This is a genomic window from Nocardiopsis sp. NPDC055879 (assembly GCF_053615935.1).
In genome coordinates this window covers 168,035-224,267 of sequence record NZ_JBSHCT010000011.1, presented here as the reverse complement: position 1 = coordinate 224,267, position 56,233 = coordinate 168,035, and the positions used below count along the sequence as shown (strand labels likewise).

Genomic DNA, 56,233 nt, shown 5'->3' with positions numbered 1-56,233 from the left:
TCCGGCCTATCCACCGTTTCCCGTGTCGAGCCGATAACCGATCCCGCGCACCGTGTGGATGAAACGGGGTCTGGCCTCGGAGTCACCGAGCTTGTGCCGCAGGCGCCGGATGTGCACGGCGATCGTGTTGTTCACCGGGGGCAGGGGCTTGTGCCACACCTCGGTCCACAGTTCCTCGCGACTGACCACGCGACCGCTGTTGCGCAACAGGAAGTCCATGATCCCGAACTCCCGCAGGGCCAGGTTGACCGGCTGCCCGTCCACGAACAGTCGGTGGCCCAGCGCGTCCAGCTCAAGGTCACCCGAGCGAAGCGCCGAGTGGGAAGTGGTGGAGTTGTCCAGCAGGCCTTCGGTCCCCGGCAGTGAACCGCGCAGCAGCGCCGAAAGTTCCGGGATCCGGTAAGGCCGGCTCACGCACGCCGTCGCACCCGCGGCCAGGGCCCGGACCGCCCGTTGTGAGTCACCCGGACCCACCCCGATGAGGATGGGGATGTCCGTGGCCCGCCGGGTCACCCGAACCAGGGTCTCAAGATCGACCTCCGACGGATCGGAGCTGGTCAGCAGGGTGTCCGGGCGCAACAACCCCACTCTCAGCAGGGCCTCCGCACCGTCCACGCACACCGTGATGTCCACGTCGTGCCCGCTCAGCGACAGCACCAGCTGATGCGACTGCTCGGACTCGGGCTCCACCAACAGAACGCGCAGTGGACCCTCGGCCCGATCCGTGCGGACCTCGTCGTCCGGCGCACCCGAAGGAGGCGGAACCGGTGAGGAGGAGGCGAGCGCGGTCATGGGCGGGGTCCACTTCGTCGAGGGGGCGGTCGGGTGGCGCGCGTCGGCTCTACCCGAAGCGGCCCGAGATGTAGTCCTCGGTGCGCTGGTCGGCCGGCTTGCTGAAGATCGTCGCGGTCTCGTCGAACTCCACGAGGCTGCCGAAACGGTCGCCGACGTCGTCCACACCCGCGGTGAAGAACGCGGTGCGGTCCGAGACACGGGCCGCCTGCTGCATGTTGTGCGTGACGATCACGATCGTGTACTCGGCCGCCAGCTCGTACATCAGGTCCTCGATCTTGAGCGTGGCGATCGGGTCCAGGGCGGAGCAGGGCTCGTCCATGAGGATGACCTCGGGGTTCACCGCGATGGTGCGGGCGATGCACAGACGCTGCTGCTGACCACCGGACAGCGCGAAGGCGCTCTCCTTGAGCTTGTCCTTGACCTCGTCCCACAGGGCGGCCTTGGTGAGGGTCTCCTCGACCAGGTCGTCCATGTTGCCGCGCATCCCGTTGATCCGGGGACCGTAGGCGACGTTGTCGTAGATCGACTTGGGGAACGGGTTGGGCTTCTGGAAGACCATGCCGATACGACGGCGGACCTCGATCGGGTCCACGTCGGAGGCGTACAGGTCCTCGCCGTGGTAGGTCACCTTGCCCTCGACCCGGGCGCCCGGGATGAGGTCGTTCATGCGGTTCAGGGTCCGCAGAACGGTGCTCTTGCCGCAGCCGGACGGACCGATCATCGCGGTGATCTGGCGCGGACCCACCTGCAGGTTCACGTCGCGCACGGCCTTGTTGGACCCGTAGTGGATCGACAGGTCGGCGATGTCGAAGACGGGGTCGCCCAGGTCGGGAACCTCACGGTTGTACCGGACGGTGTCGGGGGCGACTCCGCGGCCGGACTCGGTTCCGCGAGGGGACGCGGTGTTGCTGACAGACATGTGGCCACTTCCGGTTCGGACGGGGCTTGCGCGGTGTTGTCACTCGGGGAGGACACCCGCGGCGCGCGGTCGATACCCATCGAAACGGGTGAGCATGAAGCCAAGGTGAACGAACCTCGTGGCCAAGATGAACGTGGAAGGTGAAGTGAGAAGCCCCCGGTGACCTTCCGGTGTCCTGCTCGTTGAGCGGGGTAGGGCGCCGAGGGCCGGACGACGGTCAGATGGACAGGACCAGGTCGGGCCTGGCGGCCTGAACCGCTCGCAACACCTCGACGTACCGCCCGCGCGGGGCCCTGATGGTGACCCGGGTGAGCGGTTCGTGGACACTCGTGGGCGGCTCGTTGATCGCTCGGTTGTCGAACGAGCACCAGTTGGGCGCCACGGTGACCCCATCGGGATGTCCCTCTGGGTCCTGGGGCGGGTGCATGTCGGGAAGTGTGTCAGGTGGAACGGCCGTGGTCAGGGGCAGGCCACACCCGACCAACGCCCGGCGGCGCTTCGAACACCCACGATCACATGCGGTGATGGTGTCGGTGACCGGTCCCGGACAGACGACGGCCGCCCCCGCCGTCCCAGGGGACGGTTGCGAGGGCGGCCGAACCCGCTGCCGGGGAAGGACCTACTGCCGGGACTCGCCCTGCTCGGCGATCTTGCCCTTGACCTCGTCCATGTCGAGCTCCCGGGCCTGGGTGATCAGGCTCTCCAGCGCCTCGGAGGGAAGCGCGCCCGGCTCGTTGTAGATGACCGTCTGGTCGCGGACGATCATCAGGGTCGGGATGGACTGGATCTTGAACTCGAACGCCAGCTCGCGCTGCGCCTCGGTGTCGACCTTGGCGTGCACGATGTCGCCGTGCTTGTCCGAGGATTCCTCGAAGACCGGGGCGAACTGTCGGCAGGGGCCGCACCAGTCCGCCCAGAAGTCGATGAGAACGAAGCTGTTGTCCTTCAGCGTCTCGGCGAAGTTGTCTTTGGTGAGTTCGACGGTGGACACGTGGTCTCCTGCTCTTCGTTCGTCTTGTTGGTGTCGACCGGTGGCCAACTGCCATCCTCCTGGGTGCTACAGCGGTCGTGCCCGCTTGTTTGTTCCACATGCGTGCGGGAGGTCGCCGAACACCGGATGGCCTGTCGATTTCCGACTCAACACGTGTTTCATATCGGTTTGGGAGGCAAGCCCCCCTGGGGTTAGTGTCGCCGTGCGGGACACGGGTTCATTGTGGTGACCGTGATCTCGGACCGTGGGCCGAACGCGCGAAACCGGGGGGACCGATGGGTACGGGAGAACCCGAGGGTGACGAGGCCGTCGACTACCGGTTCACCCTGGCCAACGAGCGCACCTTCCTGGCCTGGATCCGTACCGCGTTGGCCCTGCTGGCCGGGGCCGTCGCCGTACTGCACCTGCTTCCGCTGGGCTGGGCCGAGGCACCGCGCACCGCGGTCGGGCTGCTCTTGGCCCTGATCGCCGGTGTGGTGACGGTGTACGCGCCGGTGCGCTGGTTCCGTGTCCAGCGCATCATGCGCCGTGGTGACACCCTGCCGATGAGCGCCCTGCCCCTCGTGACCACGTTCGTCGTGGGGCTGGTGTGTCTGGTGGTTCTCCTGGGGAACCTGCTGTGATCCGGCGGGATCCAGGGCTGCAACCGGAGCGCACCCTGCTGTCCTGGCAGCGAACGCTCATCCTGGTGGTCCTCGTGGGACTGCTGTACCTGCGTGGACCGTTCGTTCCCGGGGCCGGCGTGGTCCCCGAGGTTCCGGCGCCGCTCAGGATCGGCGTCATGGCCTTGTCCCTGTTGATGTGCGGCGGTCTCGGACTCCACCTGTGGCTGAGGTGGCGAAGGACCGAACACGGTGTGCGGGAGGAGGGTGGCTCCGGGCCACCGCTGAGCGTGGCCCGCCCTTGGGCCCTGATCCTGTTGAGCGCCGGTGTGTTCGCGCTGACCGTGGCCGTGACGGCGACGGTGATCGTGCCCTGAACCGATGTGCGCCCGCCGGGTCACCGGGCCTCGCGTCGGTGCGGACCGGGGCCGGTCGATGCCCTGTCACGGGCGGAGACGTCTCATGCCCTGTAACGGGCGGTTCGGTCGCGCTCTCGCGTACCGAAGGATGGTGGGGGCTCGCGTGGAATCCCGGGCCGGGACCGTTCCCTGCTCGGGTGTGGGCGGCGACCGATGGTGAGGCGGGGACCCGGCCTCGTGCCCGCTCGTGGCTGTGCGCGGGTCGGGTGGAAGAACGAACGCGGGCGGCGGGGCACCCGACGAACTCCCGTTACTCGGAACTACGCGGGCTGCGGAAGGGCCTCGGTCGAACGACGGTGCTGCACGATGGAGTCGATGATCGTGTTCAGGTCCCTGGTCGGCTCGTAGCCGATCAGCCGCGCGGCCAGCGAGGTGTCCGGGTAGCGGCGCTGCATGTCCTCGTACCCCTCACCGTAGGCCTGCTCGTAGTCCATGTAGGTGATCTCGCTGTGGGAACCGGTCAGTTCCACGACCCGGTCGGCAAGGCCCTTGATCGACACCTCTTCGTGCCCACCGAGGTTGACCGCCTGGTTGTAGGCCTCCGGGGTCTCCAAGAGCCGGGACAGGGCCGGCACCACGTCGAAGACCGAACCGAAGCAGCGGCGCTGTGTACCCGTGCCGTACACCGTGATCGGCGCGTCGTCCAGGGCCTGGTCGACGAACCGTGGGACGACCATGCCGTACTGCCCGGTCTGCCGAGGCCCCACCACGTTGAAGAAACGCGTGATGACGCATGGGACCCCGGACTCCTTGCCGTGGACGTGCGCCACCAGTTCGTCCAGGCCCTTGGCGGCGGCGTAGGACCAGCGGCTCTTGATGGGCGAGCCGTAGATCCGGTCGTCGTTCTCGGTGAGCCCGTTGGCGTCGTTCTTGCCGTAGACCTCACTGGTCGAGGCGACCATGTAGGGGACCCGGTGCCGGACCGCGGCCTCCACGACGGTCTCCGTCCCGTGCAGGTTGGTGCGCAGGGACTGGAGCGGTTTGTCGACGATGTTGTAGACCCCCACCGCGGCGGCGAGGTGGAACACGGTGTCCGCCTCCGCGACGAGTGCGTCCACCAACTCCCGGTCCAAGATGTCGCCCTGGACGAAACGAAACGCCGGTGAGTTCCGCAACCGGGACACGTTGGACAGTGATCCGGTCGAAAGGTCGTCGAGCACGATGACCTCGTGTCCCTGGGCGACCAGGTGATCGCTCAGGTGCGAGCCGATGAACCCGGCTCCGCCGGTGATGACAGCCTTCATGGTTTCCCCTCCACTGCGGGCGTTGATCGGTTTCTCTTCTTCGCGGGGGACTGGGTGCGCTGGGGACGGGTGGGGGAGTTCTGGTGCCTCACGGGGTGCTCAGGCCAGGTGCCGGAGCACGTGGTAGCCCTCGCCGAGGGCCACCCCGGCCTGCATACCCCTGAGGACGGCGAGGCTGCGCAGGGTGAGTTCGGAACGGGTGTGCGGGTGCTCGTGGCTCTGCGAGCCGTACAGCTCCATGCCCTGGAGCTTGATCAGCAGGTCCTCCTCCTCCAGTTCGACGATGAGGTTGGGCGACTCCACCGGTTCGGTCCGCCACTGGTCGGCCGCCTCCTCATAGGCCATCACCAGGCCGGGGTGGTGGCGCAGCCGGTTGTTGGAGGGGCGCAGGGCGGTGTGGACGGCCTCGGCGGTCGCCTGGTGGTCCTGGTTGTAGCTGGTGCGGTGCGGGATGAGCACCACGGTGGGTCGCAGGCGCGCGATCGATAGCGGGCTCTCCTGCTCGACGAGCCGGGCCAGTTCCACGCGAGGGATGCCGTCGAGCCGCAGGTGGTTCGAGTCGCCCGGCAGGGCCATGTGCCAGTCGTCCCAGTGGAAGTGCTCGGAGGCCCTCTTGATCTCGGTGTGGCGTTCCTGGGCCGTGGAGAAGCCCTTCGGGGACTGGTCCGCGGTGTCGCCGACCGTTATGAACTGGACGTAGACCTCCGCGCCCGCGCGTTTGGCCTTGCTCATCAGGCCGCCGCAACCGAGGGTCTCGTCGTCAGGGTGGGGGGAGTAGACCAGGAGACGCTCCTGTGACCAGTCCATCGTCATGTCGGTTTCCCGTCCTTTGCCGAATGTGGGGGCGATCGGTGGTTACCCGGGCGGTTCACGACCTCGTGCCGCGGTCCGGGAGGGCGGTGACCCGATGTGCCGACCAGTGGGTCAGTCGCGGGTTCTTGCCTGTCGGAGTACACGCAACGATTCCGGTCCGGCGTTGAGTAGGAGATCGATCGCGGCCAGGCGGGGGACGAACGGTTCGGTGCCCTTGCGAGTGCGTTGCGGGTACTCCGGGTGTCGGAAGTCCTGCCACTCGATGTCCACCCCGTAGCGGTCCGTGATCTCGGGGTCCATGTAACCCTTGGACCCTTCTCCGGCGAGCAGCGTGCTCGCGCCGGCCTTCGCGCAGATCTGTGCGAGCAGCTCGCTCTTGGACCCGGGAAAGTCCCCGAGGTCCCCCGCGCGCAGAATCGGTGTGTCGATACCGAACCCGCGCATCAGCATGAGTGTGGTCGCGATGGACAGATCTGCGAGATTCTCCCACTCGGTCTCGTACAGGTGAGCGATTTCGTCTTTGTAATCGTCCCAGTACGGGGCCTTGCGGTAACAGTGTTCAGCCAGTGCCCTGTAGTGCTTCATCCTCCATTTCTGGGTGTTGTCGATCTTCTTGTCCCGAATGAGTTCGGCCCTGCTCGCCTGCCCTACCGGGATGGTCAGCAGGACCGGCTCACCGGATCCCGCTACGTAGTTTCGGTTCTGCCATCCACGGCGTTCGAACTGGACCGTGTCGAGCATGATGAACCGGTCGGATCGATCGATCTTGTCGATGAGCCCCAACCAGGGCCAATAGTGCGGCTGGTGGATCGCCACCGTCGCTCGACCGGGGTCGTCGCCGGTGAGCGGGGTGTGCCGCCGGGTGCCGCTGTGGTCGGGGCGGGCAGGATCTGGCGATGGGGAACGTGAGTCGCCGATCACGCCGGGCATTCTCCTTCTCTCGTCGGGTCACGGGGAGGCGAATCCTTTCCGACTACTAAGACGTATCGGATATTCCAGTGACGTTGACTGTCATCGCTTCGCCTCAAATATCCTCTAATGGTTACCACCTCGCACAAGCCCGTGTATACGATTTGCGTGGCCTACATAGGACGCGAAGCCGGGTGAACCTATCGGTCGCGCAGGGCGTCAACCTAACACCGACTTTGCGAGTTAATGTCGGTCCGAAACCGATAACTGTCGGAGGAGTCCTAGGGCTGTGCGTATCGCGCGTTTCATCGGTGGCCTACTGACCGGGCTGATCGCCCTGGCGCTGGCCATCGCTCTCTTCGTCTTCTGGTTCGACTTCGCCACGGGCATGGCCGCCGCATCCGGGCTGGGGGCCCTGGGTTACGTGTTCCTGTGGATGGCCTTCGGGCTCAACCTCCTGCTATGGACCGTGATGGGCCTGCTCCGGCTGGCCGAGGACGGTGCCAGGGCGGCTCTGCGCCGTGATCCGGAGCGCAAGAGGAACCGTGCGTCGGCCCGCGGCCGTGAACGCGAGAAGGTGCTCGTCGGAGCCGGCGGTGGTGACACCGGTGGCACGAGCGACACCGGCGAAACCCTCGTGGCCACAAGTGGCAACGACGAGGGGGCCGAGGGGGACCTGATCCGGACACCACCGGGGGGCGATTCCGTCGCGACCGATCCGGACGACATCACCATCGCCGTCATCATCCCGGCGCACAACGAGGAGCCGGTGATCGACACGGCCATCTCCTCGGCGCTGGGTCTGTTCAACCGCTGGGACATCTACGTGGTCTCGGACTCCTCCAAGGACTCCACCGCCGAGATCGCCGCGAAGACCGGTGTGAACGTCCTCGAACTCCTCACCAACCGGGGCAAGGCGGGTGCCATCGAGGCGGTCATCGAGGAGTTCGCGCTGACCGAGAACTACGACGGCGTGCTGATCCTGGACGCCGACACCGAACTCCACCCGGGGTACGTCGAAGGCGCCAAGCGACAGCTGGCCGACCCCGACGTCGCCGCCGTGGCGGGTTTCGTGGTCTCGGAGTGGAAGCCGCGAGAGCGCGGCATCATCGGACGGATCATCTCGGCCTACCGGGACCGCCTGTACTTCATGCTCCAGTACTTCATGCGTTTCGGGCAGACCTGGAAGCGCCTCAACGTCTCCTTCATCGTGCCGGGCTTCGCCAGCGTCTACCGCAGCCGCGCGCTCAAACAGATCACCGTGAACCCGCCGGGGCTGGTGATCGAGGACTTCAACATGACCTTCGAGGTGCACCACAAGCGCCTCGGTCGGGTCTCGATGAACACCGACACCAAGGCCTTCAGTCAGGACCCGTTCACCTTTCGCGACTACCGCAAGCAGGTGGGTCGCTGGACACTCGGTTTCTGGCAGACGCTGCGCAGGCACAAGATGTGGCCCAGCCTCTTCTGTCTGTGCCTGGCGCTGTACGTGTTCGAGGTCGTCCTGGTCTCGTTGCTCTTCCTCGTCACGGTGGCCATCGCGGCGTTCGTGCTGCTCGGCACGTTCGCCGGCGACATGCTCACCGGGCTCCCGTTCTTCACCGACTCGTTCACCGCGGTGACGGCCTTCCTGCCACTTGCGGCGCTGGCCATCGGTCTGCTGGTGCCCGACTACATGCTCACCTGCGTGATGACCATGATCCGGCGCAGGCCCTCGTACCTGTTCTACGGGCTGTTCTTCTTCCCGATCAGGGTCGTGGACTCCTACATCTCGCTGCGGATGATCCCGAAGGCCTGGACCGCCAAGTCCGACGGTCGCTGGAGCAGCCCCGTCCGTGTCTCCAACAAGGACAAGTAAGGACAAGTGAGGCCCGACGGCGAGAATGTGAGATCGAACGGCCACGGCCACCCCGAGCGCGGCGGGTCGCCGGCACCACTTAGCCTCGATGGAGGGGATCCGCCCCTATGCGGGGCCAGTCGTTGAAGTGGGTGTGTTGGCAGTGGACAAGAGGCGTGTGTCGTTCGGGCTGTACCGCGTGTTGGCCTATGTGACGGGTGTCTTCCTCATCGGGTTGACCTTCGTCGCCATGCCCGCCAAGTACCTGGTCGGCGAGACCTCGATGTTCGCCCTCGCGCCCGCGCCGGAGGGCCTGGAACACTGGTTCGGTCCCGAGTCCCCGCTGATGCTCTTCATCGCGATGCCGCACGGCTACATCTACATGCTCTACGTGCTGGTGGTCCTGTGGGTGTCGCTCGACCGTCGCTGGGGCGCCGGCCGCACCCTGGGCGTGGTGCTCGCGGGCACCATCCCGATCCTCGGTTTCGTGGTCGAGCACCGCGTCGTGAAGTCGGAGCGGGCCAAGGAGGAGCGGGCCGCGTCCGCGCGTGGCGGGAGTCAGGAACCCGCGCCCACCTCTTGATCCGTCCGCGCCTTCCCGTCCTCTGAGGCCCCGCCCGATTCCCGGGTGCGGGCCTCCTTCAGGTCACGGCGCATCAGGAGGAACCAGAAGACCAGCGCGGACACCCCGAACATCGCCCACTGGACGGTGTAGCTGAGGCTGCGCCAGTTGATGGTGAACCCGGTCGGTGGTTCCGGCGGCGGCATGGCGGTGAGCCCGTCGACCGCGGGTTCCCGGTCGGGGAGGGTGAGGTAGGCCGCGTACAGCCGCTGGTCCCACGCCGAGACCAGAACCGACGGGGCGATCCGCTCCACCGTGCCCTCCTCGGGCGCGCCCATGGGGACGAACCCGTCCGAGGTGTCCTGTGGGGGCTGGAGCCATCCGGAGACGGTCACGTCGCCCTCGGGCGCCGCCGGAACCGTGTCGGGGTCCTCGGTCCAACCTCGGTTCACCGGCATCGCGACGCCCTCCTCGGTGACGAGGGGGATCACCACGGCGTAACCCTCGGCACCGTCCAGGTACTGGGGCACCAGGACCTGGGAGTCGGCGTCGAAGTGCCCGCTCGCCTCGACCGCGGTGTTCGCGGTGAGGTCGGGGTGCAGGTATTCGCCGGGTTCGCCGAGTTCGTCGACCGTGATGGCGTCCGCGAGGTCCTCCACCGGGTTGGTGATGACGTCGCGGTCCGGCTCGAAGGCGCGTGTGCCCTGCCAATAGGTACCGGCCACGCATGCGATGGCCACGAGTACGGCCGCCAGGTGGATACCGAGCCAACGTGGGCTGAGGAGAGGTGAACTCACTCGTCCAGGCTATGCGCGGGTCCGGGGAGGCGGCTCATGACCCCTGGTTGACGATGGCCACAGCCGCTTGGGCGTTCATCACCCGAGTAATGGCGATCACTTTAAGTAGTTCCTCGTAACTCAGGGTTGTTATCCGTGGGTGCGGTGGGTACTGTTTGTATCAACGCGGAACGACAAGATCGCTTCCGCGGGCAGACCTTGAAGGTCGCGACTCCAGGGGGGAGGAGTCGCAGACCGTTCCCAGAGCGAGGGTCGCCTCCGTACTTTGAGGGGGGATGCGGAGGCGACTCTCGCCACCTCGTCCGGGGCGGGACCACTTACCGGTGGTCCCGCCCCGTCGTTGTGCGCGGACCCCCGGGCCCGGGGGTCCGGCCGGCTCAGCCCATGGTCTTCCGCCCGTCCAGGGACTCCCGGATGATGTCGGCGTGACCACAGTGCTGGGCGGTCTCCCGGATCAGGTGCAACAGCACGTCACGCACGGTCCACTCGGCGTCCTCCGGGAACCACGGAGCCGCGGGCAGCTTGTTGGAGATCTCCAGGTCCGGCAGGGAGCGTACGTACTCCTCGGTGGCCCTCGCGGTCTTCGCGTAGTCGGCGAGCACTCCCTCCAGGGTCTCGTCGCCGACCAGCCGGAAGGTGTTCTCGTGGAAGTCGTAGGTCTCCTGGGCCTCGTAGTCGACCTCCACCGGGCCCTCCTCGATGAATCGGATCCACCCGAGTTCGGCCGTGCTCACGTGTTTGACCAGACCCGCCAGGTGCAGCACGCTCTTGGTCGTGCGCGTGGTGGCCTGTTCCTGGTCCAGACCCTCGATCGTGGTGAGCAGGAACGCGCGCTGTTGGGCGAGGAAGTCCAACAGCGCCTCCCGCTCCACGTCGACCTGGTCGTTCGTCCGGGTGATCGTCGCAGTCATGGGAACCCCTTCATCGTGTCCGTCTCGCCGAACTCGACACTAGAAAGCATGGCGGTCAGTTCCCGTCCGCGACTTCCGATGACCTCGGGACTTTCCTGGCACCGCCGAAAGCACTCCGGATAACCTGGCGGTCTGGCGACCCGGAGGATTCATGGCCCTGATTCCGCTCCAGTACCGACTCGACGGACCCGAACACGCGCCGGTGGTGCTGCTCGTGCCGCCGTTCGGCACCAAGATGTCGGTCTGGGAACCGCAGATGCCCGAACTCACCCTCAACCGTCGTGTGCTGCGGATCAACCACCGTGGCCACGGCCACTCACCGGCCCCGGACGGCCCCTGCAACATCGAGGACCTGGCCCTGGACGTGCTGGGGGTCCTGGAGGACCTGGGGGTCAGTCGGGTGTCCGCGGCCGGCGCCGGGTTCGGCGCTTCGCTCCTGCTGTGGATCGCGGCCAACTCCCCGCGCACGCTGGATCGACTCGTGCTCCTGGCGGCCGCGCCGCGCACGCCCGTCATGCACCGCTGGGACCGGGTCGCGGCCAGGGTGCGCACCGGCGGCATGGAGGCGGTCACCGCCGAGGTGGTGCTGCCGTGGTTCACCCCCGACCTCACCGACCAACGCCCCGAGGTCGCGGCCCGCTTCAGTGAGGACTTCGACGGGATCGACCCGGCCGCGTACGCCTCGATCTGCGACGCGATCCAGCGCATGGATCAGCGTCATCTGGTCCCGGGGGTGCGGGTGCCCACCACCGTCGTCTCCGCCGCGCACGATCCGCTGCTTCCGCCCGGGCACGGTCGCAGGCTCGCCGACGGGATCGCGGGGGCCCGCTTCGAGATGGTCTCCGGGGCCGCGCACCTTCTCGGCGTGGAGCGCGCCGATCGTATCAACGAACTGTTGGTGGAACACGTGGCCGCCTGAGGCGGCGCCCATCAGTCCTCGGGCAGGCTCACCTCGCTCACCGGCTCGGCCGGTTCCACCACCGGGATCAGCGGGCGGTTGATCTCCAGCAGGTAGCCGTCCGGGTCGCGGAAATGCGCCGCCCGGATGCCCCACGCCGTCCAGTCGCGCGGCTCCATCACCTGACGGGCGCCGTCGTTCACCAGGCGTTCCGCGGTTCCGTCGACGTCCTCGACCTCGAAGATCACCGCCAGTCGGTCCTGGTGGGGGAGTTCGGGGTCGGCGGTGTCGGTCTCCAGGGCCTCGGCCATGACCTCGCGCTGGTTGATGGCCAGGCGTGTCCCCGACTCCACGTCGAACTCGGCGTAGCGGCTGTTCTCGTCACCCCAAAGCACGGACAGGCCGAGAACGTCGGAGTAGAAGCGGAAGCAGGCCTCGTAGTCGTTAACGAGGAGCCTGATGTAGCTGCAGCGCATGGAGTCTCCTGCCGTGGCGGGGTGGGTCGTCGACACCATTCTCACGTCTGAGGGTGACGGATCACCGAGTATCCGTACCCGAATGTCGTGTGGCCGGATCCGGCCACACGACATCGCTCTCCCCCATCGACCTGTGATACCCGCCTCATGTCCCTTCCCGAAGCGACGTCGACGAGGACGCCCCGGAGACCGACCGAAGACTCAGAGGAAGGGGTCGGGGCCGGCCCAGCCGTAGGTGTCGCGCTGCCGGATCTCGGCCAGCTCCTCCTCGGACAGCACACGCGGGCGACCGATCTGGCGGGCCCGGAGGTAGGCGGCGCTCAGCCAGTCGAGCAGGCGCAGGTTCTCCAGGGCGTGCTCCAGGTCGCGACCCAGCGCCACGCCACCGTGTCCCGCCAGCAGCGCGGCGTCCCGTCCCTTGAGCGCCTTGACCGCCTGGTCGGCGATGTCACCACCGCCGTACGGCATGTACGGGGTGACGGCGACGGCTCCGCCCAGGCCGGCGGCGCGGTGGTGGATCGGGGGCAGCTCCACCTCGACGGTGGACACGGCCACGGCGTCGGCCGTGAACGCGTTGACCACGGCGGTGACGTCGCGGTCGTGGTCGGCGGCCTGACGGTGCACCGCCATGTGCAGGGTGGTCTCGGCGGCCGGATCGCGCCGACCTTCGAGCATCCGGTCGTCCAGGGACATGACCGGGCAGTCCTGGGGCTGGAGCTGGTCCAGTGGAACACCGTGCGGGGTGACGACCACCAGCTCGCCGCTGCGGACGCTGACGGTACCCGCTTCACCGGGGGCGACGCCCGGGTGCCGGGCGATGGAGCGTGCGGTCAGGCAGACGTCACGGCGTTCTTGTTCGAGCAGCATGCGTTCCTCGATGGGGTTCGCGGGCGGCGGTCGCACGGGGGACGACCCGGGCGAGCGGGACGAACCAACTTAGGTACACCTAATGTACGTCAAAATCTTGTCCTTGTATTCCCCGGGGCGGAGTGTCCCTTGCTCACGGCCTCGCTCGTCGACGTAGGTCTATGCCACAGGCCGGTGACCGAGGCCACTGATGGGCGTCCCCAACGGCACAGTGTGCGTTTTGCCTGTTCATCGGCCTTATGGGACGTTGTGGAAAGTGTCCTACGAAAGAGGTCGTTTGTGACTATCAATCCCGGGCAGATGGGCTCCGTGAACCAGACCAACGCAACCCTGCCGTCCGTGCCGTACCTGTCCGCCCCCGGGACGGCCACCGCCACCAGCCTGTACATCGACGGAGAGTGGCGCGCGGCGAAGAACGGACGGGTCCGGGAGATCCTGGATCCCGCCGACGCCTCCGTTCTGACCGTCGTCAGCGAAGGTGGCCGCGCCGACACCGAGGCGGCCATCGCCGCCGCCCGACGCGCCTTCGACACCGGGGAGTGGCGCCGCACCGACGCCGCCCACCGTGGCCGCGTCCTCGACGGGATCGCCGACCTGCTGCAGCGCGACCGCGAGGAGATCGCGGTCATGGAGTCCCTCGACACCGGCAAGACCATCGAAGAGGGAGGCATGGACGTCGACGACGTCACCGCCGTCTTCCGTTACTACGCCGGTCTGGCCGACAAGGACGCGGGCCGACTGGTCTCCGCGCCCGAGGGCGTGCACAGCAAGGTCGTGTACGAGCCCGTCGGCGTCTGCGGCATGATCACGCCGTGGAACTACCCGCTGCTCCAGCTCGCCTGGAAGATGGCCCCCGCCATCGCCGCCGGGAACACCATGGTGATCAAGCCCAGCGAGGTCACCCCCGTGACCACCGCCAAGCTGGTGGAACTGTCCACCGAGGCGGGCATCCCCGCGGGCGTGGTCAACCTGGTCCTGGGCAGCGGCCCCGAGGCCGGAGCGCCCCTGTCCGAGCACCCCGACGTCGACCTGATCTCCTTCACCGGTGGGCTGGTCACCGGGCGCCGGATCATGGCGGCGGCAGCCGAGACCGTCAAGAAGACCGCCCTGGAACTGGGCGGCAAGAACCCGAACATCATCTTCCCCGACGTCGACCTGGACACCGCCGTCGACTACGCGCTGAGCGCCGCGTTCTTCCACTCCGGGCAGGTGTGTTCGGCGGGTGCGCGCCTGATCGTGCACGACGACATCCACGACGCCTTCACCACCGAACTCGCCCGCCGGGCCGAGGCCATCCGCATCGGTCGTGGTCAGGACGAGGGCGTGCGCTGCGGCCCGCTGGTGTCCGCCGAACACCGCGCCAAGGTGGAGGGGTCCGTGGCCCGAGGCGTGGAGGAGGGCGCCCGGATCATCGCCGGTGGCAAGCGCCCCGACGACGCCGAACTGCGGGACGGCTACTTCTACCGCCCCACCGTGTTCGTGGACTGCGACCGCTCCATGGACATCGTTCAGACCGAGGTGTTCGGCCCGGTCGTGACCGTCGAACGCTTCGAGACCGAAGAGCAGGCGATCGAACTCGGCAACGACACCGACTACGGGCTCTCCGGCGGTGTGTGGACCGACGACACCGCCCGAGGCGAGCGTGTGGCCGCCGCCCTGCGCCACGGCACCGTGTGGATCAACGACTACGGCCCCTACTTCCCCGGAGCGGAGTGGGGCGGCTTCGGCCGCAGCGGCATCGGCCGTGAGCTGGGCCTGGCCGGACTCGACGAGTACCGCGAGGCCAAGCACGTATACCGCAACCTGGCCCCCGAACCACAGCGCTGGTTCGGCTGATCGACCTCACCCCGGTGGCTGAGGCCCCGGGACCACCGGCCACCCGTCGGCGCGGAACCGTCCGCCGCGTCGACGGGTGTCCCCTCGACGTTCGAAGAACAACCGAAGAACAACCGAAGACACCACCAACACAACACAGGTCGGTTTCCCCGGCATCCCCGCGAGAGACCAACGAGAGGAATCGGTCCGTGTCCGATCAGGAACACACCTACGACTACGTCATCGTCGGCGGTGGAACGGCGGGCTCGGTGATCGCGAATCGCCTCACCGAAGACCCCGGCACCAGCGTCTGCCTCATCGAGGGAGGCCCCGACGACCGCGACCTCGAACACGTGCTCCGGCTCCGTGACTGGCTGAGCGTCCTCGACGGCGAACTCGACTACGGCTACCGGACCACGGAGCAGCCCAACGGCAACTCCCACATCCTGCACTCGCGCGCCCGCGTACTGGGCGGCTGCTCCTCGCACAACACGCTGATCAGCTTCCGGCCGTTCGCCGAGGACCTCGACGAGTGGGTCGCCGCCGGCGCCGAGGGCTGGGACAACACCACCGTCCAGTCCTACGCCGACCGGATCAAGTGCAACATCATCCCGATCGCCGAGAAGGACCGCAACGCCATGGTCCAGGACTGGGTGTCCTCGGCCTCGGAGGCAGCGGGCGTCCCGGTCGTCGAGGACTTCAACGCCCTCACCTCGCACGGTGGCGGCTTCGCCGACGGCACCGGCTTCCTGTCCATCGCCTACGACCCCTACACCGGCTACCGGTCCTCCGCCTCGGTGGCGTACCTGCACCCCATCATGGACGTGCGCGAGAACCTGACCGTGCTGCTGGAGACCTGGGTCGACAAGGTCCTGTTCGACGGCGACCGTGCCACCGGCGTCAGCGCGACGACCAAGGAAGGCGAACGGATCACCGTCAACGCCCGCCACGAGGTCGTCCTCGCCGCCGGAGCCGTCGACAGCCCTCGTCTGCTGATGCTGTCCGGTATCGGCAGGGCCGAGGACCTGGAATCGGTCGGGATCACGCCCCACCACGACCTGGCCGGGGTGGGAGAGAACCTCCAGGACCACCCCGAGTCGATCATCATGTGGGAGACCAACGAGCGGGTCCCCGAGAACACCGTGATGGACTCCGACGCGGCCCTGTTCGTGCGCCGCGACGAGAGTGACCCGCGCCCCGACCTGATGTTCCACATCTACCAGATCCCCTTCGACGACAACACGAAGCGGCTGGGCTACGACTCGCCCGAGGACGGGTACGCGGTCTGCATGACCCCCAACATCCCGCGGTCTCGTTCCCGTGGGCGGCTCTACCTCACCTCCGACGACCCCAAGGTCCAGCCGGCCCTGGACTTCCGCTACTTCACCGACCCCGACGGCTACGACGAGCGGACCATCGTCGACGGGCTGAGGATCGCCCGCGAGGTCGCCGCCACCGAACCGTTCAAGTCCTGGATCAAGCGCGAGGTCGCCCCCGGCCCGAGCATCCAAAGCGATGAGGAACTGTCCGAGTACGGACGCCGCGCCGCCCACACCGTCTACCACCCGGCGGGCACCTGCCGGATGGGCGCGGCCGACGACGACGGAGCGGTCGTCGACCCCCGCTTGCGCGTCCGTGGACTCAAGGGGCTGCGCGTCGCCGACGCCTCGGTCTTCCCGACCCTGCCCACCCCCAACCCGATGGTCATGGTCCTCGCCCTGGGCGAGCGCGCCGCCGACCTGATCCGTCAGGACCGGTCGGCCGAGAAGGGGGAGAGCCGATGAGTACCCAGGCCACCGAAACGACACCGGACGCGGGTACCTCCGATGTGACCTTCTCGGTCCGCAACCTGTGGAAGATCTTCGGCAAGAACGCCGACAAGGTCATCGGCACCGACCTGGAACGCGCCGACCGGGACCGCATCAAGGAGGAGACCGGCTGCACCGTGGCGGTGCGCGACGTCTCCTTCGAGGTGCGTCCGGGTGAGATCTTCGTGGTGATGGGCCTGTCCGGGTCCGGTAAGTCCACGCTCATCCGCTGCCTGACCCGGCTGATCGAGCCCACGTCCGGTTCGGTGCGGCTGGACGGCGAGGACATCGAGCAGGCGAGCGACCAGCGCCTGCGCGAACTGCGCAGACACAAGATGGCGATGGTCTTCCAGCACTTCGGGCTCCTGCCCAACCGTCGGATCATCGACAACGTCGCCTACGGTCTCGAAGTGCGGGGGATGGCGCGCGAGGAACGCTACGCGCGAGCCCGCGAGATGATCGACATGGTCGGACTGTCCGGGTACGAGAACGCGCGCCCCGGCGAACTCTCCGGCGGCATGCAACAGCGCGTGGGTCTGGCCCGCGCCCTCGCCGTCGACCCGCAGGTCCTGCTGTTCGACGAGCCGTTCAGCGCGCTGGACCCGCTGATCCGTCGCGACATGCAGAACGAGGTCGTCCGGCTGCAACGTGAGCTGAACAAGACCTCGGTCTTCATCACCCACGACCTCCAGGAGGCGCTCAAGCTGGGCGACCGCATCGCCATCATGCGTGACGGCGAACTCGTCCAGGTCGGTACCCCCGAGGAGGTCGTGGGCCGCCCCGCCAACGCCTACGTCGCCGACTTCACCTCCGACGTCGCGCGCACCACCGTGCTCACCGCCCGGTGGCTGGTGCGCGACGCGTTCCCGGAGGAACGCACCGATGGGCCGACCACCGCGCCCGGCACCGTCCTGGCCGAGGTCCTGCCGATGCTCGCCGCCAGCACCGCTCCGGTCCGGGTCGTGGAGGGCGACACCCTCCTCGGTTACGTGGGCCGCGACGACGTGCTGCGCGCCATCGCCGAAGACCAGTTGCACGACGTGGACCAGGTGGCCGCGATCGTGGAGGAGACGGTCGAGGAGATCCCCCCGGGGGCCGTCGACCACGGCGACGTCACCTCGCCCGGGGACGGTGCGTGACATGGCCACGGTGACCGAACCGGCCGGCGCCGCGGCGACCGGCCCGACGGGTTCAGACAGGGGTTCCAAGGGCACCGGGGGGTGGTTGCGCGGCAGCGCGGTCCAGGCCCTCCTGGTGATCGTCGTACTCGTCGCCGGATACTGGGCGGCCCGCCTGATGGGCGACCCGTCCTGGGCGGGCGGTTTCCCGACGGCGATCGGCGACCGCTTCATGGCGTGGCTCGACGGGATCTACGCCTGGGTGGTCGAGAACCGCAACGACAGCCCGCTGTTCCTCTACTTCTTCAACTACGTCTCGGTGGGACTGGGGTCGGCGGTCGTGCTGATCAACCAGTTCCTGGACTTCCTCACCTGGGCGGGCGTGACCGCGCTCGGCCTGTTCGTCTCCTGGCGGTTCGCCGGGTGGCGGGTGGCGCTGCTGGTGCTGGCCACCTTCGCGGTGTTCGCGCTGACGGGTCTGTGGAACGAGTCGATGACGACGCTGTCGCTCATCGTCACGGCGGTCTTCATCGCCCTGCTGTTCGGCGTCCCGCTCGGCATCCTCGCCGGACGCAGCGAGGCGTTCTACCGAGGTCTGCGGCCGGTGCTGGACTTCATGCAGATCATGCCGGCGTTCGCCTACCTGCTGCCGTTCGTGCTGCTGTTCGGCATCGGCAACCCGGCGGCGGCCGTCGTCACCGCGGTGTACGCGCTCCCACCGGTCGCGCGGATCACGGCGCTGGCCATCCGTGAGGTTCCCAAGGGCGCGATCGAGGCGACCACGTCGCTGGGTTCCACGCCCTGGCAGATCCTCACCAAGGTGCAGTTGCCGTTGGCCAAGCGCACCATCCTGCTGGGCGTGAACCAGACCATCATGCTCGCGGTCTCCATGGTCGTGATCGCTTCGGTGATCGGCGCCGGCGGCCTGGGTGACGCCATCTACCAGGCCCTGTCCAAGGTCAACGTCGGGCAGGCGTTCCAGGCGGGTGTGGCGATCGTGATGCTGGCGATCGCGATGGACCGGGTCACGGGCGCGGTCGGCCACGGTACGCATGCCCCGAACCTCCCCGAGCGGTACCGGCTGCCGGTTTCGGCGATCGGTCTCGCCGTGATCATCATGGCGACCGCGGCCGGTCGACTCTTCGGGCTCGGAGGTTGGCCGCGCGACATGGCGGTCGACGTCGCGGCCCCGGTCAACGTCGTCTACGAGTGGATCCAGTCGACGATCGGCGGCTTCACCGCGGCATTGGGAACGTGGCTGTTGAACGGGGTGCTGAGCCCGCTCAGCGACCTGCTCACCGGGTCGCCCTGGTGGTTGGTGGTCCTGGCCGCCGCCGCGCTGGGTTGGATCTTCGCGGGTGGGCGCGTCGCCATCGTGTCCGCGGCGGCCTTCGTCGCCATCGGCCTGCTGGGTGTGTGGGACAACGCCATGGACACCCTGTCCCAGGTCCTGGTGGCGTCCGCGCTCACCATCGTGCTGGGCGTGGTCTTCGGTGTGCTGATGTCGCGCAACGACGTCTTCGCCGCGATCCTGCGGCCGATCCTGGACGCCATGCAGACCCTGCCGCCGTTCGTGTACCTGATCCCGGCGGTCGCACTGTTCACCATCGGTCGGGTCCCGGCCCTGGCGGCGGCGGTCGTCTTCGCGCTGCCGCCGGTGATCCGGCTGGTCAACGACGGAATCCGCGGGGTGCCGGCGGGCACCATCGAGGCGGCCGAGTCACAGGGTTCCACCAGGTGGCAGCTGCTCACCAAGGTGGAACTTCCCATGGCGCGCGGCTCGCTGCTGCTCGCCATCAACCAGGGCATCATCCTCGTGCTGTCCATGGTGGTCATGGGCGCGCTGGTGGGCGCCGGTTCGCTCGGCTTCGACGTGGTCTTCGGGCTCTCCCAGAACCTGCTCGGACTGGGTCTGGCCTCCGGCCTCGCCATCGTCTGCCTGGGACTGTTCCTGGATCGGGTCACGCAGGGAAGGAGGGCACACCGTGCCTAGGTTGCTGAGAAGGGACACCCTGCTCCGGTTGGCCGTGGTGGGGCTGGCGTTGGTGATGGTGAGCTCCTGCGCGGTGCGCACCGACCAGATCGCCAGGGACCCCAACACGGTGCGGATCGCCGTCAACGGTTGGGTCGGCTACGAGGCCAGCGCCGTGGTGCTGGAGCACGTCCTCAAGGAGGAGATGGGCTACCAGGTACAGCTGGTCCGGTTGGAGGAACAGCCCTCGTGGCAGGCCCTCGACCAGGGGGTCCTGGACGTGATCCTGGAGAACTGGGGACACGAGGACCTGTACGAGCTGTACGGCCCCGAGGGCAACGACACCGTCGTGGACGGTGGGTCCACCGGCAACGACGGTGTGATCGGTTGGTACATGCCCGCCTACGTGGCGGAGGAGTACCCCGAGATCACCACGCTGGAGGGGATCAAGGAGCACGCCGAGATCTTCCGGACCGCCGAGACCGGTGACAAGGGCGAGTTCCTGGGTGGTTCGCCCGGCTTCGCCACCCAGGACCAGGGGATGATCAACGCCTTCGACCTGGACATCGAGATCGTCTACGCCGGTTCCGAGGCGTCCCAGGTCACCGAGGTGCGGCGCCGGTACGCCAACGAGGAACCGGTCCTGTTCTACTTCAACGAACCGCAGTGGCTGCAACAGGAACTGGACCTGGTCAAGGTCGACTTCCCGGACTACTACGACGGTTGTGACGCCGACCTGGAGTTCGTGGACTGCGACTACCCGCTCTACGACCTGAACAAGATCTTCCGCAAGGGCTTCGTCGAGGACGGGGGCGACGCCTACCGGTTCCTGGACGACTGGCACTGGACCAACGCCGACCAGAACGAGGTCGCGGCGATGATCGCCGACGAGGGGCTGGACCCGTCGGAGGCCGCGGAGATCTGGGTGGACGAGAACCCGGACGTGTGGCGGGAGTGGCTCCCCGAGGGCTACGAGACCCGCTGATCACACGCGACACCGGGAGGGGGTGGAGGCCGACCGATCTCCACCCCCTCCCATTGTTCCGGGAAAAGTGCTACCCGGTTGCTACTTTTCGTCTACCGTGGAGGTATGTCCGCTGAGAAGCTTTCCGTGTCCCTTGAGTCCGAGACCGTCGAACGTGCTCGCCGTGCGGCCGCGCGCGAAGGCATCCCCCTCTCCAGATGGCTGAACAAGGCCGCGGTCAGAGAAGCGGATCTCGCTGAGGCACAGGCGGCCTTGGAAGCGCACTTCGCCGAACACGGCGAACCCTCACCTGAGGAAAGGGCCGAGGCGAGGGCCGACCTGGAGGCTTCTGGTGTCGGCGGACCCATTCCGTTGGATGAGGTCGAGGCCGGCGAGGAAGCCTTGGCGCATTTGGACCGTGTGAGCGAGGTGGCCGAGGAATGACGGTACTGCGTCCCCGAGGCCTGATCCTCGATGCGGGAGCTCTCCTCCAAGCGGAGGCCAAGCCCAAGGGAAGTGTATGGACCTACTGTCTCCAGGAGGTCGGGGCCGGGCGTCGACCACTTCTGCCGGCCACCGTTCTGGCGCAGGTATGGCGTGAAGGGGCTCGCCAAGCGGTTATGGCCCGCTTGGTGAAGGTCTGCGAGGTAGTGCCCTTCGACGAAGTCGCGGCCAAGCGCGTCGGCGCCCTACTCGGTGCGTCGGCGACCAGTGATGTGGTGGACGCGATGGTGGTGTTGACCGCCATCAGGACGCGGTTCACAGTGGTCACCTCCGACCCGGGGGACATCTCCGAGATCGCTGCCTTCGTCAACTATCGGGTCCCCCTGATCACGGTCTGACACAGGGTGCCGAGGGCGGGGCCGATCGGTCCCGCCCTCGGTCGTGGCCCCTTGCTCCGTGGGGTGGTAGAGGTGAGAATCCCTCATGCCCTCGCCCTTCCACGGAGTGGATCCGCATGCACCAGGGACGACTGGTCACGATGCTCGGCACGGTCCTGCTCTTGGACGTACTCCGGGTCTTCCTGCCCTCGCTGATCACGCTCTTCGGGCAGGCCGGTGCCACCGGGCCCGCGCTCATGGGCGCGTTCGCCCTCGTCTGGTTCCTGGCGCCCTTCCCGTTCGTGTACCTGGCCCGATGGGTGCCGTCCCTGGGATTGGCACTGTCGGCGGGCGGGTTGCTCGCGGTCGGCCGGGTGGTGCTCCAGGCCACCGAGGGCGGTGGACCGCAGATGTACCTGGCCTCGTCCCTGGTCGGCCTGGGCGTGGTGGGACTGGTGTGCACCGTGATGGCGACGGTGACCGACGGCCGGGTGAGCGCGCTCGGGGTGATGACCGGGGTCGTCGCCGGGGTGGCGGCGTCGGCCGCGCTGCACACGGTGCTCGGCACCTTGGACCCGCTGTGGCGGGACGGCGTGCTCGTCTGGGTCGGTGTGTCGCTTCTGGCGGTGACCTACCTCGGCGCCTCGATTCGCGCCTGGCGGGCCACCTCGGTCCCACCGATGCCGACCCCGCCCCGGAGTTGGCTCGCCCTGGGGCCGCTGCTCTTCCTCTCCGGTCTGTACACCGCGAACCCGGCGGTGGCCGAGACGATCGGTGGGACCCCCTACGCGGCGTCCGCCCTCGCGGTGGTCGCCGTGGCCTCCATCGCCGTGGCCGCCCACCCGAGATGGGTCTCCCCGAACCCCCACCCGCCCTTGGCGGTACTGCTCGCGGCCCTGGCCACCCTGGCGTTCGCCGCACACCTGCCCGGCGACGCGTCGGGGGCACTGCCGGCCTGGACCCTGATCGCCCCGCTGCTCGGACAACTCGCCCTGGCGGCCTGCGCGGGATGGGCCGCCACGGACACCGTCACGGCGGCCTCACCGACTCGCACCGGTGTCCTCGCCACCCTGGGGCTGTTGGGCTTCGTGGTGCTGGTGTTCGCCTTCTACGCCGCCTACGACCTGCACGTCACCAACACCTACGTGCCGTTCGCCGCCCTGCTCCTGCTCGCCGTGGCGGTCCTGCCCCGCATGGGACGCGCGGTGCCGCCACCACCCGAACACGTGCTCCCGGCGACCGCCGTCGCGGCCGTGCTCACCCTCGTCGTCACGATCGCCGCGCCCCTGGCCCGACCGGAGGCCGACGCACCCCGACCCTCCACCGACGGTCTACGCGTGGCCGCCTACAACGTACGCATGGGGTTCGGGATGGATGGACGTTTCTCCGTCGCCGAACAGGCCGACACCCTGCGCGAACTCGACGCCGACGTGATCGCGCTGAGCGAGGTGGACCGCGGATGGTTGCTCAACGGTGGCCATGACGGGCTGTCCCTGCTCGCCGCGGACCTGGGCATGACCGCCTACTGGGGCCCCGCCGACGGCCCGTTCTGGGGCGACGCGGTGCTCACGAACCTTCCGGTCTCCTCGGTGCGCGGACACGTTCTGCCCGAGAGCGGCCCCACCGGCGCACAGGCCTTGGAGGTCGCCGTCGACCACGACGGCACCGAGGTCACCGTGGTCTCCACGCACCTGCAACCCGAGGGCTACGACCTGGGGAATCGCACCGCCCGGGAACAGCTGGACGCGCTCTTCGACATCGCGGCGAGCGCCCACGAACGAGGGACACCGGTGGTGGTCGCCGGGGACCTCAACTTCGAACCCGAGGAACTGCCACTGGGGGAGGACTTCCACGACGCCTTCGCCGACGTGCGCCCGTTCCCCACCATGGCCGCCGACACCCGCTCCGAGCAGCAGATCGACCACATCCTCGTCACCGAGGAACTGACCACGAGCGACCCGGCCAACCCGGACGTGCCCCACTCCGACCACCGCCCCGTCGCCGTCACCCTCACCCACCGGCCGGAAGGATGAGAACGACCCCGGGGCGGATGCTCCGGGGTCGGGACCGTCAGTGGCTCGGGCGTTCGTAGTGCAGGCGCCTGCTCACCCAGTAGACGTTGACGCAGGCGGCGACGAACCCGGCGCCCAGGAGCACCACCAACCAGGTCTCGTCGGTCCAGAGCATGGCGGCCGCCGTTCCCAGCAGCAACACCAGAGCCCCGAACACGGCCAGGATCAGCCGAAAACCCAGGGCACTGGCCGGGCGGTCGTGACTCCCGAGAGCGCCCCTCAGCCTTCCGCGTCTGGCGCGTTCCATGTGCGTCCACCTCCTCCCCACAGTCCTACCCCAGCGGCCCGAGACCTTAGCCCCGGGGGCGGCGACGGAGGGAGGCCAGAACCACCGCGCTCCAGGAACGAGAGCGAGAGTTTTCGGAGAATCCAAGCAGAAGCGGGCCGGGCACCTGGAACGGGCGGTGGCCGATGCCGGCGGCCCCGAGGAATTCGAGGCCGGTGTGGGACGTCTCCGTGACCGGGCACAGGCGTGGCGCCTGATGGAGATGCGTAAGCACCGAGGACTGAACCAGGCTCAGGTGGCGGAGCGGATGGGGATCTCCGTCGCCCGAATCTCGCAGATCGAGGCCGGGGACGTCTCCACCCGTGACGTACTCGACCGCTACGTCTCGGCGCTCGGTGGCACGTTGATGATCATCGCGGACTTCGGCGATGAGCAACTGAAGGTCGGCTGAGGCTCCGGGAACGGCGAAAGGGGGCGCCCCGGCCGGGACGCCCCCTCGATCACGTTGAAGTGCTACACGCCGTCCATCACGGCGGGAATGGCCGCCTCGTAGGAGGTGCGCAGGTCCGTCAGAGCGACCTCGACGACGCCTCCCGGGTGCGTCACCGTGAGGCTGTCACCGCCGACCGTGCCGATCTGGGTGACCGGGACGCCGTGTTCGCCGGCCAAGGCCACGAACTCCTCCTCCCTCCTCCTGGCCGGGCTCGACCGCGACGATCGCGCGGGCGCCCGACTCGCTGAACAGCTCCGTGAAGGCGTCACCGTCCAGTTCCACGCGCAGACCCTTGCCGCCGCGCAGCGCCGACTCGGCCAGCGCGACGCCCAGGCCGCCTTCGGTCTGGACAGGGTCATGACATCCTCGTCATAGAGGACCGTCATGTCGACGGAGATCGGCAGCACAGCGATCTCAGCTCTCATCCGCCTTCCGGAACCGATCCCAGATCGGACATCGCCGTGGGCCTTTCGGAGTGATGGGTGCCGTAGTCTCAGCAGTCCTCTCTCGCCTTCACCATGGCCCCGACCTCCCTCTTATTGGAGGGCCACTAGGTGTTCGACCGTGTCGATGCCCGTCGAACGTTCCACGGGAACGTACACGAGCACTGCCCCGGGTACGGCAAGGAGCCGTCCCGGGTCGAGGTTGCTCGCCGTCTCGGTGATGGTCGCGTCGATGACTTCGGTACCACCCTCGCCGTCCCATGGGGTCAGGAGGACGTTGATGGCGTCTTCGGGCGTACCTCGTTCCATGTCGATGCCGAGCAGGTGTTCGGGCAGGCCCACGGCGCTCTCCGGGGTGTCCGCGGGCAGACGGTTGTCGGAAACCGTGACGGTGGCGGTCACCTCGCCGTCGAAGGTTCGAAGCTCATGAGTCGGGTCCTCGGCCAGGGGGTCCGGGCCGGCTAGGTACCCGTCCTCGTGGACCGACAGGACCGGTTTCGGCGACTCGGCGATGGTGGTGCCGTCGGTGGGATCAATGATCAGCCATCCTTCCTCACCGGGAAGGTCGGCGGCCAAGGCGTTCTGGAACATGTTAGTCTGCGCCATCCCCAGGCCCTCGGTGTCCTCGGACTCCACACGCCACAGCTCTTGGCCCTCGGCCGGATCCAGTGCGACCAAGGCATTGATGGTGTCGGGGGCAGGAGCGCGAAGCGCACCCTCCGAGGTGTCCTCCGAACAGTGCAGCAAAAGGACGATCGCGTCGCTGTGATGCGAGGTGGAGATCTGACGGGTCGGTCCACCGTCAGAGCAGGTTTGCGGGGTTTCTTGGCTCCACAGGGTCTCTCCGGTCTCCAGGTCGCTCACCTCAAAGAGGGCCTCGGTCGCCTCGCCTCGCCGGTGTAGTAGGCGACCTCCGTCCAGCAGACGGGCGTCACCACCGCCCTCGACGTCCTCGGCCAGGGACGCGCCGGTCGCGGTGTCCATCAGGATGTCCGGTTCATCCATGGCCGTCACCAAGACGTTCGTCCCAGAAGGAGAGAACGAGGTGGAGAACCCCTCGGCGCCGGGGACCCGGTATCGCCACAGTTCGTCACCGGTGTCACCCCGCAGCCCGACAAGTCCGTCCGCCAGTTCGATCACGGCGCCGACGGGGCCAGGGTGCACCTCCGTGACCCGCTCGCCCTCGCCGGGCCGCCACTCCCAACCGATTCCACTCACGGAGGAGACCGCGTCTGGAGCCGATATCCCCTCCTCGGCGACGTTGTGGTCGGCGCTCGGCTGTGGGCCGTGACTCTCCTCCTGGGAGGGGGAGCAGGCCGACATCATCATTGCCAGACAGACGGCGGAAACAGCCAGGTTTCTTCGATTTCTCACGTCGTGCATCTTTCGTCACGTAGGGGTCGTGTGAGGAAGGCGCCCTACTAGGTCCGTGAGTCGAGGGCCTCCCTGCCCGCCATGTTGAAACGACTGAAATCACTGATGACCGTGTTTCCCAGTTCGTTCTCGGCACCAGGCCATTTCTCGTCTCTGAGATCGCCGTAGATGCTGTCGATGGCTTCCTGGTAAGCCGTCGCGTCGAAGGAGGACTCACCCTCACCCTCCATCCAGAGATGGGGGTTCAGGCTGATCTCGCCGGTACCGGGGTCGCGCAGGTAGTCGACTTCTTCACCGAAGGTGTGTTCTCCGCTGTTCTCCACCGCCATCGCTGCGTGGATCGTCGCCCGGTTGTCCAGAGACACGGAGGAGAAGTCAGAACTCGTATCCCTCGCTACATCGATATGGTCCGTGGCCAGAACCTCCTTGAAGCCCTGCTTCATCACCTCACTGACCGTGCTGACCCCGGGGGCAGGGATCTCATTGAAAATCGCTGCGGTCATGTCGACGGAGTTGTTTGCCACCTGGTTCTTGTAGTCGATGGCGCTGTTGGTGGCGTCCAAGCGATTTTGATGTTCGTTCTCGATGGCCTCCTCGATGAGCGCGTCGAAGATACCCGCAGCCCTGGGTTCGGAGACATCGGGCGGGTACTCGGCGAAGTACGTTGAGGCCGCTTCCTCCGTTCGGAAGAACGACGCGGTTTCCAGTCTGGTCGCGGCGTCTTCACTCCCTACGATGTACTCCGCGAAGGCTAGCCGTGTCATCGGGTCGAGCTGAATCACCCCATCCCCCAAGTACTCGTTGTCCACCGCGTAGATCTCCGGGTCTTGTTCCCCGTCGTCATTGAAGTTGAATCCGGCGACGCTCTCCATCGATTCGATGTTGTTGAGGAAGAGGTTCGTGAAGGAACCGGCAATCTCCGGGTTCAAATGTGTGAAAGACACGTTCTCCCAGGTGACATCATTCTCTTCGCCCTCGATGCTGTGTCCGGTCTCGCCAAGTCGCTCTTGCATTTCCGGAGTGGTGATGGTGTCCACGAGTGCGAGGAAGGCTTCGGATCCCTGGTCGACCTTGTCCGGGTCGTCGCTGTTCTGGAAGTCCTCGATCCAGTCGGTGAGGCCGGCCACAGCGCGACCGTCATCGTTCCAGTCGAACGTGTACAGGTCGGTGAGGATTTGCTCGGAGTCTCGTCCGTTGGGCTCGGAACCATTAGTGAGGAGGGAGTGGTTGGCATCCTCGTTGGCCGTAGAGAACCCGAGCAGTCTCGCCATGGTTGTCTGTTCCTGCTCGTCCGGACTGTAGGTGACGGTCAGGTCGTTGCGGTTGTGCTCGCTGGGAAGGGCACCCGCCACCTCGCTCACCGCGGCGGTGAACTTGAGGGAGGTCTCCTCACCGAGTTCCATCGGCGTCCCGTTGGGGTGACGTGCTCCATCGAGTAGGTAAGTCAGTCCGGCGGCGTCCTCTAGCCACCGCTCGTAGCCGGTGCTCGACCGCCCCGGGCCGCCGATGAAGTAACCCGAGCCCGCACTGAACCCTTCGGAGAGGTTCCGGACGCTCTCCGGGAGACGGTCATGCCCGCCACCGGTGGAGGGATGGGACAGAGCCACGATCGACATGCCCAACATCGCGGCGATCTCTTGCTGCTGCGAGGCGCTGGGTTCACCGCGAAAACCATCGTCATGCAGGTCCAACATGACGTCGTCGGTGCCGTTGAGCACGGCTTCCAAGAAGTCCAACTCACTATCGGAGAGTTCCTCGCCGTTCTGCGCCGCGTTGGCCGCCCTCTCGGACAAGGCGAGTGCCGCGTCGTGCAGTTCGTCGTAGTTCCCGCCGTAGTCACCGCTCCTGATCCGCTCGGCGAGGTCCTCACCTGCCGTCTCGTCATAGGGGTAGTACTCGTGCTCACCCGTCACGGCGAAGGGAGCCATGCCCAAGTGGCCCGCCTCTATCAGTTTGCGCACGGTCTCGGGTGTCGGGCCGTCGGCGAGCATGTCCGAGCAGGCATCGGAATATTCTTCCAATTTCTCATAGGCAATCCGAGCCTGACTGTTGTGCGAGGCCTCGATCGCGGTGTAGGCGGTGAAATCGTCGATTCCGGTGACCGCCGCGTTGAATTCGGTCTCGATCTCATCGATGCGGTTTCGATACCATTGAACGTCCGAGATCCATTGATCGATGACCCCGTGCACGCAGATACAGGCCATTATCGCGCTTTGCCAGGCTTCCTGATTCTCTGTCGCCACAGTTCGAATCGAGTCGCTGATGAGATCGGTAAACTCGGTCGCGGTGGTGTCCACGATGTCGTTGTACTGTACGGTGTCGCCCCGCAGTTTGGTGTAGATGCGGTTCAGATCCATACGGGCGGAGATGAGGCCTGACAGGTTCGCGTCATCTTCGGTGTAGCTGAAACCCATGATCGCTCCCCAGAAGACTCAGTAAAGTTCGACGTTGATGGGACGGGAGAGGTCGCCTCCACTCGCCGAGAAGTCTCCTCCGGACTCCTGGTCGGTGTGAGAGATCTCCTCAGCGCCCGACTGTGTGTTGCCGGCGATCGCGACACATTGATCCTCGACGTCTCGGATGCTGTCGGCGTGCTCGCCGGAGTACCCGCTCCAACCGGTGACGCCCGGAACGTTCCCGGCAGCTTTTCCAGCAGCGCTAATGGCGTCTTCGAAGTCGACGGATGTTCCGAGAATGCGCTGGGCGGCGAGCTCGGCCTGGACGCCGCCGGAGTGTGCTTCTCCGGTGTTGGCTCCGGTTCCGTTTCCCATGGGATCTCGTCCTTATCAGGGGGTTCTTGCAGGTGTTCAGGCCTGCGTTCGGGAAGGGCCGATCAGGGTTGGCCCGAGGTTTTGATGTTCGCGATAAGGGCGACTTCGGAAGAGTAACAAATGGTCCATACGTACTCGAAAATGATCTTGTGGGGATGCTCTTCGAACAAAAAAGGGGGCGCCCCGGCCGGGACGCCCCCTCGATCACGTCGAAGTGCTAAACGCCGTTCATCACGGCGGGAATGGCCGCTTCGTAGGAGGTGCGCAGGTCCGTCAGGGCGATCTCGACGACGCCTCCCGGGTGCGTCACCGTGAGGCTGTCACCGCCGACCGTGCCGATCTGGGTGACCGGGACGCCGTGTTCGCCGGCCAGGGCCACGAACTCCTCCTCTTGGCCGGGCTCGACCGCGACGATCGCGCGGGCGCCCGACTCGCTGAACAGCTCCGTGAAGGCGTCGCCGTCCAGTTCCACGCGCAGGCCCTTGCCGCCGCGCAGCGCCGACTCGGCCAGCGCGACGCCCAGGCCGCCGTCGGACAGATCGTGCGCGGCCACCGCCAGGCCACGTTCGGCCGTGGTGGCCAGGACCTCGCCCAGGGCGGCCTCGGCTGCCAGGTCCACCTTCGGGGGCAGGCCGCCCAGGTGTTCGTGCACCACGTCGGCCCAGGCCGAACCGCTGAACTCGGGACGGGTCTCGCCCAGCAGGAACACCCGTGAGCCCTCGGAGTCGAAGCCCGAGCGCAGGCGCCGGTTCACGTCGTCGATCACGCCGAGCACACCGATGACCGGGGTCGGGTTGATCGGCACCTCACCGGTCTGGTTGTAGAAGCTGACGTTGCCGCCGGTCACCGGGGTGCCCAGCTGCTGGCAGGCGTCGGCCAGACCGCGGGTGGTCTCGGCGAACTGCCACATCACGCCGGGGTCCTCGGGTGAGCCGAAGTTGAGGCAGTTGGTGACCGCGAGCGGCCGCGCGCCGGTGACGGCGACGTTGCGGTACGCCTCGGCGTAGGCCAGCCGGGTGCCCGCGTACGGGTCCAGCCGGGTGAACCGGCCGTGGCCGTCGGTGGCCAGGGCCACCCCGCGGTCGGAGTCGTCGGAGATCCGGATCATCCCGGAGTCGTGCGGGGTCGACACCACCGTGTCACCGCGCACGTAGCTGTCGTACTGCTGGGTGATCCAGGTGGGATCGCCCACGCCGGGGGCTCCCAGCACCCGAAGGAGCTGTTCGCGCAGCTCCGGGTCACCCTGCGGGCGCGGCAGCTTCGCGGCGTCGTCGGCCTGTAGCGCGTCCTGGGACTCCGGGCGCGCGTACGGGCGCTGGTAGACGGGGCCCTCGTCGGAGGCGGTCCGGGGCGGCATGTCCACGATGGTCTCGCCGTGCCAGGTCATCAGCAGACGGCCGCCGCGCTCGGCCTCCTCGGGCGTCACGTCGGTGACCTCGCCGATCTCGTCGGCGAGGACGCCCCACTTGTCGCAGATCGCGAGGAAGTCGGCCATCTTGGCCGGCTCGACGATCGCCATCATGCGTTCCTGCGACTCGCTCATGAGGATCTCCTCAGGGGTGAGTCGGTGGTCGCGCAGCGGGACCTTGTCGAGTTGGACGTTCATGCCACCGGTGCCACCCGCCGCCAGTTCGGTGGTGGCGCAGGAGATCCCGGCCGCGCCGAGGTCCTGGATGCCGACCACCATGTCCTTGGCGTACAGCTCCAGGCTGCACTCGATGAGCAGCTTCTCCATGAACGGGTCACCGACCTGGACGCTGGGCCGCTTGGTGTGCGACTCCTCGTCGAAGTTGGCGCTGGCCAGTACGGAGGCGCCGCCGATGCCGTCCGGGCCGGTGCTGGAACCGAACAGCACCACCTTGTTGCCCGGGCCCGGAGCCTGCGCCAGCTTGATGTCCTCGTGCCGCATCACACCCACGCACAGGGCGTTGACCAGCGGGTTCCCGAGGTAACCGGCTCCGAAGCCGATCTCGCCGCCGATGTTGGGCAGACCCAGGCAGTTGCCGTAGAAGGAGATGCCGGAGACCACCCCGGGAAGCACCCGCTTGGTGTCGTCCGCGTCGAGCGGCCCGAAACGCAGCGCGTCCATCACGGCGACGGGACGGGCGCCCATGGTGAGGATGTCGCGGACGATGCCGCCCACGCCGGTGGCCGCGCCTTGATGGGGCTCGACGAAGGACGGGCTGTTGTGCGACTCGATCTTGAAGGTGACGGCTCGTCCGTCACCGACGTCCACCACACCCGCGTTCTCGCCCATGCCCACGAGCAGGGCGTCGTTGTCGGGAGCCTTCTCCCCGAACTGGCTCAGGTGCACCTTGGAGGACTTGTAGGAGCAGTGCTCGCTCCACATCACCGAGTAGATCGCCAGCTCGGAGGCGGTGGGTCGGCGGCCCAGGATCTCGCGGACCCGCTCGTATTCGTCCTTGGCCATACCCAGTTCGGCGTACGGCTGAGGGGTGTCCGGGGTGTCGTTCGCCGCGATGACGGTGTCGAGGCCGGGTACTTCAGACATGCGGTTGTTCCGTTCGGGTGTCGCGGAGTTGCGCGGGTGGTTCAGGCCGAGCCTTGGCAGTGTCCGCCGCCCGGCACCGGATCAGTAGGCGGGCATGCCCGCGTTGCCCAGCATGATGACCGGGATGGAATCACCCGGCGAGGAGGAGTCGGCCACCAGGACGTCGCCGTCGGTGAGGACGGATTCGGTGAGCTCGATGTCGTCGGGGGAGTCGGCCTCGGGCGGCAGCTCCTGGTTCCAACCGTTGGCGAGCAGGTGCTCGTACACCGTTCCGATCGCCTCGTCGGTGTCCATGTCGAGTTCCTCACCGTCCTCACCGGCGACGAGGATCAGCCGGAAGCAGATGCTCCCGTTGCAGTGGGCCTCGTCCTGGTCCACGTAGGTGAACCCGGAGGGTGGGCTGCCCAGGGCGTCGACGTCGGGCGGTGGCTCCTGCTGTTGCCCGTCCGGCGTCCCTTGTTGCCCCTGTTCTCCCTGGCCCTGTTGTCCTTGGGCCACGGGGGCGGCGTTGAACGACTGGAACAGGCCGATGGCCCCGGAGATCACCAGGCCGACCACGACCAGCCCTACCAGTACGAACATGGTCTTCCGGGAGCGCAGCAGCGCCATCATCGCGAGGATCGTCCCCCTGTCGGGTGCATGGGGCCGGTGGACCGGCCCGGGTCGGTCAGACCTGAGCCGGGGTTCCGGACGCCAGGTGGCTCAGGATCGAGGTGAAGAAGCCCAAACCCTCGGTGGAGGGGCCGGTGAGGGCCTCCACGGCGTGTTCGGGGTGCGGCATGAGGCCGACGACGTTGCCGTGCTCGTTGGTGACGCCGGCGATGTCGCGGCGCGAACCGTTGGGGTTGGCGTCCACGTAACGGGCGATGACCCGGCCCTCGGCCTCCAACCGGTCGAGGGTGGCCTCGTCGGCGACGTAGCTGCCCTCACCGCTCTTGAGGACGACGAGGATCTCCTGGCTCTCGTCGTAAGCGTTGGTCCAGGCGGTGCTCGTGTTCTCCATCCGCAGGACCTGGTCGCGGTTGACGAACCGCAGCGAGGAGTTGCGGGTGAGCGCGCCGGGCAGCAGGTGGCTCTCGCACAGGATCTGGAAGCCGTTGCAGATGCCCAGGACCGGAAGGGCGCCCGAACGCGCCGCCGGGACCAGTTCGGACATCAGCGGGGCGAACCGGGCGATGGCGCCGCAGCGCAGGTAGTCGCCATAGGAGAAGCCGCCGGGCAGGACGACGGCGTCGACACCTTTGAGGTCGGCGTCGGCGTGCCACAGCGGGACGGGTTCGGCGCCGGCCAGGGACACGGCGCGAGCGGCGTCCTTGTCGTCAAGGGAGCCGGGGAAGGTGACGACGCCCACACGGGCTGTCATGAGCACACTCCGAGATCGTGGTTCGACGGGGAGAAGTTCGGTGCCCGACCCCGCCACGAGGACGGTGGGTCCGCTACCCCCGCAGCGTACCCGCTCACCTGTGCTCGGGTACGACGGTCACCCCGTTAGGGAAGGTCCGACCTGTGTGATCCTCCGAAGGAAACCCCGTCTGGAGGGGGCGCGGGTGTGCGACCGGACAGTTCTCGTGGCGTGCGTCACGTCTCGCCTTTTCCGTCGTGATCTTGCTACCAGAAGCGAAAAAGGCCTCTTTCTCGCCCCTGGTAGCAAGATCACCAGGGGAGGGCCCGGCTGTTAGAGCAGGGCGAAGCGGGCGTGTGGGTTCTCTCCCGTGTGCTCCGGGTCGCACGACGTGGCCCGTTTGCGCAGGATGACGGTGGTACGGGGCTCCCCACGGAAGTCGACCTCGTCCATGAGGTACCGCATCAACGAGATGCCCCTGCCCGATTCCGTTTCCAGACCCGGGAGGGGCGTGTGCGGTGAGGTGAACCTGTCGGCGAGCGCCGCCATGTCCGGCGCCCTGCCGCTATGGGAGACCCGCATCTCGTACCAGCCGGGGGCGAACTCGGTCTCCACCTCGTAACCGGCGTTCGGCCCGCCGTGCTCGATGGCGTTGGCACAGGCCTCCGAGACGGACAGCAAGATGTCGTCGACGCATTCCTGGCACAGTCCCGACCTGCTGAGAAGTGCGCCGAGCATGTCGCGGACTATGGCGACGGTGTACGTCCTTCGTGGGAGGGAGATCGAGAATACGGTGTCCATCCGTGAACCCCTCGTGCTCCGTGTCGTTGGCTACCCGGCGTCAGGAACCCTTCCCGAGGTCGCTCCGGGTAAAACGAACAGCCGCGCCCTCGGGGGGCACGGCTGAACAAGTCGGACACTTCCGGCGCGTGGGTTCGGGGTATGCGGCGCGGAGTGTGCGGGGAGGGTCAGGCGGGACGGACCTCGAAGTCCTCGATGACGGTGTTGGCGAGCAGGGTCTCGGCCAGGCGACGGACGTCGGCGAGCTTGGCCTCGTCCACCTCGCCCTCGACCTCGACCTCGAAGCGCTTGCCCTGGCGGACCTGGTCGATCCCCTCGAAACCGAGGCGGGAGCAGGCCCCGGCGATCGCCTGACCCTGGGGGTCCAGGATCTCGGGCTTGAGCATGACGTCAACCACGACGCGGGCCACAGGTCCTCCACAGGAAAACTGGAAAAAGGGGTATGCCATCGGTCCACCGTGCGAAGGGCGCGGGACGCACCTGGTGGCGACGCCAGCGTATGACACCCGGTGGTGAACACCGGCCTCGGCCAGGCGCCACGCCGGCTGTTTACCGCATGCTTACCGGTACCGGATACGGATTCGGTGGGTTCGTGACCCGTATCACGTGGATTGATGTCATCATTGGGAAGGTGATGCTGCGTCTAACAGAGTGGAAGTGATCGTTCCGGTCGTCCCGAGGGGGAATCTTGACGACTCTCGAAAAAGAACACGTCTCCACGAACGGTGAGGGCAAGGAAGAGACTCTCGACTTCGCCGCCGCGGTCACACCGTTCGCAGACCAGCTGTACCCGACGGCCCTGCGCATGACGCGCAATCCGGCCGACGCCGAAGACCTCGTTCAAGAAACGTTCGCCAAGGCCTTCGCCAATTTCCACCAGTTCCGGGCCGGTACCAACCTGAGGGCCTGGCTTTACCGAATTCTTACCAACACCTTCATCAACGGCTATCGCAAGAAGCAGCGGGAGCCCCGTCAGGAGACCACCGACGAGATCAAGGACTGGCAGCTCGCCGCCGCCGAGGCCCACACCTCGTCGGGCATGCGGTCGGCCGAGACCGAGGTCCTCGACCGTCTTCCGGACTCCGACATCAAGCAGGCGCTGGCTCGACTCCCGGAGGAGTTCCAGGAGGTCATCTACCTCGTGGACATCGAGGGCTACGCCTACAAGGAGGTCGCCGCGCGCATGGGAACACCCCTGGGCACGGTGATGTCGCGACTGCACCGCGCACGTCGCCAACTCCGCGAGATGCTCGCCGACTACGGCCGTGAGCGCGGCATGAAGGCGCCCACGCCCAAGGCTCGCGCGGCCACCGAATAACGGTGATGGGAAGGCCCCTGAACGGGGCCGTGCGCGGCCCGCAATTCCCACGGGCCAGAGCGTCCCCGCCCCGTGTCGGCGGTGGTGTGGGGACGATGGAGTTCACTCCGACCGGGTGGCCCCGTACGCACCTGGAGTAACTCGAAGTAACGCGAGGTAAGACGCCCGAGGAAGTGGCTCAGGTCGCATCATCGCTCTTCCCGGCCGTTCTTCTCGACCGCTCTTCCCGAAACCCCGGAAACGAGCGTTTTCGCGCACTCGTGAAACCGCGTTCCGGACGAATCCGCCGAAGCTCCCCACCGATTTATCACGGAGACCACACCGATGGTGACTCGCGGTCGGCATCGGTTCCGAACCCCTGCCCGGGAACCGGAAACGGCGTCGCCCGAACCCCCCGGCCGGGTTCGGGACGCCCCTCGACCCTGGTCTCACCCCCGGTTCTCCACCGTGGTGGCCGATTCCGGCTGCGCCGCGACAGCGGATGTGAGCGGTGGCCCGGTCCGTCGCGACCGCGTCCACACCACGGCCGTGATCACGGCGAGCAGCACACAAGGCACGAGCATGACCGGGGATCCGGTGCCCACCGACCGGTCCATGCCCTCGGTGAAGTCGGTGTGCGTGACGAGGGTGAGCAGGAAGGCGAGCGTGTTGTTGACCGCGTGGATGACCACCGCGAGCTCCAACCCACCCGTACGCCAGGTGATCAGGGCGAGGGTGGCGCCGAACGTGAGGTAGTAGAGGTTCAGCCACGGGTCGAACGCGAAGTGCGCCACCATGAACAGCAGGCTGGAGACCACCACGCCGAGCAGCAGCGCCGTACGCGGGCCGCGCCCCCAGCTCGCGGCGACCCGGAAGGCCAGTCCACGGAAGCCGTACTCCTCACCCGCCGACTGCAATGGGGTGAGCAGAACGACGAGGCCGAGCATGACGACCAGGTCGACGGTCGTCCACGAGGTCGTCGGGTAGGGCGTGAACACGGAGAAGGCGGTCAGGTAGACCGTCCAGATCGGCAGGATCACCAGCAGGGAACGGCCGAACACGTCGGGGCGGAACCGCGACAGGATCGAGTGCAGTGACGCGCCCTTCACCCCGTAGAGCCAACGCTGGATCAACATGCTCCACGGCAGGAGGACGGCCAGCCCGAGCATGCTCGTGGCGTGGGTCGCGGGGGTGAAGTCGGTGCCTCCGGTCAGGATGCTGTCGCGGCCGAGCGCCATGTCGATCGCGACTCCGAGGAACATGAACGCGAAGGCGAAGACGAGCAGGCCGCCCATGAGCAGCGTGAGCGCGGCGATGCCCCGCCAGATCCCGCGCTTCTCGCGGGTGAGGACCCGGTGGTAGGGGACTCCCGGCGGGACCGGCCGCGGACCGCGCCGCCGCTTGGTCGGTGCCTGCGGGGCGGGTGGTGCGGACACGCCCCCGGCGGTGGGGGCGTCCGTGTGCGGGGGAGGCGTGTGGGGTGCCGGTGGGGTGGATCCGGGCTGTTCGTCGTCGCGGTTCATGTCTTGAACCTAAGTCCGCGGGGTGCTCACTCGGCAGTCCCCGGAATCACCGGTTCCGACTGCGATCCGCGGAGACCGGCACATGACATCCGTCATTTACCGGTCTCCGCAGTGGGAGTCACTGGAGCTGTTGGATCTGGATGAGGTTGCCGCACGTGTCGTCCAGGACCGCGGTGGTGACCGGGCCCATCTCCAGGGGTTCCTGGGTGAAGCGCACGCCCAGTCTCCGCAGACGTTCGTACTCGGCACGGACGTCGTCGACCGCGAAGGCGGTGGCGGGGATGCCGTCTTGGACCAGGGCCTCCTTGTAGGGGCCCACCGCGGGGTGTCCGGAGGGTTCGAGGACCAGTTCGGTGCCCTCGGGGTCCTCCGGAGAGACCACGGTCAGCCACCGGTGCTCGTCCACGGGTTCGCCCAGCGGGATGTCGTGCTTCTTCACGAAGCCGAGCTTGTCGGTGTAGAAGTCCAGGGCCTTGACCTGACTGTCGACGAAGACGCTGTTCAGGTGGATCCTCATGGTGCGCCGTCCTTCGTGTCGGGTCGGAGCCACCGTTCGGTGATGTGTCGCAGTGGCTCCGGATCGATGTCGTGGAACTTGTAACGCCCCTCCCGGCGACTCCTGACGAGTCCCGCGCCTTCCAGTACCGCCAGGTGCTGGGAGACGGCCTGTCGGGACATGCCGAGCTCGTGCTTCATGAGCAGTCGTCCGCAGAGCTCGAACAGGGTCTGTCCGGACCTTTCGGTGAGCTCGTCGAGGATCGTCCGCCGGGTGGGGTCGGCCAAGGCCTTGAAGATGTCATCGGCCATGCGGCCACTATAGGCAAGTAAGTACTTGCCTACCAACCTGTGACCTGCCCCTTCTCGGTAAAGATCCAGTGCCCCCGAGAACCTTCATGCGCGACCCCCATGAGGCCGTTTCCCGGTTTCCGCTGATGACGGGGATGAGAGGTCGCCAGGTCGTCCGTCGCCGGCCGAGGTGAAGGCGCCTTGACGCCGGGAGTCTTCCAACCCCTACGCACACCTGAGTTCGGCCACGCCGGGCGAAGGTCCGGACGACCGCCATCACACGTGAGCGGCTTGGGTGGGTCGGGCACGCGTCATCCTCACCTGGAACCCGGCCGATTCACCCCGCGCTCCCTTGGCCGGACCCGGGGACGGCCGGGTGTGGGCGGGTGGGCGACCGGGTAGCCGGGATGGCACCGGTTCGGGCCGACCCGAACCGCGTCTCGACGAGAAGGGGTGGTCACCCGTGCCGTCCAGGGACCCGATCGCCGAACCGTGGGGCACACGGACCCCCTACGGCCAGGGAGAGCAGTGGCCCGTGCGGGTCGACCGGCACCTCGCCGAGGGGGTGGATCCCGATGACGTGGACCGCTGGGTGCGAACCGCGTCGATCCTGCACTCCAACGGCGACGCGATGGACATCGCGGTCAAGGACGGCCGGATGGTGGGGGTGCGCGGGCACGGTGAGGACCGGGTCAACCGTGGGCGCCTGGACCCCAAGGACCTCTACGGCTGGCGGTCCGGCCACTCACCCGACCGACTGACGCGACCCCTCGTACGCCGCGACGGCGAACTGGTCGAGACCGACTGGGACACCGCGATGGACCTGGTGGTCCGGCGCAGCGGGGAGCTGCTCGACGAGCAGGGCGCCAGTGCCCTGGGGTTCTACACCAGTGGACAACTGTTCCTGGAGGAGTACTACACGCTCGCGGCCATCGGCCACGGTGCCATCGGCACCAACCACATGGACGGCAACACCCGCCTGTGCACGGCCACGGCCGCCGCCGCGCTGAAGGAGTCGTTCGGCTGTGACGGCCAACCCGGCTCCTACGGCGACATCGACCACGCCGACGTCATCGCCCTGTACGGCCACAACATGGCCGAGACCCAGGCGGTGCTGTGGTCCCGGATCCTGGACCGCCTGGCCGGACCGAACCCGCCCCTGCTGCTCTGCGTCGACCCCCGGCCCACACCGGTGGCCCGGGAGGCGACACTGCACCTGGCGCCGCGCCCGGGCACCAACGTCGCCCTGATGAACGCGATCCTGCACGAACTCATCCGTACCGACCGGGTCGACCACGCCTACGTCGAGGCGCACACCGTCGGCTACGAGGCCCTGCTGGAGACGACGGAGGCCTACCCGCCCGAGCGCGCCGCGCGGATCTGCGAGGTGCCCGCCGACCACATCCGCGAGGCCGCCGCGTTGTTGGGCGGGGCCGAACGCCTGCTCTCCACCGTGCTCCAGGGCTTCTACCAGTCGAACCAGGCCACGGCGGCGTCCGTGCAGGTCAACAACGTGCACCTGCTGCGGGGCATGCTGGGCCGACCCGGCGCGGGCGTGCTCCAGATGAACGGCCAACCGACCGCCGAGAACACCCGCGAGTGCGGCGCCGACGGCGACCTCACGGGCTTTCGCAACTGGAACAACGACCGGCACATCACCGACCTGGCCAAGGTCTGGAACCTGGACCCGATCCGGATCCCGCACTACGCCCCGCCCACGCACGCCATGCAGATCATGCGCTACGCGGAGAAGGGTTCCATCCGCTTCCTGTGGGTCAGCGCGACCAATCCGGCGGTGTCCCTGCCCGAACTGGGCCGGATTCGGGGACTGCTCGCGAGTAAGGGCCTGTTCCTGGTGGTTCAGGACCTCTTCATGACCGAGACGGCCGAGCTCGCCGACGTGGTGCTCCCCGCCGCGACCTGGGGAGAGAAGACGGGGACGTTCACCAACAGCGACCGCACCGTGCACCTGTCGGAGAAGGCCGTGGAACCACCGGGCGAGGCACGGCCGGACCTGAACGTCTTCCTCGACTACGCGCGACGCATGGACTTCCGCGACAACGACGGGCATCCCTTCCCACAGTGGCATGACCCCGAGTCCGCCTTCGAGGCGTGGAAGCGGGCGAGCGCGGGCCGCCCCTGCGACTACTCCGGGATCACCTACGACCACCTGCGCCGCACCGGCGGTGTCCAGTGGCCCTGTAACGAGGAACATCCGCGGGGCACCGAGCGGCTCTACGCGGACGGCCGGTTCTGGGCGAGCCCCGAGGAGTGCGAGAGCTTCGGCAAGGACCTCGTCACGGGGGCGCCCTCGGAGGAGGGGGAGTACCGCTCGACCAATCCCGAGGGCCTGGCGATGATCAAGGCCGTGGAGTACGTGCCCCCGCACGAGGAACCCGGCGAGGAGTACCCCTTCACGCTGATCACCGGCCGCACGATCTACCACTTCCACACGCGCACCAAGACGGGGCGCGCGCCCGAGCTCCAACGGGCGGCCCCAGAGGTGTGGGTGGAGATCGCCTCCGCCGACGCGCGGGAAGTGGGGATCGACGAGGGCGACCACGTCGAGGTCCGTTCGCCGCGTGGCCGAATCCACGCCCGCGCCAGGGTCAGCGGAATCCGTCCCGGGGTGCTGTTCGTCCCCTTCCACTACGGCTACTGGGACACCGACGCCTCCGAGGACGGTGACGACCGGGACCGGGCCGCCAACGAGATGACCGTCAACGACTGGGATCCGGTGTCCAAGCAGCCCCTGTTCAAGACCGCCGCCGCGAGCCTGAGGCCGCTGGGTCGGGGCGATGGGCGACCGTCTCCGGCGCCCACCACGACGGCGTCCGCGCCGGTCGACGCGCGGGTGCCGGCCACTCGGGGCGAGCCGGACACCGTGGAGGAGCCGACGGCGGAAGCCACCGAGGGGAGGACACGATGAGGATCGGAGCCGCCCTGCGGGAGCTTCACCGCTCGGAGAGCGCCCTGGCCACCGAGTTGTCACGGGTGTCCGAGCGGTATCCGAAGGAACAGGAGGTCCATCACGTGGCCGAGGACCTGGCGGCGTGGTCCCGTGACCACGTGCGCGTGATCGCCGAGGTGGCGCCCCGTTACCGTGTGGACCCCGCCGCCCTGGAAAGCCCCGAACCCTCGGAGGAGGGGCGGCCCGAGCTACCCGGGGAGGGCTCCGACAAGGAGATGGCGCTCTTGGCCGACCTGAGACGGCTGTACCGGATGAGCGGCGGGGTGGCGCTGGACTGGGACCTGCTCGGACAGGGCGCCCAGGCCGTCGCGGACCCCGACCTGCTCTCGGTCGCCGAGCGGTGCCGGCCTCGCTCGGTGCGTCAGATGCGCTGGGCGCGGGGGATGCTCAAGGCTCTCTCACCGCAGATCCTGGCGACCTGAGGAACGGGTTCCGGTGGCCTCGCCACGAGTGCCCGGCCCGTCGCGGTCGCGTGCTCGAAAAGTTGTTGGAAGTCCTTGTAGATGCTAGGAACCCCTGCTAATCGGCCTGGTCACGGATCCGGGAACATGGGTCGCGCCGCGTAAAAGGTGTCGCCGGGGGCTTGCGCACCCCATGGTGAGGTCTGTCACGATGTGGGCAGGACTGTCCATGACCCTCCCGACACCCTGGGAGCGCGCATGGACCGTTAAACGGTCGGCCAGCGTTCACCCACGCGAAGTCGGCCCCGAGAACCCGAGGAGCGACGTGTCGGAAACCGCCGCGCACGAGGAACCGGAGCTCATCCAGCTCCTGACCCCGGAAGGGGAGCTCAAGGAGCACCCCGACTACCCCCTGGACATCAGCGCGGAGGAGATCCGCGCCCTGTACCGTGACCTGGTCCTGGTCCGCCGGGTCGACAGTGAGGCCGTGTCCCTCCAGCGCCAAGGCGAGCTGGGCCTGTGGGCCTCGCTCCTGGGCCAGGAGGCCGCGCAGATCGGCTCCGGCCGTGCTCTGCGCCCCGAGGACATGGCCTTCCCCTCCTACCGCGAGCATGGCGTCGCCTGGTGCCGCGGCATCGAACCGAAGGAACTCCTCGGCATGTTCCGCGGGGTCACCAACGGAGGTTGGGACCCGCACGAGTACGGCCTGCACCTGTACACGATCGTCATCGGCAGCCAGGCCCTGCACGCCACCGGCTACGCCATGGGCGTCCAGCGCGACGGCGCCGTGGGCGAGGACGGCACCGCCGTCATCTCCTACTTCGGCGACGGGGCCACCAGCCAGGGCGACACCAACGAGGCGTTCAACTTCGCCTCGGTGAACAACGCCCCGGTCGTGTTCTTCTGCCAGAACAACCAGTGGGCCATCTCCGAGCCCCTGGAACGTCAGGCCCGCGTACCGATCTACAAGCGCGCCGCCGGCTTCGGCTTCCCGGGTGTGCGCGTGGACGGCAACGACGTCCTCGCCTGCCTGGCCGTGACCCGTGCCGCCCTGGACAACGCGCGCACCGGTCAGGGCCCCACCCTGATCGAGGCGTTCACCTACCGGATGGGCGCCCACACCACCAACGACGACCCCACCCGTTACCGGGACGCGGCCGAGCTCGACGAGTGGAAGGCCAAGGACCCGATCATGCGGGTCCGCAACCACCTCGAACTGTACGAGCTCGCGGACGAGGCGTTCTTCGCGAAGATCGACGAAGAGGCCGACAAGGTCGGAGAGATGGTGCGCACCCAGTGCCGCTCCATGGCCGACCCCGAGCCGCTGGAGATCTTCGACGAGGTCTACGCCGAGCCCAACGTCCACATCGACCGACAGCGGTCCGAGTTCGCCGACTACCTGGCCTCGTTCGAAGGCGCCGGCGCGGAAGGGGGCCGTTAGGCCATGGGAACCAACCTCACGATCGGTAAGGCCATCAACGCGGGGCTGCGCGCCTCGATGGAGCACGACCCCAAGGTCCTCGTCATGGGCGAGGACGTCGGTCGCCTGGGTGGCGTCTTCCGCGTCACCGACGGTCTGCACAAGGACTTCGGCGCCGACCGGGTCATCGACACCCCGCTGGCCGAGTCCGGCATCGTCGGCACCGCCATCGGTATGGCGATGCGCGGCTACCGCCCCGTGGTGGAGATCCAGTTCGACGGGTTCTTCTTCCCCGCCGCGAACCAGACCTTCACCCAGTTGGCGAAGATGCGTCGCCGTTCGGCGGGCAAGCTCAGCATGCCCGTCGTCATGCGCATCCCCTACGGCGGCGGCATCGGCGCGGTCGAGCACCACAGCGAGTCGCCCGAGGCGTACTTCCAGCACACCGCCGGTCTGCGAGTGGTCAGCGTCGCCAACCCGGAGGACGCCTACTGGATGATCCAGCAGGCCGTTCGATCCGACGACCCGGTGATCTTCCTGGAGCCCAAGCGGCGCTACTACGAGAAGGCCGAGGTCGACACCGGAGCCTCGATCGACGCGGTCACCCCGATGGGTGCGGCGCGCATCGCCCGCCCGGGTACCGACTGCACGCTGCTCGCCTACGGACCGATGGTCAAGACCGCGCTACAGGCGGCCGAGGCCGACGTCGACCACTCGATCGAGGTCATCGACGTGCGCTCGCTCGCACCGGTCGACTACGCCACCATCACCGAGTCCGTGAAGCGCACCGGCCGCCTGGTGGTCGCGCACGAGGCCACCCTCACCGGTGGCCCCGGGGCGGAGATCGCCGCGCGCGTCACCGAGGAGTGTTTCTACCACCTCGAATCGCCGGTCATCCGCGTGGCCGCGTTCGACACCCCCTATCCGCAGTCCAGGCTGGAGGAGCACTACCTGCCGGACCTGGACCGCGTCCTGGACGGGGTCGACCGGGCGTTCGCGTACTAGATCGGGGAAACCGCAAGACATGGCGATTCAGAAGAGCACGCCCGCGGTCGACGGCGTGAACGCGTTCAAACTGCCCGACGTCGGTGAGGGCCTGATCGAGGCCGAACTCCTCACCTGGTACGTCCAACCGGGCGACAAGGTCACCGACGGTCAGATGATCTGCGAGATCGAGACCGCCAAGGCCGTCGTCGAGCTGCCCTGCCCGTTCTCCGGGACGGTCAAGGAGTTGATGGCCGCCGAGGGTGAGACGGTCGAGGTCGGTTCGGTCATCATCACCGTGGACGACGGAACGGGCGGCACGCGTGCCTCCGGTTCCGCCGACAGTGGTGCCGATGGTGAGGCCGCCGAGGAGACCGAGGAGCGGGAGAAGCCCCTGGTGGGCTACGGCGAGAGGGCGGCTTCCACCCAGCGCCGCGCTCGTCGTCGTCCCACCCCCTCGGCCCCGGTGTCCGCACCGCCGCCCAAGTTGAGCGAGCCCGCTCCGGCGGGCACCCCCGGGGTGATGGCCGCTCCCGCCGGTCCGGCGCCCGCTTCGGGGCCGGTGGGCCGCCCGCTGGCCAAACCGCCGGTGCGCAAGCTCGCCAAGGACCTCGGGGTGGACCTGGCGGCGGTGACGCCCACCGGCAAGGGCGGCGTCGTCACCCGCGAGGACGTGCACGCCGCCGTCGAGACGCCCGAAGCCCCGGCCGCCCCGGCCGCCCCGGCCGCCGCGGTGTCCGCGGCGCCGGAGGCCACGCCCACGCCGGACCGCACCGCGCGTGAACGTCGGGTGCCGATCAAGGGCGTGCGCAAGCACACCGCCGCGGCCATGGTGAACAGCGCGTTCACCGCCCCGCACGTCACCGAGTTCCTTCAGGTGGACGTCACCAAGACGATGAAGGCCGTCGCCCGCTTGCGGGAACGTCCGGACTTCGCCGACGTCAAGGTGTCGCCGCTCTTGTTGGTGGCCAAGGCCCTGCTCATGGCCATCCGACGGCATCCGGACGTCAACGCGTCCTGGGACGAGGAGAGCCAGGAGATCGTGGTGAAGAACTACGTGAACCTGGGGATCGCGGCCGCCACCGAGCGCGGGCTGGTGGTGCCCAACGTCAAGGACGCCGACGCCAAGCCCCTTCCGGAACTGGCGGCGTCCTTGAAGGAGCTCACGGACACCGCGCGTGCGGGCAAGACCAGCCCGGCCGACATGTCCGGTGGCACGATCACCATCACCAACGTCGGTGTGTTCGGGGTGGACGCGGGGACACCGATCCTCAACCCGGGTGAGGCCGCCATCCTCGCCTTCGGCCAGATCCGCGACATGCCCTGGGTGCACAAGGGTGAGCTGAAGATCCGTAAGGTCACCACCCTGTCGCTCTCCTTCGACCACCGGTTGGTCGACGGTGAGCTGGGATCCAAGGTGCTGCGGGACATCGGCACCGTACTGGAGGACCCGGAGCGGACCGCCCTGGCCTGGGGCTAGATCCTGGAAGAGCGAGGGGCCGGCGCACCGTGGGTGCGCCGGCCCCTTCACGTTCGCCCGTCGAACACGTGGACGGGCCCGTCCCCCAAGGGGGTGGGGGCGGACCCTACCGTCCAGTGTTCCCGTCATGTGGACTTGACCAACCTTTGGCCGGCGTTTTTGTCGACCGATTCACGAAGGCCGACCGTGGGCACGGTCGGGTGTCGGTGAGCGGGGCCGACGATTCGGTTTCCCCTCGGCTTTCCCCGATCGACACCTACGGAGAACCGTTCTCTCGGCGCGGGTGCCGTTCCGTCGAGAAAACGGGACCCGGCTAGAACCAACACTGTGTTGGTGGAGTCTCAATCAGCGTTGACCAAAAGAGACACAGAAGGGCACTCTCCATGCCGCCCACCCCCCACCTCCTGCTCCCCGCCAAGGCCGGCACCGGCCGAGACCGCGGTTCCCGGACCGTTGGTGCCAGGCTCCTGGCCGGCACCGCGTTGGTGGCCACCGCCGCCCTCACCCTGTCGAGTTGCGGTCTCGTCCGGGACATCCAGGGCGAGGACCCCGACCAAGTGGAGCCCACGACCGAGGAAGAAGCGGTCGAGGAGGACCCGCGCCCCGAGGTCGAGGCCGACTTCCCCTACACCCGTGAGGGCCGGATCTTCCAGGAGTCCGGCCAGGACTCCACCCTGCGCTTCGCGATCACCGGCCTGGAACGCACCGACGACTACACCGTCATGTACTTCGACAACACCTTCGTCGACCACTTCCGGGGCATCGACAGCAGCCTGTCCATGCCCAACACCCTCATCGACCCGGTCAGCGGTCAGGCATTCTGGGAGCTCACCGACGAGGACGGCTATCCCTTCGGTTCCGTGCCGCCCGACGACGGTGTCTTCCCCGTTCGGGTGGACGCCACCAACCAGTACCGGAGCTACTTCCCCCGCCTACCGGAGGAGGTCGAACAGATCACCTTCGTCGGCAGCGGCCTCGGCGCCATGACCGGTATCCCGGTGGTCGACGTCGACGAGGAACAGCCCGATCCGGCCGACCCCAACGGCGCCGACATGACCGTGTCCAACGGCCCGGACGCGGGCGAGACCGTCGAGTTCGAGAACCGACGCCCCGAACCCGGTTGGGAGGAGTACGCGGGGGAGATGGAGAGCTTCGTCGACTCCGAGGTCGCCTCCACCACCCGAGACGGCGACACCGAGACCGTCGCCCTCAAGTCCGACGTCATGTTCGACTTCGACTCCGCCGAACTCACCTCGGACGCCGAGGAGGTCGTCCGCGAGGCTGCGGCCACCCTGCGAAGCAACATCGATCCCGACGACCCCGAGGTCACCGTCATCGGGCACACCGACGGCACCGGGAGCGACGACTACAACCAGGACCTGTCCGTGGAACGCGCCGAGACCGTACGCGAGATCCTGGAGGGGGAGGTCGATGACCTGTCCTTCAGCGTGGAGGGTCGCGGAGCCGACGAGCCCGTGGCGCAGGAGGGCGGTTCGGACACCGAGGAGGCGGAGGCCCGCAACCGACGCGTCGAGTTCTCCTACCGGGTCGACCGCTCCAACGACGAGAACGGCGAAGGCGGCGAGGGTGGACAGGAGGAGGGGGCGCTCGGCTCCAGCGAACGCCACGTCCACCCGCCCGCGGCCTTCGTCGAGGACGACACCACCGAGATCGTCGAGAGCGTGACCGACGACGACGTCCGACTGGACGTGCACCCGCTGCGCCGCGACGGCGCCTACGTCATCAGCACGGTCACCCTCACCAACAACGGTGACGAGCCCGTCCTGCCCGACATGGGTGGCGAGGACGCCGTCTCCCCCGGCGGGCCGACCGACTTCAGTCAGGGCGCCCTGGGCGGCTTCCAACTGCTGGAGCCCGACACCGACCTGGTCCGTTACGTCACCCAACTGAACTTCGGCATGGAGGAGAGCTACGCCGGGTTCGCCGAGGAGGTCCACGAGATGCAGCCGGACAACCAGTACCAGCTCATCGCGGTCTTCCCCGCCCCCTCCATGGAGGGGGCGGAACTGACTCTGCGCGCCGGCCCGTTCGGTGAGATCGAGGGTGTGTACTTCGCCGAGTGACCACCCTTCCCAGGGAGATCCGCCCGGCCCCGTCCTTCGGGATCGGGGCCGGGCCGGTGAACGCGGGGATCAGCCCAGGAGCAGGGTGACGGTGAACAGGACCGGGACGGTGAGGACCGTGGTCATCAGGACCACCTCGCGGGTGAGCGCCTCACCCGTTCGGTACAGGGTCGCGTAGTTGAACACGTTCTGCGCGGTCGGCAACGCGGCCAGGACCACCACGGCGAACAGGGCGGCGCCCTCCAGACCGAACACCAAGGAGCCCAAGGCCCACGCCGCCAGCGGTTGTCCCACCGACTTCAACGCCACCGCCAACAGCACCGGCACCTGGTCCGGACCGCTCCGCCCGGGCATCGCGCTGCCGTGCAGGGAGATCCCGAACGCCAGCAGCATCGACGGCACCGCCATCCCGCCGACCAGGTCGAAGGGTTCCATCAACGGTGCCGGCGGCACCCAACCGGACGCCGATACCGCCACACCGGTCAGGGACGCGATCACCACGGGGTTGCGCACCGGGGTGCCCAGGGAACGGCGCAGCACCGGCCAGAACCCCCGCACACGCCCGTTGCCCAGGTCCAGCACGGTCAACGACACCGGTGCCAACACCAGCAGTTGGAACAGCAGGATGGGAGCGACGAGGGAGGCGTCGCCGAGGACGTACGCGGAGATCGGAATGCCGAGGTTGCCCGCGTTGACGTAGGAGGAACCCAGGGTGCCCACGGTCGTGCGTCCCACACCCCATCGTCGGATGACCCCGACGACGAGGAAGAGCACCGCGACGACCACCACGCTCAAGACGCTCACCAGGACCGGCGGCGACAGCAGCACGGACAGGTCCGTGCGGGCCAGGATCGTGAACAACAGAGCCGGGCTGGCCACGTAGAACGCCAGCCGGTTGAGGACCTCCCTGGCCCCGGGGCCCAGAAGCGGGATCCGGCCCAGCATGTAGCCGATGGCGACGATACTGGCGATGACTCCGAACCCGACGATGACCCCGGACAAGGGGCGCCCCCCGAACTACCGTGCGGCTAAAGACCGGCAAACGCTATCCGAGGCGGCGCACGACGACTACGGCACAGGTCACACCGAGTGCTGTGAGCACTCCTGGTGTCGCCCACATTCGAGTTCCAGCCGCTTGCGTCGCCGGGCCTCCTTCACGGACACCGAGACGATGCGCGCCGCCGCCACCGCGGTGATCGCGGCGAGTGGCAACACCAACCTGGCGGCCGGCTGATGGATGGCCCGGAAGGCGGCGCCCTCGGGAGAGACGACCAGGAACCCGGCGGGGCGCGCCCGCATGAGTCCCATACCTCCGGCGCCGTCGCCACCGGACATGGGCATCTTCCCGGTGCCGCCGCCGATGGTGTTCAGCACGCTGATCCGCGCCACCGGTACCACGGTGGTGGCCCCGGAGGTCACCGGGTCGCCGAACACCGTGGAGGTTCGGGCCAGTGAGCGCGTGCTGTCGATGAGCGAGGTGATGGCGGCGATCGCTCCGCGCGGCCTGTCCTGCTTCGCCATGTTCGGTGTCCTCTCCTCACGGGTGGTCGTGGGATTTCACGCTATAGGGGGCGACCAGGGGTCGGGGGAAGGTCGATGGTCCCGGAGTGTTCGGATTCCCGGACCGAACGGGATCAGGTGGTGGGGCTTTCCGAGGGATCCTCGCTCGGCTCGGCGGGCGGCTCCTGTGCCCAGCGCACGAGCAGGGGCCAACCGTCCATGGAGGCGTCGTGGTAGCGGGGGAAGAGCTCCTCGGTCTCACCGACCGCCCCGTCCTCCAGACCGACGCGGAACCACGCTTGTTCGGTCTGGAGCAGCACGGCGTCACGTTCGGTGGAGGGGGCGAACTGCACCACGGGGGAGCCCTCGTCGGCCAACAGCTCGGCCGTCGAGAAACCCTGCCCCTCCAGGGTCAGCAGAAGCACGCCGCCGGGTGCGTCGTCGCTCTCGTCGGGGCGCAACAGGGCGCTTTCGCCGCCCCACACCGTCGCGTCGTCGAAGGTCTGCCACTGCTCCCCGCCGGTGGTGAGGGTCGCGTTGACGGTGGTGCCGTTGGTCGATCGCGTCACCAACTGGCCCTCCCCGCCGGACAACTGCTGGGTGGGCACGCTGTTGCGGATGTGCAGGGAACCATCCGGGGTGAGCGCCCAGTCGCTGGGCCGCTGCCCCTCACCCAGGGCCAGGCTGCCCTCCTGGTTGGGGGTGCCGTTGGGGGCGTCCAAGGGCACCGAAAGGACCTGGGGTGGTTGCCCGTCAGGACCTCTGGAGACGTACCAGAGGCGGTCTTCGTGGATCAGGGGTTCCGACAGGACCTCGTTCTGCGGCGCGGCGATCGACTCGATCGGTTGGTAGGAGAACCCCTCGACCTCGTCCCCCTCCTCCCCCTCGGCGTCCTCGGGGTCGGTGAGGGCGGCCAGGTGCACGGCGCTGGGCTCGTCGGTGACGAAGGCGAAGTGCTGCCAGTCCTCGGAGAAGCGCCCGTGTACAGGGACCTCCGAGGCCATCGGGTCCACGGCCCCGTCGGGCAGCTCGATCCGCTGGAGCGGCGCACCGGTCTCGGGGTCGTGGAAGACCAGGACCTGGTCGGTTTCGGGGTCGCCGCCCTCGAATCCCCGGTGGATCAGCGCCAGGCCGACCATTCCCCCCTCGGTGAGCTCCTCCACGGTCTCGGGGGACTCGTCGGAGGGATCGGAGGAGGAGTCACAGGCCGTCACGGCGAGCAGGCACACGGCCGAGGCCAGGGCGAGGGAACGCCGCATCGGGTCGCCTTTCCGGGAAGAGTGGGGCTGAAGAACCTGTCCGGGAGGTGGGATCACCGCAGGCACACGATGGTTCTCCTGGTTCCTCACGTTATCGACACGGAACACCGGGGTCGTTCCCGGCTCTCAGTCGTCGGCGTTGGGGGAGGGGGACGGCGAGGGGTCGGCCTCGGCTTCTTCCTCCTCCTCCCGCTCGGCCTCTTCCTCGGCCTGACGTTCGGCTTCGGCGGCCCTGTCCGCGGCCCGCGTGGTGCAGACCTCCTCGGCAGGGGCGGACCCCTCGTCGACGGCGACCAGGGTGAAGCAGTACTCCACCTGAGTGTTCTCCGTGGGGACCTGCGCGGTCACGGCGCCGGGGCCGGTCCGTGCCAGGGTCCGGGGGTCGTGGCCCTGAGGACCGCCGACCACGAAGTAGGAGCCCGTACCACCGGTGTTGTCCGTCCAATTCAGGGTGACGGCACTGAGGGTGTCCTCCAGCATCACGTTGGAGGCGGGGGAGACCTCCGGCAGCGGGGAGGGTTCGGCCACCGGTTGGGCGGGGGCGTCCTCCTCGACCGGTTCCTCCTCGGTCTCCTCGGCGGCGACCGCGACCACCGGTTCGGGGGTGCTCGTCGCCGCGAAGGCACTCGCCACCATGCCGGCCACGAGAACACCGCAGACCGTCACCGCGATGTGCATCTGCTTGCGCCACCGTGGCGGTTCCTGGATCGCGGAAAGGGAGTCCCACTCCGGATCCGAGGACTCCTCCTCGGCCTCGTCGACGGGGAGGTACGCGGACTTCGCGTCACCGCTCCAACCGTCCAGCCGTGACCAGGCGCGCAGCGTGGAGACCTCCTCCCCACGCAGCTTCGCCATCATGAGGTCGGCGGTGCTGTGGTCGGAGTCCTCCGGAACGGCGCCGTGGAGTTCGCGTTCCTCCGGGGTGGGCAGCGGGCGTTGGGACGGACGCAGCCGCGCCGCGCTCTCCAACCGACCCCGGTCCCCTCCACCGGCCGGAGGGAACCCGTCCTGGGGGAAGCCGTGGCCGGTTCCCTCGGCCGGGACGTGCGGTGGGCGCTGTGGTCCGGTTCCGAACGGCGCGGGCGGAGCGTGGGGCCCGGAAGGAACGGACAGGTGCGGAACCTGGGCTCCGGACGGGTGGCCGGTCGGCCCGGGGGAAGGGGGCGTCGGAGGGGCGACCGGGGGCGCCTGAGAGGTGGGAGCGGTCGGCGGGTTCTGCGGTCCTGGGGGTACCGGAGGGGCTTGTGGTCCGGAAGGGGCGGTCGAGGACTGCGGCCCGGTGGCTACCGGAGGTGACTGAGGCCCGGAGTGGGCCGGCGGGGTCTGCGGGCCAGAGGACGCCGGCGGTGTCTGCGGGCCGGAGGGAGCGTTCGTCGGGGCGATACCGCTCATCGAGGGCTGGGCGCCGCTGGGGGCCGTCGCCGTGCGTCCGGACCGTGCCTTCTCGAAGGCCGCGGCGAACTCGGAAGGGTTGGGGAACCGGCCCGCGGGGTCCTTCGTCAGGCCTCGGGTGAGGACACGACGCAGGGAACGGGACACGTCCGGACGCGGCACCGGCGCGGGCTCCTCCGAGAGCACGCGCCGAGCGTAGGCCTGGGGGTCGAAGGGGGAACCGTCCGTGGACGAGAACGGTGCCCGACCCATGAGCAACGTCCAGATCGTCGAGGCGAGCTGGTAGACGTCCGACGCCGGTGTGCGCGGTTCGCCACGGAGGGCCTCGGGGGCCGAGTGGAGGAAGGACTCCATCTGGGGTGAGGGCGGGGTGAGCGGCTCACCGGAGGTGGACACCGCACCGAACCCGGTGAGCACGGGTGTGCGCCCGGCTCGCAGGACGTTTCCCGGACAGACGTCGTTGTGCAGCAGGCCACGGGCGTGCAGGGCGCCCAGGGCGGCGGCGACGCTTCGCGCGATCGCGGCCGCCTCCTGCAACGGAGCGGGGCCCCTCTTCGCCAGCATCTCCCCGAACGAACCGTCCGGGTAGTAGGGCATGGCGATGAAGAACGCACCGTCCGCGGTGGAACCCGCGTCCAACAGGGGGACCACGCCGGGTACGCCGTTGAGCGTGCGCAGGTGACCGAGTTCGACCTGGCCGGCCTCCACGGGAAGCACCTTGAGCACGACCTCGGCGCCGCTGGTCGCTCGGGTCGCGCGGATGATCCGGGCGCGTCGCCCCTGGCGAAGCTGCGTCGAGGTGTCGTACCCCGGGGCCCGGACGGGCCCGGGAGCGGAGCCGGACATGAGAGATCGACCCCCTGTTGGTGGTGGGATACCCGCTCGGGCGAACGGGGCAGGTGTACCGGGCTACGTCAAGGACGATCCTGGAACACCGGATGATCGAGCGTGGGGATCTCGATCATCTGGTTGCGAACGTTGTTGTTGGCTCCCCACCCTCGCTCCTCATTGATCTCCTGCTGTTTGCCGAAGGCGCCGATGAGGGCGATGACCCCGCAGATGAGCGCGATGAGGATGGCGCCGCCGATCACGGCGGGCCACACCCGCTGACGACGGCGCCAGTACCGGCTGGAGCCGTACAGCAGGGCGGATCGAAGTTGCCGATGCCGGAGAGCGTCCGCTTCGAGGACGTACTTCTCCTCGTCGGGCGTGTAGTGGAACGCCTCGGGAAGCTGCGGATCCGGATCGGTGGCAGGAGGCGAGGGTGGGGAGGACATCGGGACCCAGTTTACTAGAACAGACCGTCCAGGTACCGGGTGAGCTTGTCGTACTTGCCGGCGGTGTCACTGGTCGCGTCGATCATCTTCGCGAACGCGGAGTTGACCTCGGAGAAGTGGGTGTCGAATTCCTGGGCCTTGGCCTGGAACTGCGAGCTGCCCGACCCCTCCCACTGGCTGACGGTGCTCTCGGACTGCTCGTTGATCGCGCTCATGATGGCCGTGAAGCGACCCAGGTGCGCCTGCTGGTCGGAGGCCAGGTTCTGCAGCCCACCGACATTGCCGTAAACGTCGAAGTTACTACCCACGAATGTGCCTTTCTCGAAAGCCGTGACGGAAGCGGTGAAGGGGTCAGGCGTTGACCGGACGGGCCATGGCGCCGAGGTCGTTGGTGGACTGCGCGTAGTCGTCGCTGGCCTCGTCGTCGGTCAGGTTGAACTGCTGCTGGCCCTCGTTCAGCTTGATGCCGTTCTGGTTGCACCAGCTCATGAGCTCGTCGAAGCGCTCCATGAGGGTGGTGCGCGCCTCGCGGAAGTCGTGCAGGGCCTGTCCCTGGATGGAGTCGGCGTCACTGCTCATGTCGTCGATGAGCTGGTTCATCTGGGTGCGGAGACCGTCGGACTCCTGCCCGAGCTGCTCACCGCCCTGCGACAGGCTATTGACGTTTTCAAGACCGGCGTGCTGGGAGGACATCCGAACCCTTTCGAAGAATCTCTGATGGGAAAGTGTGCGTCCCGTCCTCCAAGAGCAGGGTGTTCGCCCGAGGCTCGGGATCAGGGGAGGTACGGCGAGTAGGGACATTAGTCAGGGTTTGACCTGTCGGTCAATGCGTATGCGCGTTTCGTGATGTTGTTGACCGGGTGCGAATTCCCTCCTTTCCTTGGTCGAACCGGCGGGCCTCGGTGGGCGTCTCAGGCCACCTGGTGCGCGTTCCGATCACCGGGCCCCGAGGACGTTCAGAGCTCACCGGTGCCGCAGTCGACGTAGTCGACGACGCTCGCCGTGTACTCCTCCTGGCTGTCGAAGGCGTCCTCGTACTGTTCCTTGTAAGCCTTGACGAAGTCATCGCCGCCGACGGTCTCGTCGCACCAGGTGACCTCGTTGTGGTTCATCGCGTTGCCGAGGGACCCATCGACCTCGGCGAGATGGACATCGTCGCCCCAGGCGTCCTTGTCCAGTTCGACCACGAACCCCTCCAGGTCGCCGTCCTCGTATCCGGCATCCCAGTCCACGTCCGCTTCCCCGCCACCCTCGGCGACGATGACCCCGTAGTCGAACAGGTGCTCACGAGTGCCGCCCATGTTCACGAGGACCTCGTCGGAGCCGGCTTCGTCGATCATGCGGTCCAAGGTGTACAGCCGGATCTCCCGCTCGATCCACTGCACGGAGACGTAGTCCTCGGGTAGGCCCGACGTGGGCTCCGGCTCGGGTTCGGACGTGGAACAACCCGATAGGACCAGCCCCGCGGCGAGGGTGAGCACCGGCAGGGTGGATGTCCGGACCGTACGGTGGGTCAAGGGATCCTCCGAGGAGAGTCTGTGGCGGGGGAGGAGACGGTGTCGGGGCGATGGGGGGTCAGTTCTCCTCCGGGGGCTTCCCGAAGGTCTCCAGTTCGCCCCCGAAGTAGTCACGTGTGGTCTTGTACGCGTCGCTGTACTGACCGGTGAAGTCGCCCACCCACTCACGGCCGGACGCCGTGTGTTCGATGGGTTCTCCCGTGTGGGGGTCGGTGCTGTTCGCGGTGAGGACGGTGTTGTTCATGACGTTGCCGAGGGCGTCGTCCATCCCGGAGAGGTTCCGGTCCTCGTTGTGCTCCCACGCGCTCGGGTCCTTCTCGAACGTCAGAGTCACCGAGTCGTCGATGACGAAGTCGTTGGTGATCTCGGAGGGCTTGAGCTCCTGACCGTCCTGCACGATGGTCAGCGCGCCACCGTCGACCAGGGTCCGAAGGTCCGAGCGCTGGGTCTCGCCGTTGAACGCCTGGGGATCGTTAGCGAGCATGAAGTCCAGGGTCTCCACCCGGAAGTTCCGTTCCACGCTCTGCTCACTGGTATAGGTCGGGAACCGTGGAGACACGTCGTATTCGCCGTCGACGATCGCCGCGACGATGCTGTCCTTACCGAGGTCCAGACCCTTCGAGACTCCCTGACCGATGACCGGGATCTTCTCGGACAGGGTTCCCGCCTCGCTCACCACGAAGTCGGCGATCTGCGTCTCTCGCTCGATCGTCTTGTCCAGGTCGGCGGTGCGGTCCTCCGACTCCAGGTACAGGGCGCGCTCCAACAGTCCTTGGAGCTGCGCCGAGCCGCGCGCGGACGTCGCCTCGTTACCGGACTCCAGGTAGGCGATGGCCTCGATCTGCTGGTAGGCGTCCACCGAGTTCACGATGCGCCCGGCGGTCTCGTCGTTGCCCATGAGGAGCTGCATGAACTGGGCACGCTCGTCGGGACCCATGCGCACGTAGTTGGTATCGGGATCGAAGTCCCCGATCCCCTGCACCGGGTTGCCGTCGGTGTCCAGGATGTCGCCGTTGGCGAAGCTGAAGATGTGGGCTTCGAAGATGTCGCCCAGGCTGTCGGCCAGAGCGCCGTTGAACTGGGTGAAGGAGGCGTCGGAGTAGTCGTTGTCCCCCTCGGTGACACTGACGCCGGTGTTGATGAGGGCGTCGTGCATCTCCGGGTCGGTGATGGTCTCCATGAACCCGGTGAAGGCGTCGCCCGCGCGCTCGTTCACCTCGGGATCCTCACTGTGCACGTCCTCGGCCAACCAGTCGGTGAGCTGTCGCGCGGTGTGCCCGTCGTCGTGCCATTCGAAGGTGAGGGTGCCCTCCAGGGCCTGCTTGCGCAGGTCCTCGTCGCCGTAGGGGACGCCCGGCTCCTCGTTGAGGTGCTCCCCGGTGAGGATGTAGTAGTTGGAGTCCTTGTTCCGGGAGGCCACGTCGACCATGTGCGAGACCTGCTCGGAGTCGGGCAGCACGCCGTCGGAGTCGTGGACCTCGCCGCCCCAGGCGTCGAGGAACGCGCCGGTGCTCAGGTGGAGGTTGGTGGACAGGCCGTAACCGGCCTCCAGGTTCTCGTCGGTGTGCTCCATGAAGGCGGAGAGCGCCTTCATGTCCATGCCCATCCCGGCGGGGCCCGTGGAGACCTTGCCCTCCGCGTCGGGGTTGATCCACGGCCCCTCGACCGCGTAACGGAAGCTCTGGGGCAGGTTGTCGTAGCCACCGCCGATACGCGGGTCCGACAACGCGAGTAGACCGTCGCCGAGCGTGCCGAGGGCCTGTTCGCGTTCCTCCTCGCTCATGCCGGACTCGGCCATGAGGTCGGGGTAGGCCATGAGGCCCGCGCCGGCGCCGTCGCGGTAGTAGGGCTCCTCCAACTGCCGGTAGAACTCCTCCAGGAACTCGACCTCCTCCGACTCGAACTGTGTCCCGTTCTGCTGGTGACCGCGGGCGTTCGACCCCATCATCGCCATCACGAGCATGAGCTCGTGGTAGCGGTCGTCCAGGGGCTTGTCTCCGGACCAGTAGGCCGAGAGTTCGTCGGCGTACTCCTCGGCGTTCTCCGGGGTGAGTTCGACGTCTTCGAGGAGTCCGGAGTAACGCGACGGGTCGAGGCTGAGGAACCCCCAACCGGCGTTCCCGGCCTCGATGAGCTTGGAGACGTTCTCCGGGGTCGGACCCTCTTCGAGCATGGTCCGAACGTCTTCGGCGGTGTCCTGGAGGGTGTTCCAGTTGGTCCGCTCGCGCTCGATGAGGCCCTCCTGCACGGTGGAGAGTTCGTCGTAGAGTTCGCGACACTTCTTCTCGTCACCGGCGCCCCAGTCCGTCCAGAGGAACCCGTCGGCCTGCGGGTGGGACTCGGTGATCCGGTCACCCTGGTACTTGGAGGGGACGGCGCCCTCCTTCTCGCCCTTGCTGGTCTGCCAGGTGGAGAGTTGGGCCTCGCGTTCGTCGTCGAAGGCCTTGACGGTGTCGGCCCACATCTCGGCGACCGAAGAGGCATAGCTGACCGAGACCGCGGCGTCCCGCCACTTCTGGATGTCCTCCTCGGAATGCCCTTGGATGTTCCAGGCGATGAGGTCGGTGAACTGATGCGAGGCGGAGTCGAAGCTCCCCCCGAGGTCGTCGGCGCGACCGAGCACGCGGGCGTTGAGGATCTCCAGATCCGACGCGCAGTCGTACATGTCGGCCGAGCGTCCGTAGAAGTCTCGGGGGAAGAAAACGAGGGCGATGGTGGCCACGGTCATCCTCAGGGGCGAAGAGCGAGCGGGGTGATGGAAGGGGACTCG

General features: G+C 67.8%; 53 protein-coding genes and 1 pseudogene. 21 read left to right on the top strand and 33 right to left on the bottom strand.

Features of this window, described 5'->3' with window-relative positions:
* Positions 1–6 precede the first annotated feature (6 nt).
* The 4 genes from ACWGKS_RS15590 to trxA all read right to left on the bottom strand — a co-directional run bounded on the left by ACWGKS_RS15590 (position 7) and on the right by trxA (position 2,705).
* On the bottom strand, positions 7–792 hold the full coding sequence (locus ACWGKS_RS15590) for a response regulator transcription factor (protein ID WP_358514510.1): 786 nt from the start codon (positions 790–792) through the stop codon (positions 7–9).
* Positions 793–841: 49 nt separating this feature from the next.
* A complete protein-coding gene (gene pstB, locus ACWGKS_RS15585) occupies positions 842–1,714 on the bottom strand; it encodes a phosphate ABC transporter ATP-binding protein PstB (protein ID WP_358514508.1) in 873 nt (290 codons plus the stop codon).
* A 217-nt stretch (positions 1,715–1,931) separates the two neighbouring features.
* The gene (locus ACWGKS_RS15580) at positions 1,932–2,141 is read right to left on the bottom strand and encodes a hypothetical protein (protein WP_358514506.1); all 210 of its coding nucleotides are present in this window, start codon (positions 2,139–2,141) and stop codon (positions 1,932–1,934) included.
* 192 nt (positions 2,142–2,333) lie between these two features.
* Positions 2,334–2,705, bottom strand: coding sequence for a thioredoxin (trxA, locus tag ACWGKS_RS15575; protein ID WP_067602168.1), 372 nt, complete (start codon positions 2,703–2,705; stop codon positions 2,334–2,336).
* A gap of 275 nt (positions 2,706–2,980) precedes the next feature.
* Between trxA and ACWGKS_RS15570 the strand changes: the two genes are divergently transcribed.
* Both ACWGKS_RS15570 and ACWGKS_RS15565 read left to right on the top strand, forming a co-directional pair.
* Positions 2,981–3,328 carry a YidH family protein gene (locus tag ACWGKS_RS15570; protein ID WP_358514504.1) on the top strand — a complete coding sequence of 116 codons (348 nt, stop codon included), beginning with the start codon at positions 2,981–2,983 and terminating at the stop codon, positions 3,326–3,328.
* Positions 3,325–3,684, top strand: a complete 360-nt coding sequence (locus ACWGKS_RS15565; protein WP_358514502.1) for a DUF202 domain-containing protein — start codon at positions 3,325–3,327, stop codon at positions 3,682–3,684. Before ACWGKS_RS15570 ends, ACWGKS_RS15565 begins: the two co-directional genes overlap by 4 nt.
* 302 nt (positions 3,685–3,986) lie before the next feature.
* On the opposite strand, the gene ACWGKS_RS15560 is transcribed toward ACWGKS_RS15565, so the two are convergent.
* The 3 genes from ACWGKS_RS15560 to ACWGKS_RS15550 form a co-directional block, all read right to left on the bottom strand.
* Positions 3,987–4,970 carry an NAD-dependent epimerase/dehydratase family protein gene (locus ACWGKS_RS15560; RefSeq protein WP_452455372.1) on the bottom strand — a complete coding sequence of 328 codons (984 nt, stop codon included), beginning with the start codon at positions 4,968–4,970 and terminating at the stop codon, positions 3,987–3,989.
* Between the two features lie 99 nt (positions 4,971–5,069).
* Positions 5,070–5,783, bottom strand: coding sequence for a PIG-L deacetylase family protein (locus tag ACWGKS_RS15555; RefSeq protein WP_358514498.1), 714 nt, complete (start codon positions 5,781–5,783; stop codon positions 5,070–5,072).
* A gap of 111 nt (positions 5,784–5,894) precedes the next feature.
* On the bottom strand, positions 5,895–6,713 hold the full coding sequence (locus tag ACWGKS_RS15550) for a WbqC family protein (RefSeq protein WP_358514496.1): 819 nt from the start codon (positions 6,711–6,713) through the stop codon (positions 5,895–5,897).
* A gap of 268 nt (positions 6,714–6,981) precedes the next feature.
* On the opposite strand from ACWGKS_RS15550, the gene ACWGKS_RS15545 reads away from it, so the two are divergent.
* Positions 6,982–8,550, top strand: coding sequence for a glycosyltransferase family 2 protein (locus tag ACWGKS_RS15545; protein WP_358514494.1), 1,569 nt, complete (start codon positions 6,982–6,984; stop codon positions 8,548–8,550).
* 142 nt (positions 8,551–8,692) lie between these two features.
* Entirely contained in the window at positions 8,693–9,112 is a 420-nt protein-coding gene (locus ACWGKS_RS15540) for a DUF3817 domain-containing protein (RefSeq protein ID WP_358514492.1), read from the top strand.
* Here the strand turns inward: ACWGKS_RS15540 and ACWGKS_RS15535 are convergent.
* Positions 9,088–9,888 carry an SURF1 family protein gene (locus ACWGKS_RS15535; RefSeq protein WP_358514490.1) on the bottom strand — a complete coding sequence of 267 codons (801 nt, stop codon included), beginning with the start codon at positions 9,886–9,888 and terminating at the stop codon, positions 9,088–9,090. The genes ACWGKS_RS15540 and ACWGKS_RS15535 overlap by 25 nt on opposite strands.
* Before the next feature lie 377 nt (positions 9,889–10,265).
* The gene (locus ACWGKS_RS15530) at positions 10,266–10,799 is read right to left on the bottom strand and encodes a DinB family protein (RefSeq protein ID WP_358514488.1); all 534 of its coding nucleotides are present in this window, start codon (positions 10,797–10,799) and stop codon (positions 10,266–10,268) included.
* A gap of 151 nt (positions 10,800–10,950) precedes the next feature.
* On the opposite strand from ACWGKS_RS15530, the gene ACWGKS_RS15525 reads away from it, so the two are divergent.
* Positions 10,951–11,718, top strand: a complete 768-nt coding sequence (locus ACWGKS_RS15525) for an alpha/beta fold hydrolase (RefSeq protein ID WP_452522935.1) — start codon at positions 10,951–10,953, stop codon at positions 11,716–11,718.
* Positions 11,719–11,729: 11 nt separating this feature from the next.
* On the opposite strand, the gene ACWGKS_RS15520 is transcribed toward ACWGKS_RS15525, so the two are convergent.
* Positions 11,730–12,173 (bottom strand): VOC family protein, encoded by a 444-nt coding sequence (locus ACWGKS_RS15520; protein WP_358514484.1) that lies wholly within the window; start codon positions 12,171–12,173, stop codon positions 11,730–11,732.
* 201 nt (positions 12,174–12,374) lie between these two features.
* Positions 12,375–13,040, bottom strand: coding sequence for a class II aldolase/adducin family protein (locus ACWGKS_RS15515; protein WP_452522933.1), 666 nt, complete (start codon positions 13,038–13,040; stop codon positions 12,375–12,377).
* Positions 13,041–13,340: 300 nt separating this feature from the next.
* On the opposite strand from ACWGKS_RS15515, the gene ACWGKS_RS15510 reads away from it, so the two are divergent.
* The 8 genes from ACWGKS_RS15510 (at position 13,341) to ACWGKS_RS15475 (ending at position 23,571) form a co-directional block, all read left to right on the top strand.
* Positions 13,341–14,876: an aldehyde dehydrogenase family protein gene (locus ACWGKS_RS15510; protein WP_452522961.1), complete on the top strand. Its 1,536-nt coding sequence runs from the start codon at positions 13,341–13,343 to the stop codon at positions 14,874–14,876.
* 188 nt (positions 14,877–15,064) lie between these two features.
* On the top strand, positions 15,065–16,639 hold the full coding sequence (locus ACWGKS_RS15505) for a GMC family oxidoreductase (RefSeq protein ID WP_358504021.1): 1,575 nt from the start codon (positions 15,065–15,067) through the stop codon (positions 16,637–16,639).
* Positions 16,636–17,802: a quaternary amine ABC transporter ATP-binding protein gene (locus tag ACWGKS_RS15500; RefSeq protein ID WP_358504018.1), complete on the top strand. Its 1,167-nt coding sequence runs from the start codon at positions 16,636–16,638 to the stop codon at positions 17,800–17,802. Before ACWGKS_RS15505 ends, ACWGKS_RS15500 begins: the two co-directional genes overlap by 4 nt.
* Position 17,803: 1 nt before the next feature.
* A complete protein-coding gene (locus ACWGKS_RS15495; protein ID WP_452522930.1) occupies positions 17,804–19,774 on the top strand; it encodes an ABC transporter permease in 1,971 nt (656 codons plus the stop codon).
* Complete coding sequence (locus tag ACWGKS_RS15490; RefSeq protein WP_358504012.1) at positions 19,767–20,738, top strand: glycine betaine ABC transporter substrate-binding protein; 972 nt, start codon at positions 19,767–19,769, stop codon at positions 20,736–20,738. The genes ACWGKS_RS15495 and ACWGKS_RS15490 overlap by 8 nt, the downstream gene beginning before the upstream one ends.
* Positions 20,739–20,843: 105 nt before the next feature.
* Entirely contained in the window at positions 20,844–21,161 is a 318-nt protein-coding gene (locus ACWGKS_RS15485) for a hypothetical protein (protein WP_358504009.1), read from the top strand.
* A gap of 206 nt (positions 21,162–21,367) precedes the next feature.
* Positions 21,368–21,559: a hypothetical protein gene (locus tag ACWGKS_RS15480; RefSeq protein WP_358504006.1), complete on the top strand. Its 192-nt coding sequence runs from the start codon at positions 21,368–21,370 to the stop codon at positions 21,557–21,559.
* 116 nt (positions 21,560–21,675) lie between these two features.
* The gene (locus tag ACWGKS_RS15475; protein WP_452522928.1) at positions 21,676–23,571 is read left to right on the top strand and encodes an endonuclease/exonuclease/phosphatase family protein; all 1,896 of its coding nucleotides are present in this window, start codon (positions 21,676–21,678) and stop codon (positions 23,569–23,571) included.
* 37 nt (positions 23,572–23,608) lie between these two features.
* Here ACWGKS_RS15475 and ACWGKS_RS15470 read toward each other — a convergent pair whose 3' ends face one another.
* Positions 23,609–23,857, bottom strand: coding sequence for a hypothetical protein (locus tag ACWGKS_RS15470; RefSeq protein ID WP_358504000.1), 249 nt, complete (start codon positions 23,855–23,857; stop codon positions 23,609–23,611).
* Between the two features lie 157 nt (positions 23,858–24,014).
* On the opposite strand from ACWGKS_RS15470, the gene ACWGKS_RS15465 reads away from it, so the two are divergent.
* Positions 24,015–24,287 carry a helix-turn-helix domain-containing protein gene (locus ACWGKS_RS15465; protein WP_358503997.1) on the top strand — a complete coding sequence of 91 codons (273 nt, stop codon included), beginning with the start codon at positions 24,015–24,017 and terminating at the stop codon, positions 24,285–24,287.
* A 62-nt stretch (positions 24,288–24,349) separates the two neighbouring features.
* Here the strand turns inward: ACWGKS_RS15465 and ACWGKS_RS15460 are convergent.
* The 9 genes and pseudogenes from ACWGKS_RS15460 to purS form a co-directional block, all read right to left on the bottom strand.
* Positions 24,350–24,674, bottom strand: a pseudogene (locus ACWGKS_RS15460) (AIR synthase-related protein); the annotation flags it as partial.
* Between the two features lie 191 nt (positions 24,675–24,865).
* Entirely contained in the window at positions 24,866–26,146 is a 1,281-nt protein-coding gene (locus tag ACWGKS_RS15455) for an outer membrane protein assembly factor BamB family protein (protein ID WP_452455374.1), read from the bottom strand.
* Positions 26,147–26,193: 47 nt separating this feature from the next.
* Positions 26,194–28,560 carry a TPR repeat region-containing protein gene (locus ACWGKS_RS15450; protein ID WP_452455375.1) on the bottom strand — a complete coding sequence of 789 codons (2,367 nt, stop codon included), beginning with the start codon at positions 28,558–28,560 and terminating at the stop codon, positions 26,194–26,196.
* An 18-nt stretch (positions 28,561–28,578) separates the two neighbouring features.
* Positions 28,579–28,917 (bottom strand): hypothetical protein, encoded by a 339-nt coding sequence (locus tag ACWGKS_RS15445; RefSeq protein WP_452455376.1) that lies wholly within the window; start codon positions 28,915–28,917, stop codon positions 28,579–28,581.
* Positions 28,918–29,134: 217 nt separating this feature from the next.
* Positions 29,135–31,429, bottom strand: coding sequence for a phosphoribosylformylglycinamidine synthase subunit PurL (gene purL, locus ACWGKS_RS15440; RefSeq protein ID WP_452522924.1), 2,295 nt, complete (start codon positions 31,427–31,429; stop codon positions 29,135–29,137).
* Between the two features lie 81 nt (positions 31,430–31,510).
* Positions 31,511–32,041, bottom strand: a complete 531-nt coding sequence (locus tag ACWGKS_RS15435) for a hypothetical protein (protein ID WP_358503991.1) — start codon at positions 32,039–32,041, stop codon at positions 31,511–31,513.
* Between the two features lie 55 nt (positions 32,042–32,096).
* Complete coding sequence (gene purQ, locus ACWGKS_RS15430) at positions 32,097–32,792, bottom strand: phosphoribosylformylglycinamidine synthase subunit PurQ (RefSeq protein ID WP_358503988.1); 696 nt, start codon at positions 32,790–32,792, stop codon at positions 32,097–32,099.
* A gap of 312 nt (positions 32,793–33,104) precedes the next feature.
* Positions 33,105–33,572, bottom strand: a complete 468-nt coding sequence (locus tag ACWGKS_RS15425) for an ATP-binding protein (RefSeq protein WP_358503985.1) — start codon at positions 33,570–33,572, stop codon at positions 33,105–33,107.
* Between the two features lie 167 nt (positions 33,573–33,739).
* Positions 33,740–33,982, bottom strand: a complete 243-nt coding sequence (gene purS / locus ACWGKS_RS15420) for a phosphoribosylformylglycinamidine synthase subunit PurS (protein WP_067602247.1) — start codon at positions 33,980–33,982, stop codon at positions 33,740–33,742.
* 278 nt (positions 33,983–34,260) lie between these two features.
* Here purS and ACWGKS_RS15415 point away from each other — a divergent pair, with 278 nt between their 5' ends.
* Complete coding sequence (locus tag ACWGKS_RS15415) at positions 34,261–34,890, top strand: sigma-70 family RNA polymerase sigma factor (protein WP_358503981.1); 630 nt, start codon at positions 34,261–34,263, stop codon at positions 34,888–34,890.
* A 428-nt stretch (positions 34,891–35,318) separates the two neighbouring features.
* On the opposite strand, the gene ACWGKS_RS15410 is transcribed toward ACWGKS_RS15415, so the two are convergent.
* The 3 genes from ACWGKS_RS15410 to ACWGKS_RS15400 all read right to left on the bottom strand — a co-directional run bounded on the left by ACWGKS_RS15410 (position 35,319) and on the right by ACWGKS_RS15400 (position 37,199).
* A complete protein-coding gene (locus tag ACWGKS_RS15410) occupies positions 35,319–36,392 on the bottom strand; it encodes a CPBP family intramembrane glutamic endopeptidase (RefSeq protein ID WP_358503978.1) in 1,074 nt (357 codons plus the stop codon).
* A gap of 118 nt (positions 36,393–36,510) precedes the next feature.
* A complete protein-coding gene (locus tag ACWGKS_RS15405) occupies positions 36,511–36,909 on the bottom strand; it encodes a VOC family protein (protein WP_358503975.1) in 399 nt (132 codons plus the stop codon).
* Positions 36,906–37,199: an ArsR/SmtB family transcription factor gene (locus ACWGKS_RS15400; RefSeq protein ID WP_358503972.1), complete on the bottom strand. Its 294-nt coding sequence runs from the start codon at positions 37,197–37,199 to the stop codon at positions 36,906–36,908. Before ACWGKS_RS15400 ends, ACWGKS_RS15405 begins: the two co-directional genes overlap by 4 nt.
* 442 nt (positions 37,200–37,641) lie before the next feature.
* Here ACWGKS_RS15400 and ACWGKS_RS15395 point away from each other — a divergent pair, with 442 nt between their 5' ends.
* The 6 genes from ACWGKS_RS15395 (at position 37,642) to ACWGKS_RS15370 (ending at position 46,518) form a co-directional block, all read left to right on the top strand.
* Positions 37,642–40,107 (top strand): molybdopterin oxidoreductase family protein, encoded by a 2,466-nt coding sequence (locus ACWGKS_RS15395; RefSeq protein WP_358503969.1) that lies wholly within the window; start codon positions 37,642–37,644, stop codon positions 40,105–40,107.
* The gene (locus ACWGKS_RS15390; RefSeq protein ID WP_358503966.1) at positions 40,104–40,571 is read left to right on the top strand and encodes a hypothetical protein; all 468 of its coding nucleotides are present in this window, start codon (positions 40,104–40,106) and stop codon (positions 40,569–40,571) included. The genes ACWGKS_RS15395 and ACWGKS_RS15390 overlap by 4 nt, the downstream gene beginning before the upstream one ends.
* A gap of 304 nt (positions 40,572–40,875) precedes the next feature.
* Complete coding sequence (gene pdhA / locus ACWGKS_RS15385; RefSeq protein ID WP_358503963.1) at positions 40,876–41,991, top strand: pyruvate dehydrogenase (acetyl-transferring) E1 component subunit alpha; 1,116 nt, start codon at positions 40,876–40,878, stop codon at positions 41,989–41,991.
* A 3-nt stretch (positions 41,992–41,994) separates the two neighbouring features.
* A complete protein-coding gene (locus ACWGKS_RS15380) occupies positions 41,995–42,975 on the top strand; it encodes an alpha-ketoacid dehydrogenase subunit beta (RefSeq protein ID WP_358503960.1) in 981 nt (326 codons plus the stop codon).
* Between the two features lie 19 nt (positions 42,976–42,994).
* A complete protein-coding gene (locus tag ACWGKS_RS15375; protein ID WP_358503957.1) occupies positions 42,995–44,434 on the top strand; it encodes a dihydrolipoamide acetyltransferase family protein in 1,440 nt (479 codons plus the stop codon).
* Positions 44,435–44,817: 383 nt separating this feature from the next.
* Complete coding sequence (locus ACWGKS_RS15370; RefSeq protein ID WP_358503954.1) at positions 44,818–46,518, top strand: OmpA family protein; 1,701 nt, start codon at positions 44,818–44,820, stop codon at positions 46,516–46,518.
* A 69-nt stretch (positions 46,519–46,587) separates the two neighbouring features.
* Here the strand turns inward: ACWGKS_RS15370 and ACWGKS_RS15365 are convergent, their stop codons facing one another.
* From ACWGKS_RS15365 to ACWGKS_RS15325, 9 genes are all read right to left on the bottom strand, one after another.
* Positions 46,588–47,520, bottom strand: coding sequence for an AEC family transporter (locus ACWGKS_RS15365; RefSeq protein ID WP_358503951.1), 933 nt, complete (start codon positions 47,518–47,520; stop codon positions 46,588–46,590).
* Positions 47,521–47,598: 78 nt separating this feature from the next.
* Positions 47,599–48,039, bottom strand: coding sequence for a GerW family sporulation protein (locus ACWGKS_RS15360; RefSeq protein WP_358503948.1), 441 nt, complete (start codon positions 48,037–48,039; stop codon positions 47,599–47,601).
* 113 nt (positions 48,040–48,152) lie between these two features.
* On the bottom strand, positions 48,153–49,277 hold the full coding sequence (locus ACWGKS_RS15355; protein ID WP_358503945.1) for a hypothetical protein: 1,125 nt from the start codon (positions 49,275–49,277) through the stop codon (positions 48,153–48,155).
* A gap of 126 nt (positions 49,278–49,403) precedes the next feature.
* Positions 49,404–51,515 carry a serine/threonine protein kinase gene (locus ACWGKS_RS15350; protein WP_452522917.1) on the bottom strand — a complete coding sequence of 704 codons (2,112 nt, stop codon included), beginning with the start codon at positions 51,513–51,515 and terminating at the stop codon, positions 49,404–49,406.
* Positions 51,516–51,583: 68 nt separating this feature from the next.
* Positions 51,584–51,946: a hypothetical protein gene (locus ACWGKS_RS15345; RefSeq protein ID WP_358503939.1), complete on the bottom strand. Its 363-nt coding sequence runs from the start codon at positions 51,944–51,946 to the stop codon at positions 51,584–51,586.
* 14 nt (positions 51,947–51,960) lie between these two features.
* Positions 51,961–52,254, bottom strand: coding sequence for a WXG100 family type VII secretion target (locus ACWGKS_RS15340; protein WP_067602323.1), 294 nt, complete (start codon positions 52,252–52,254; stop codon positions 51,961–51,963).
* A gap of 43 nt (positions 52,255–52,297) precedes the next feature.
* Positions 52,298–52,639 carry a hypothetical protein gene (locus tag ACWGKS_RS15335; protein ID WP_358503936.1) on the bottom strand — a complete coding sequence of 114 codons (342 nt, stop codon included), beginning with the start codon at positions 52,637–52,639 and terminating at the stop codon, positions 52,298–52,300.
* A gap of 263 nt (positions 52,640–52,902) precedes the next feature.
* Positions 52,903–53,463 (bottom strand): hypothetical protein, encoded by a 561-nt coding sequence (locus tag ACWGKS_RS15330; protein WP_358503933.1) that lies wholly within the window; start codon positions 53,461–53,463, stop codon positions 52,903–52,905.
* A 58-nt stretch (positions 53,464–53,521) separates the two neighbouring features.
* The gene (locus tag ACWGKS_RS15325; protein ID WP_358503930.1) at positions 53,522–56,185 is read right to left on the bottom strand and encodes a TPR repeat region-containing protein; all 2,664 of its coding nucleotides are present in this window, start codon (positions 56,183–56,185) and stop codon (positions 53,522–53,524) included.
* Positions 56,186–56,233: the final 48 nt, after the last annotated feature.

What these genes read in the sequence shown, in the direction of transcription:
- ACWGKS_RS15400 (WP_358503972.1), bottom strand. Translation starts at nt 37,199, where the DNA reads ATGGCCGATGACATCTTCAAGGCCTTGGCCGACCCCACCCGGCGGACG.
- ACWGKS_RS15520 (WP_358514484.1), bottom strand. Translation starts at nt 12,173, where the DNA reads ATGCGCTGCAGCTACATCAGGCTCCTCGTTAACGACTACGAGGCCTGC.
- ACWGKS_RS15335 (WP_358503936.1), bottom strand. Translation starts at nt 52,639, where the DNA reads ATGTCCTCCCAGCACGCCGGTCTTGAAAACGTCAATAGCCTGTCGCAG.
- ACWGKS_RS15580 (WP_358514506.1), bottom strand. Translation starts at nt 2,141, where the DNA reads ATGCACCCGCCCCAGGACCCAGAGGGACATCCCGATGGGGTCACCGTG.
- ACWGKS_RS15375 (WP_358503957.1), top strand. Translation starts at nt 42,995, where the DNA reads ATGGCGATTCAGAAGAGCACGCCCGCGGTCGACGGCGTGAACGCGTTC.
- ACWGKS_RS15470 (WP_358504000.1), bottom strand. Translation starts at nt 23,857, where the DNA reads ATGGAACGCGCCAGACGCGGAAGGCTGAGGGGCGCTCTCGGGAGTCAC.
- ACWGKS_RS15410 (WP_358503978.1), bottom strand. Translation starts at nt 36,392, where the DNA reads ATGAACCGCGACGACGAACAGCCCGGATCCACCCCACCGGCACCCCAC.
- ACWGKS_RS15550 (WP_358514496.1), bottom strand. Translation starts at nt 6,713, where the DNA reads ATGCCCGGCGTGATCGGCGACTCACGTTCCCCATCGCCAGATCCTGCC.
- purL (WP_452522924.1), bottom strand. Translation starts at nt 31,429, where the DNA reads ATGTCTGAAGTACCCGGCCTCGACACCGTCATCGCGGCGAACGACACC.
- ACWGKS_RS15510 (WP_452522961.1), top strand. Translation starts at nt 13,341, where the DNA reads ATGGGCTCCGTGAACCAGACCAACGCAACCCTGCCGTCCGTGCCGTAC.
- ACWGKS_RS15345 (WP_358503939.1), bottom strand. Translation starts at nt 51,946, where the DNA reads ATGTCCTCCCCACCCTCGCCTCCTGCCACCGATCCGGATCCGCAGCTT.
- ACWGKS_RS15495 (WP_452522930.1), top strand. Translation starts at nt 17,804, where the DNA reads ATGGCCACGGTGACCGAACCGGCCGGCGCCGCGGCGACCGGCCCGACG.
- ACWGKS_RS15475 (WP_452522928.1), top strand. Translation starts at nt 21,676, where the DNA reads ATGCACCAGGGACGACTGGTCACGATGCTCGGCACGGTCCTGCTCTTG.
- ACWGKS_RS15380 (WP_358503960.1), top strand. Translation starts at nt 41,995, where the DNA reads ATGGGAACCAACCTCACGATCGGTAAGGCCATCAACGCGGGGCTGCGC.
- ACWGKS_RS15530 (WP_358514488.1), bottom strand. Translation starts at nt 10,799, where the DNA reads ATGACTGCGACGATCACCCGGACGAACGACCAGGTCGACGTGGAGCGG.
- ACWGKS_RS15450 (WP_452455375.1), bottom strand. Translation starts at nt 28,560, where the DNA reads ATGGGTTTCAGCTACACCGAAGATGACGCGAACCTGTCAGGCCTCATC.
- ACWGKS_RS15500 (WP_358504018.1), top strand. Translation starts at nt 16,636, where the DNA reads ATGAGTACCCAGGCCACCGAAACGACACCGGACGCGGGTACCTCCGAT.
- ACWGKS_RS15435 (WP_358503991.1), bottom strand. Translation starts at nt 32,041, where the DNA reads ATGATGGCGCTGCTGCGCTCCCGGAAGACCATGTTCGTACTGGTAGGG.
- ACWGKS_RS15360 (WP_358503948.1), bottom strand. Translation starts at nt 48,039, where the DNA reads ATGGCGAAGCAGGACAGGCCGCGCGGAGCGATCGCCGCCATCACCTCG.
- ACWGKS_RS15560 (WP_452455372.1), bottom strand. Translation starts at nt 4,970, where the DNA reads ATGAAGGCTGTCATCACCGGCGGAGCCGGGTTCATCGGCTCGCACCTG.
- ACWGKS_RS15355 (WP_358503945.1), bottom strand. Translation starts at nt 49,277, where the DNA reads ATGCGGCGTTCCCTCGCCCTGGCCTCGGCCGTGTGCCTGCTCGCCGTG.
- ACWGKS_RS15515 (WP_452522933.1), bottom strand. Translation starts at nt 13,040, where the DNA reads ATGCTGCTCGAACAAGAACGCCGTGACGTCTGCCTGACCGCACGCTCC.
- ACWGKS_RS15590 (WP_358514510.1), bottom strand. Translation starts at nt 792, where the DNA reads ATGACCGCGCTCGCCTCCTCCTCACCGGTTCCGCCTCCTTCGGGTGCG.
- ACWGKS_RS15570 (WP_358514504.1), top strand. Translation starts at nt 2,981, where the DNA reads ATGGGTACGGGAGAACCCGAGGGTGACGAGGCCGTCGACTACCGGTTC.
- pstB (WP_358514508.1), bottom strand. Translation starts at nt 1,714, where the DNA reads ATGTCTGTCAGCAACACCGCGTCCCCTCGCGGAACCGAGTCCGGCCGC.
- ACWGKS_RS15555 (WP_358514498.1), bottom strand. Translation starts at nt 5,783, where the DNA reads ATGACGATGGACTGGTCACAGGAGCGTCTCCTGGTCTACTCCCCCCAC.
- ACWGKS_RS15350 (WP_452522917.1), bottom strand. Translation starts at nt 51,515, where the DNA reads ATGTCCGGCTCCGCTCCCGGGCCCGTCCGGGCCCCGGGGTACGACACC.
- purQ (WP_358503988.1), bottom strand. Translation starts at nt 32,792, where the DNA reads ATGACAGCCCGTGTGGGCGTCGTCACCTTCCCCGGCTCCCTTGACGAC.
- ACWGKS_RS15425 (WP_358503985.1), bottom strand. Translation starts at nt 33,572, where the DNA reads ATGGACACCGTATTCTCGATCTCCCTCCCACGAAGGACGTACACCGTC.
- ACWGKS_RS15390 (WP_358503966.1), top strand. Translation starts at nt 40,104, where the DNA reads ATGAGGATCGGAGCCGCCCTGCGGGAGCTTCACCGCTCGGAGAGCGCC.
- ACWGKS_RS15405 (WP_358503975.1), bottom strand. Translation starts at nt 36,909, where the DNA reads ATGAGGATCCACCTGAACAGCGTCTTCGTCGACAGTCAGGTCAAGGCC.
- ACWGKS_RS15370 (WP_358503954.1), top strand. Translation starts at nt 44,818, where the DNA reads ATGCCGCCCACCCCCCACCTCCTGCTCCCCGCCAAGGCCGGCACCGGC.
- ACWGKS_RS15525 (WP_452522935.1), top strand. Translation starts at nt 10,951, where the DNA reads ATGGCCCTGATTCCGCTCCAGTACCGACTCGACGGACCCGAACACGCG.
- ACWGKS_RS15485 (WP_358504009.1), top strand. Translation starts at nt 20,844, where the DNA reads ATGTCCGCTGAGAAGCTTTCCGTGTCCCTTGAGTCCGAGACCGTCGAA.
- ACWGKS_RS15445 (WP_452455376.1), bottom strand. Translation starts at nt 28,917, where the DNA reads ATGGGAAACGGAACCGGAGCCAACACCGGAGAAGCACACTCCGGCGGC.